Origin of the sequence: Paenibacillus anseongensis (assembly GCF_009757995.1) — a bacterium.
GTDB classification, from domain to species: domain Bacteria; phylum Bacillota; class Bacilli; order Paenibacillales; family NBRC-103111; genus Paenibacillus_E; species Paenibacillus_E chondroitinus.
Genome location: NZ_WSEM01000020.1, coordinates 58,184 through 107,634, shown reverse-complemented (window position 1 = coordinate 107,634; position 49,451 = coordinate 58,184). Strand labels below are relative to the sequence as shown.

The following is a 49,451-nucleotide window of genomic DNA, read 5'->3' as shown; positions in this document are numbered from 1 at the left end:
CCTTCGATGCACCGTTAATTGTCACATAAGGAGCGGCATCTGGTACTTTAGCGCCAAACCAGCCCGTACTATAATGACTCGGATAAATCATCGGGGAAATGACATCGACATTTTGAGAAATTTTCTCGAAATCTTGTCCAATCCCTTCAGCTGCCGGAACCGATGCGGCATATCCGAAAATATCAACGGAAACACGTACACCAAGCGGCTGCAATTGTTCTTTGGCATATTTGACGAAAGAAGCTACAGCATCGATGCGAGGACGATCATCTTTGGTGTATTTAAGTGTGTCTGCTCTTTTCTCGAAGCCTTCCGGAAAGCGGACGTAGTCGAACTGAATTTCTTTGAAACCGGCTTTGACGGCTTCTTTGGCGACAGCAATATTGTAATCCCATACTTCTTTGTTATATGGATTTACGAAGCTGTCCGGCGGATTTTTGCCATTGCCCCAAACCGTGCCGTCAGGGTTAACGAAAGAGAGTTCCGGTTTCTTTTTGGCAAGAACGGTGTCTTTGAAAACTACGATGCGTGCAATGGGATAAATGTTATGTTCATTAAGCGTAGTCATGAGACTGGGCATATTGCCAATGATTTTCTGGGTGGTACCCATTGCGTCCAGCTCTGGATTGCCTGTTTCCCACGTGATGTAACCCCAATCGTCTTTGACGTCGATAACCATTGCGTTCAGTTCCGTGTCGTCCATTAATTTTACAAGTGTATTGAGACGGGAACCTCCTGCGCTATGCGCAGTCGCATAGATACCTTTAACCTTGGGTGCGTCTTTTTGCGGGTCTAGTTTGTTTACTGGGGCGAGAGGATCAGTTGGATCGTTTGTAGGGGCTGGTTGAACGATTGCTACGGCATTTTTAGCGTCCAAAGATGCTTGTACGAGCTGCTCGAAGCTTGCGTCAGGGTTAGCGGCAGTAACATTGCCCCAAATCAGGGCAAGTGAAGCAAGTAAAATTTCCATGATGTATAAGTCCTCTCCAATCTTGTTCTCTGCTTTATTATAAAGCAAGCAGCAAGCTCCGCACAGAGGAAATTTGTTGAGAGTTGTAGAAAGAAGGTAGTCGTTGTTGAAACTTGATAAGCAAATTGTATCTTTGTCGGGAGTTAACTTTTTTTACTATGCTTCAAGCGCAATCTTAATGCCCTATTTACCCTTATATTTGCAAGCGAAAGGCTACACAGCAGCAGAAATTGGACTGTTAATGATGATTGGCCCCTTTATCTCGATATTCGCTCAACCCTTTTGGGGCTATGTAAGCGATAGATTTAATTCCGTGAAAAATATCGTATTTTTGTTGTGGGTGCTATCCTTATTAGGCAGCATTGGGCTTTTTTTAACGAGTGGATTCGGACTTACATTAGGCTTCATCCTTCTGCTTTATTTCTTTTTGCTGCCATCGATCCCACTCATTGATAATTTGGTCGTGAAGTCAACGGCTGTTCGTGGAATGTCTTATGGCTCAGTTCGGGTGTGGGGCTCCATTGGTTTCTCGGGGGTTGCACTAATTTCGGGGCTGCTGCTGGATCAATTGGGCGGGGTAGCCAAAATGCCTTATTTTTATTGGGTATTGTGGATATTTCCATTTCTGCTTCTAGCCTTTATTAAGGATGAGAAGAGCAACGGCCAACGTATTACCCTAAGTGCTATTAGCATTATTTTTAAAAGTAAAAGCTTCCTATGGTTTATGTTAATGATCTTGATTATTTCAATCCCGCATCGCATGAATGATGCACTACTGGGCTTATATCTCAATAAATTGGGTGCCACGGATTCGATGGTAAGCTGGGCATGGGCGATTGCGGCCTGCAGCGAAATTCCTGTATTTGCCTTAATTAATCGCTACATCCATCGTTATCATGAGCTGACCATTCTTGGAATTGTTGCGATTATTTATACAATCCGTTGGATTCTTTATTCAGTGATTACCGACCCTTGGGTGTTAATCGGCCTACAGGTGACACAAATGCTCACCTTCGCCGTGTTATGGATTGTCGCCGTACAATATGTCGTTCGATTGCTGCCGGAGCAGTTCGGATCAACAGGACAATCCATACTTGCCATGGTGTTCATGGGGCTTGCAGGAATCATCGGAGGTTCCATAGGGGGCTGGTTAAGTGAACAGTGGGGAGGCGCCAGCATGTACGTGTTCGCGACCGTCATGTCGGCTATCGCGGCGGTGATGTTCCTAGGAACACAGACCGTTATGCGCAGCAGGAGTTAAAAAAATAAAAGCACCCTGTAGAAAAATATTACCGGGTGCTTTTTATTATTTGTTTATTTGACCTGTCTCTGTTTTCGTTACTTCAGCAGGATTGATCTCTTTACGAACCGGTACAGGCTGATCATCCGTTGAATTGTTACCGCCGTTTCCACTCGTTGCATCCTTGAATTCACGAAACATTTTGCCAAAACCTCTGCCAAGTTCAGGCAGTTTATTAGGCCCGAACAAGAGAAGGGCAACAATTGCGATTAAGATGATGTGCCAAGGAGATAATGCTCCCATGCTAGACACCTCCAATAATTTATCTTTATGCACTATTATATCATGTTATTATAATAACCTATATAGCCTAATTATTACAAACTGAATAACAATGTTGTAAAAAAATGTGCATTAGCAGAAAAAGACGCCCCTTAATGATAAAGGGCGTCTTTATGATGTTCCGAAATGCTGAATTGAATAATCTCCATGACGTCTTCTGCCTCGAGCGCCTCGATACCAAACCGAAGGACGATCTCAGAGTCCAGCTCACAGCTGGTTAAGAAGGGGTACAACTCGGGTGTTAATTTCATTACAATCCTGGATAATTTGACTGTTTCCACAAGCATCACCCTTCCAATCATAAGATTAGAATAAGAACTACGCCTGAACCACTCACGATGAAACCAGAACTATATGAAATTACAATCATTATAACACAATTTAATCTGGATGAAAGAGGCTGGTTACACGATTTACGACTTCAGCTTGCGGAATTCGCCAACGACACCAACGGTTTCAACGATATTTACGAACGCTTTTGGATCTATCTTCTTAATAATTCGTTTTAGCTCAGCGAGCTCATAGCGAGTTGTGACGGTCATGAGCATATCATGTTGTTGTTTCGTATAAGCGCCTTCTGTTTTTACTAGTGTGACGCCTCTGGGAAGCTGCAGCAGCTCATGAGTCAACTCATCCTTCTGTTTCGTAACGATGAACGCCGTCACCTTAACATGGCGAATATGTACCGTATCGACGACTTTCCCACAGATATAGATGGCTAACATGGAGAAGAGGGCGAGGTCCCAATTATTTTTAAAATAACCGAGAGCGACAATTACGATACCGTTCATACCGGAGATAATCGTACCCAGTGGAAAATCAAATTTGCGGGTTAAAATCAAGCCAACAATATCAAAGCCGCCGGTGGAACCGCCAATCCTTAAGGTGATACCGCTTCCGATCCCGATCAATACGCCGCCGAACACTGCGCCAAGAATAGGCTCCTGCGCCACATAACTCGTAGGCAGGATCTGCATCAGCCACGAGGTTAAAATGACAGATGCAACGCTGATCATAATGAATCTGCGGCCGATCACAATCATTCCCCATATCATGAGGGGCAGGTTAAAAATTAAATATAATAAGCCGATGTTCCAGTTCGTAAAATACCCGATAATCATCGCGAATCCCGACACCCCGCCGCTAAGCAGCTGGTGAGGGATGAGAAACATGTTGAAGCCAACCGCGACAAGCAGAGCGCCAACTAAAATGATGATGGCATCCAGCGCTTTTTTCAAAAAAAATCACCTCTAAAATAGTATGCAGCATAATGCAAGTATAATTCATTCTTTCAAAACTTCAATCATTATTTAACCATTGTTTAATTAAAATAAACAGAAATAAAAAAGCTGTGTCCAATTCGTGGACAACAGCTTTTCCCAAGTGACTAGCGCCTTTTGAAGGAGCCGGTTTTCTTTGATGTGCTTGGCTTACTGGTTGAAGGCTTCGTTACCTTACTAGGCGTTGACCCGTCGTTTTTACGAGACGTAGAGGAGCTGCCTGAGCTGGGATTTGCCGTCCCGCTCTTGAAAGTTCCCGTTCGATCCGACGTAGTCGGTTTCTTATCCTTGGAGGTATCGGTAGTTGGCGTAGTAGCTTTGCCAGAGCCTGCATTATAGGTCGGTGTCTTCGTATAACCCCGATAATCGTAAGATCCTTTATTATTGAACCAGCTTCCTCCGAAGAGGTTCTGCAGTAAGGCCGCTGTCAAAAAACCTTGTAAGAAGGAAGAATCATAATGCGTTTTTGCATATTCAATACTATCTACCTGAACCAGGGTGTTCTTGCTCTCATTCGGATCTTTCTGAATGTTAATGACTTTATCGCTATAAACAAGGAACATTTGATCTTCTGATTCCTTGCTCTTTTCTTTCGGTGACTCTTTCGCGGCTAGTTCAGTTGCAACAGCAGGGACATTTTTCCCTTCAACCAAATATACTTTAGAAAGGTTAGTGCCTTTGCCTTCTACACTGACAAGCGGGTACTCATCTTTAATATATCGTACGGCATCAGCGCCACACCCGGTCAGAAGGGCGATGATCAATAGGAAGGAAAGCCATGAGGTCCATCTTTTCACTTTACAGTAAACCCTCCTTTTGGGGTATGACTAATGATATCACAGGTGAATTAATGCGTCGATTTCAAAAATTTAATCTGATTCCCCGGCGTGCGCTCCCCTTCGGCGGCGATAAACTTGCCATCTTGCCATTGAAGGAAGAAGAATCTGCGATCAGGGCCGAAGTAGCGCCAGAAGATGACATCATCACCACTTCGGAAATCGGTATTTCCTTCTGTCCGCGTAACATCATTACGATGAAACTCCAAGTCGAACGTCAAATCGTCATCTAGTTCAAGCCGTGTCGGGACATCATTGGGATCATCAAGTGCTCCTTCAACAAAGCTGCATAGGAAGCAATCATAGGTTCGTCCTTTTTCCACAATCAGACACTGAATATTTCTGCCGCTTTGCAAATAATAGGCGTAGCGATGCGGAGCAAAACCGCGGTCAAAATAAACGACTTTACCGGATATGACGTATTCCTCTAAGTCTACATTTACAATATCCCCAACTTTGGCGTCTTCAAGCGGGTTGCCGGCAGGGGTTGTTTCCGGTATTTGTTTCTGGCTTCGCAAAATGTTGCTTACACGTTTAAATATGGACATTGAAAACTCTCCTCTGTTCCGAATGTTGTTCTTACCTGTAATACGTTTAGCTTATGCTTAAGGTTTCGTTCTCATCATTTGATATGCTCATGAAAGCAGCCTCTGGCATTGTGCATATAACTTGTGCTATAATACTTTAGATGTTCTTAAGGGCGGCCCATTGGATCATGGAAGATGATGAATCGAAATGTTATCCACCAAGAAACTATAGACACGGATAGGAAGTCGTACTTAAGGGTAAAAAAGATACAAGGCATTAGCCTGCCCTGTACAAAAGGAGATTGAATTTATTTGAAAACATTTCAGGAGTTTGGTTTAGAGCCGGCGATTCTACGTGCGGTAACGGAGATGGGGTTTGAAGAATCCACACCGATTCAAGAAAAAACGATTCCGTTAGCCATGGAAGGCCGAGATTTGATCGGTCAAGCACAAACCGGTACTGGTAAAACAGCAGCTTTCGGTATCCCGCTTATCCACAAAATTAATATGAAAGAAGAGCGTATTTCCGCTCTTATTATGTGTCCAACACGGGAACTTGCCATCCAGGTTGCGGAAGAGATTGAGAAACTCGGCCGTTTCAAAGGCATTCGTTCCTTACCTATTTATGGTGGACAGGATATTGTAAAACAAATTCGTGCACTTAAAAAGAAACCTCAAATCATTATCGGTACGCCTGGTCGTTTACTTGACCACATTAATCGCAAAACGATTAAACTTGATGATGTTCAAACGGTTATCTTGGATGAAGCAGATGAAATGCTTGACATGGGCTTCATGGATGATATCCAATCCATCTTGAAGCTTGTTCCGGAAGAGCGCCACACGATGCTGTTCTCAGCAACGATGCCAACGAACATCCAGAGATTGGCGCAGCAGTTCCTGCGTAATCCTGAGCATGTATCGGTGATCCCGAAACAAGTCAGCGCGCCGCTGATTGATCAAGCGTATATCGAATTGCACGAAAAACAAAAATTCGAAGCATTAAGCCGCTTGCTTGATATGGAAGCTCCGGAACTGGCCATCATCTTCGGACGTACGAAACGCCGCGTTGATGAATTAGCGGAAGCTCTACAAAAAAGAGGTTATGCTGCAGAAGGTTTACACGGTGATTTGTCCCAAAATCAACGTGATAATGTGATGAGAAAATTCCGTGACGGAAGCATCGACGTGCTCGTTGCTACGGATGTAGCGGCTCGTGGACTTGACGTGTCCGGCGTAACGCATGTTATCAACTTTGACCTTCCGCAAGATCCGGAAAGCTACGTTCACCGTATCGGTCGTACAGGACGTGCTGGTAAAGAAGGTACAGCTTGGACGTTCGTAACACCAAGAGAAATCGATCACTTGCACTTCATCGAGAAAGTTACTCGTCATAAAATTAGCAAAAAGCCATTGCCTAGCTTGGCAGAAGCGATCGAAGGCAAGCAAAAAATGACAGCTGAGCGTATTCTTGATGTGCTTCAAAATGATGCACAATTCGAATTCAAAGGTTTGGCTATCCAAATGCTTGAGCAATATGATTCTGTCAACTTGCTAGCAGCAGCTATGAAGCTTTTGACAGGCGACAAAAAAGAACTGAATATCGAGTTGACTCCGGAAGATCCAATCCGTGCTAGAAAGAAAAAATTCGACGTGCGCAGCTCAGGCCGACGCGTTGGTGGCGGATATGGTTCCGGTTCAGGAGATCGTCGCCAAGGTGGCGGATACGGCTCCGGTTCCGGCAGCTCCAACTCCCGTTACCCGCGTAAAGATGGCGGCAGAGATTACGGTTCAAACAGAGAAGGCGGAGAAGGACGCAGCTCCTCTTCCAGAAACCGTGAATACGGAAGCAACAATCCGGGCAACCGCGATCGTTCCAGAGCTCCTCGTAAAAGCGAAGACACTTTGGTAAATAAATAAGGGGTTACACCCACAAAAAAAAGGCGGAGATCCTGGAGGATCTTCGCCTTTTTTCAATCGTTGAAGAACCTAGTATGACTAGACGTCTACCTTAATGTTCAAAAATAGGCTATAATTAAACCAAGGTTGGCTAGACAAGCTTTTTGATGACTTATGGACTATCAACGTAGAAAGTTTCCTGAAGGAAACGCTAAGGAGGAAGCGGGTTTGGAGTTTAGAGGAGTAATGGGAGGACTTTACAAAATATCAGAATGGATCATGCGTTTATCGGTGATCAATCTTTTATGGATTTTGTGTTCAATTCCGGTTTTCTTTTTTGGTTTTATGGGTTTGGTTAGTCCCTCTCCTGATGGGCTGAAAGCCATGTTACCGATCATCGCAATTTTGGCACCGTTTACTTTATTCCCGGCGACTACTGCCATGTTCGCAGTTGCTAGGAAATGGGTTACTGGAGAAGAAGATGTGCCTCTGCTGAAAACTTTTTTTCGCGGATATAAAGAAAATTACGTGCAAAGTATGGTCGGCGGTATTTTCTTTGTTCTCATCTTCGTCATCATTAGCGTGAATTACTTCTTTTACTTAAAACAAGGAAGTTCGCTCAAAATATTGGCCGTTTTGTTCATTGCATTCACGGTCATCATGATCATTTCCTTATTTAATTTCTTTTCCATCATGGTTCACCTGCATATGAAGATCTTTCAGATTTTGAAAAATTCCGTCTTGATTTCAATTGGAAATCCAATCAACTCCATCGTATTGCTGCTTTGTAATGGAGCTATTTTTTACATTTGTGTTACGAAGTTTAATTTCTTCCTTGTAGTGTTCTTCATGGGAAGCATTATGGCAACCTTTTCATTCTGGCAGTTTAATCGCAGTTTCACGAAATTGCAAATTAAGCAGCAGGAACTCGAAGAGAAAGAGCAGCAGAAGCTTGAAGAAGCTGAGGCTGAAGCAGAAGCTAACTCGGAAGATTTGGTTGAAGAAGAAACAGAAACTAGAAATTCTGCGGTTAGTCTGCATAAAAATGACGAAAAGAATAGAGAATAAAGCTACCAGTTGATTATCAGCCGGTACAGCACTATAATAAGAACTACAAAAGAATCCTGCGATGTACGTAACGGTTTTAAGTTGTTTTAAACCAATGACTGTTTCTAGGGAGACCTAAATCGAAGTGTGGCTGACATGCCCTCGAAAGGGGACCTCAAATACACTTCTGCGGACACCCACCTGCGAGAGCGGGTTTGAAGCACAAAAACCGGACGGCATAGGCGGGTTTCTTTGCGTCTTCATACTTATAAATACGTACAAATAAAGCGGTTGATCAGGAAGGTTTCCTGTTCAACCGCTTTTTTAGTTCTTACACAATATTAGGATTGACCGGCAAGGTCGCTTAATTGGTGGAAAGTATTTTGAAGTGTGCCGTATAGGCCACGGTAAATTTGATAATAAGCTTCATATTTATTTTGATTATCTATATTCGGCTCTACGCGATCTGTGACTTGGATCCATTTCTCACAAAGCGAAGTGATGTCCTCTCCAAGGACTCCTGAAGCAGCCATGATGGCAGCGCCATAAGCAGGGCCGTCTGTAGAGTTAACGGTGACAACAGGGATACCGAAGATGTCAGCAATCATTTGACGCCAGAACGGGCTTCTAGCACCGCCGCCGTTCACGCGAAGTTCGGTCACCTCGACGCCGGACTCCCTGATTAGTTGAAGAGAGTCGCGCAGCCCGAACGTAATGCCTTCAAGAACGGCGCGGGTCAGATGCGCTTTGCCGTGTCTGAGATTCAGGCCGATGAAGGCGCCGCGGGCTTTGGGGTCTGGGTGCGGCGTCCGCTCCCCGGACAAGTAAGGCAGGAACAGCAAGCCTTCGCTGCCTAAGGGAGCGGTGGACGCCTCAGACGTCAAGATCTCGTAGACGTCTTTGCCTTCCTGCTGCGCGCGCTCGAGCTCTTCGTGCGCGAAGTGATTGCGCCACCACTGGAACGAGCCGCCGGCCGCCAGCATAACACCCATGCGGTGCCATTTGCCAGGCACGCCGTGACAGAAGGAATGAAGCCGGTACGCTTCATCCACTTGATACGTGTCGTCGTGAACGAAGACGACACCGGAAGTGCCGAGCGCCACCGACGCGATGCCTTGGCGGACGACGCCAACACCAACGGCGCCGCATGCTTGGTCTCCGCCGCCGGCTACGATCGGCGTGCCTGCGGTTAGGCCAGTCAGGCTGGCTGCTTCCGGCAGCAGATGGCCGGCTACGTCGCCGGACTCAAAGAGCGGCGGCAGCCACTCGAGCGGGATCTCCAACCGCTCGGCGACGGTTTGCGACCAGCTGCGGTGTGCGACGTCCAGCAGCAGCGTGCCGCTTGCGTCGGCCATGTCCATGCCGAACGCGCCCGTCAGGCGCAGCCTGACGTAGTCCTTCGGCAGCAGCAGATGCCGAACGCGCGCGTAGTTCTCCGGCTCATGCTGCCGGAGCCAAATGACCTTAGGCGCGGTGAAGCCGGTCAGCGCCCGATTGCCTGTAAGTCGGCCGAGTTCGGCTTCGCCGACGGTCGACTCGATGTAAGCGCACTGCTCGGCCGTGCGCTGGTCACACCAGAGCAGCGCAGGTCGGATGACCTGCTGCACCTCGTCAAGGAAGACCGACCCGTGCATCTGGCCGGAAAAGCCAATACCTGCAACATCGCTGCCAGGGATGTTTGTTTTCGTTAAGAGCGCGCGGATACCCTCGACAGTGGCGTTCCACCAGTCCTCAGGATGCTGCTCTGCCCAACCGGGATGCGGCTGCTGAAGTGGATACTCAACGCTATAGCTTCCAACGACGTTACCTGAGTCATCTACAAGAATACATTTAACTGCAGAAGTTCCTAAATCTAACCCCATAAAATACGACATATGCATTCACCCTTTGTTGAAAATAGAATTAGTCTTTCATTATCTTTGTTTGTTTAATAAATATACAAAGATGGATCATCTATATTATTCGGACGAAAACATAAAAATCCTTCTTTTGATGAGATTTTTTTCGTCTATTGCCATATCAAATTCATTTCATACCACTGGACTCCGCCATGCTCCGATGCCGATGGGCCAATGTACCGAAATCCATTTCTTTCATAGAATGAAATCAAATGTTTTTCACACATTAAAATAATGCCTTTTAAACCATCATCTTTGGTTTTCCGTATTATTTCTTGGAGGAGATTAGCGGCAATGCCTTGCCGTTGGTAATCAGGATGTACGGCGATCGTCAGCAGACAAAAATAACGGCCGTTAGGATCATAATCAACACTCTGTTTAATGCTCTCATCCGAGAGGTCGCAATGATTCAATTGCACACCATTGGCTACACCAACAATTAGCTGCTCAGAACTTGAATCGGATTCAGCTACGAGAAAATAGCGCCCGAACACTTCCATCCTCATCTGAAAAGCATCCCACGATGCAGCGGACTCTTTTGTGTACACGGTCATTTCAATATTATGAGCTGCTTTCAATTCTAAATCATTGGCGATTGGACGAATATTCATTGTGAAATTAACTCCTCATTGTTGGTTTTTCCCATGGGAAAATTTATTTCGTATGCACATAAGTGTTTGCCTATAGCATAGTATGGGTTTATATAGTATAATTCTAAATAAAATGTTTCCTTAGGACAACATTATTGGTCTTACGAAAGAAGGAGATATCTATGTCAATAGCATATAAAGAAGCTGAGCATGAAGGTGAAGGCTGGAAAGGTAAATCCTCGATGCCGAGTTTGCCTGAAGTTCATCAAAGTATGCGAGTACCCAAGAAGGCAGGCTTCATGCGTAAATTGCTTGCATTCGTAGGCCCCGGCTACCTGGTCGCGGTTGGGTATATGGATCCTGGGAACTGGGCGACGGACTTAGCGGGAGGTTCCAAGTTTGGATACACCCTTTTGTCAGTGATCTTAATTTCGAACCTGATGGCTATACTCTTGCAGGCCTTGGCCGGTCGTTTGGGCATCGTAACAGGACGTGACTTAGCGCAAGCTTGTCGGGATCATTACAGTAAGCCTGTATCGTTCGCATTATGGATTCTATGTGAATTAGCGATTGCAGCCTGTGATTTAGCGGAAGTCATTGGCGCAGCGATTGCCTTGAACTTGTTATTCGGTATTCCCTTAATTTATGGTGTTATATTAACATCGATAGACGTTCTTTTAGTATTGATGCTTCAAAAAAGAGGTTTTCGTTACATTGAAGCCATGGTTATCTCCTTGATGGCACTTATTACTTTTTGTTTTGTCATGGAACTCATCTTTTCTCAACCTGACTTCGCGGCTGTAGCAGCGGGATTCATTCCGACAACTGAAATTGTAACCAATCCTGCTATGTTATATATTGCTCTTGGTATTCTTGGGGCGACGGTTATGCCTCATAATTTATATTTGCATTCATCCATCGTTCAAACACGTAAAATTGAACCGACTATTCAAGGTAAACGCGAGGCTATTAAATTCGCAACGATTGACTCTACAATAGCTTTAATGTTAGCCTTGTTCGTCAATGCGGCTATTCTTATTCTTTCTGCGGCAGCTTTTCACTCAGCCGGCAAAGAAGTAGCTGAAATACAGGATGCCTATCATCTGCTGGGGCCTATGTTAGGTACTGGCGCCGCGAGTGTATTGTTTGCTGTTGCGTTGCTAGCTTCAGGGCAAAATTCAACGCTCACAGGGACATTAGCCGGACAAATCGTCATGGAAGGCTTTCTGAATATCCGTCTTTCACCATGGCTTCGCCGTTTGATCACCCGTATGATTGCAATTATTCCAGCGGTCATCGTGATTGGCATCTATGGAGAAAGTGGCGCTACGGATTTGCTCATTCTAAGTCAAGTCATTTTGTCATTACAGCTTTCCTTTGCTGTCATTCCGCTAGTGAAGTTTACTTCTGACCGTAAAAAAATGGGTGAACTTATCACACCAAAGTGGATGATTGTGCTTAGTTGGATCGTAGCGGTCTTAATTGCAGCTCTAAATGCCTATTTGCTTTATAGTACCTTTTTTGGAAATTAATGAGTAAATCTGTCTAAATGACTGTGGAGTAATCCTACCGATTTCATTTTCCCTCTTTTTCTTATCCCCAAACAGTGGTAATATAGAGAGCAGTGTAGAGAAGGCAAGCGGTCTAAATGCACTTCATTGAAGGGGGAAAAGGCTTTTGCTTAAGAGAACTTTAATCGGATTACTTCGCAGTCACGAAACGACCGGAGATAAAGCCAAAGATCCTTTGCTGAAAACAAGGTATTATAAGCTTCCCAAAGAGCAGGTATGGGAAGAGGTTACGGCAGTTTTGAAGAAGACACCGGGTTATAAGCTGCTCCATGAAGTCCAAAGTGTAGGCGAAATTCTCGCAGAACGTAGAACAATGACAGGCAGAACACAGGATGTTACTTTGACACTGTTCGCGATTAATCCCGTGAAAACGGCAGTGGATATTTATTCTGCATCCCGCGGCTCGATGGGGGACCTTGGTTCCAACTACCGTACGATTATAGATATTTACAAACAATTAGACCGTAAACTAGCTCAATATAAAATTGAAGGATAATAAAAACAGCAGGGAAGCTTGGCCTCCTTGCTGTTTTATTTGTTTCTATTAAATTAATTTTTTAACAGCTGCTACAGCTGCTTCGTAGTTAGGGTGAGCTGTCATTTCGCCCAGGTATTCCACGTATTGAACAGTATCGTTAGCGTCGATAACGAAGATTGAACGCATATCAAGTTGAAGCTCTTTGATCAATACGCCATATGCTTCACCGAAGGATTTTGTTTTGTAATCGGACAATGTGATGACTTTGTCGATTCCAGCTGCTCCGCACCAACGGGATTGTGCGAAAGGAAGATCAACGCTAATTGTCAGTACAGTGACATTGTCACCTAGGCCAGCTGCTTCTTCATTGAAGCGGCGAGTTTGTGCGTCACAAACACCAGTGTCCAAGGATGGAACTACGCTGATCAGCTTTACTTTACCAGCATAATCTGCCAAGGTTACTTGTGTCATCAAGTCTTTGTTCACAGTGAAGTTAGGTGCTTTGTCACCTACTTTAATTTCAGGTCCCACCAAGGTGATCGGATTGCCTTTGATTGTAGCAACACCAGTACGGTCTTGAGCCATTTGAACAGTTCCTCCTTTGATTTCCATGCAATTTAACAACTTTTTCATTATAAGCTTTTTGAAGTTAGGTTGTCCAATTGAAGCTGTGAGGCTATAATTTAAATGCATAAAATGTTGACAGATTCGTAATCCTGTAAGAAAAGTCGGGGGATTCATCCAAGTGGAATTAAGACAATTGCAGTATTTTGTGAAAGTTGCAAGGAAACAGCACGTGACGCAAGCTGCAGAAGAAATGCATGTGGCTCAGTCCGCTGTTAGCCGCCAAATCCATCTGTTAGAAGAAGAGCTTGGCGTGAATTTATTTGTTCAAAAAGGGCGTAACCTGCAACTGACTTCGGTTGGTCATTTATTTTTAAGCCGCATCGAAGGGATACTGACGGATCTGGAGCGCGCCGTTGGTGAGATGCATGAATTTCTTGATCCGGAGGCAGGGGAAATTCGTATTGGTTTCCCGCACAGCTTAGTTATTAATTTACTCCCAGCTGTCGTTGCCTCTTTTAAGAAGGATCATCCCAATGTGAAATTTCGGCTTCGCCAAGGGACGTATACGTCTTTGATTCGAGATGTTACGAAAGGTGAGATCGACCTCGCTTTTATTTCGCCATTTCCAGAGTCCCATGAGCATGTGACAGGTGAATTACTGCTGACGGAAGAATTATATGCGATTATTCCGGCCAATCATATCCTGGCTGATTATACGTCGATTCGTCTTGAGCAATTGAAACATGAGAACTTTGTTATGTTTAGTGAAGAGTATACGCTGCGTTCTATTGTCATGGAGGCGTGTTTGAAGGCCGGTTTCGTCCCGAAAATCGAATTCGAGGGAGAAGAGACGGATACGATTCGTGGTCTCGTTGCCGCGGGGATGGGGGTCAGCTTGCTGCCTGCGATGGCGCTGATTGAAGGCGGCCAGATGCAGCCTGCCAAAATCCGTGTTACCGATCCGCAAGTAACGCGTACAGTAGGTTTGATAAGCCGGAAAGGTGAAAAGCTTCCGTTAGTAGCTGAAGTGTTCAGACGCTTTCTGCAAGAATATTTCCAATAATAAAAGCTCTCCCGTGTGCTGCTTACGCTGCAACGCCATGGAGAGCTTTTTGTATTAATCGTCGTTGTTACGACCTGTAAATATCATGATATATTTCAGTAGCTCTAGCACGGAGATTAACGCTGCCGCGACATAAGTAAGTGCTGCTGCATTAAGGACCTTGGCTACCCCGCGTTCTTCCTGATTGGAGATGAATCCCTCGGAAACCATCAAATCGCGGGCTCTGGAGCTAGCGTTGAATTCAACCGGCAAGGTAACCAGTTGGAAGGCGACGGCTGCTGCGAAAAAGATAATGCCCAGACCGAGAAGCCATGGAATCTGTTGGAACAAGAACCCCGCTAATATTAAAAGTGGAGCTACGCCAGATGCAAAATTTACGACGGGGAACATGTAATGTCTTGCAACGAGCATAGGATAATGTACTTTGTGCTGAATCGCATGCCCAACTTCGTGACAGGCGACGGAAACGGCTGATATGGAGCTTTCATAGTAGACAGGCTCTGATAATCGAACAACTCTAGCCGTCGGGTCGTAATGGTCTGTTAAGGTGCCTCGTACGGCTTCAACAGGGACATCATAGAGCCCATTGGCATCCAGCATCCGACGTGCGGCCTGGGCACCTGTCATGCCTGAATAGACAGGGACACTAGACCATTTGTTGAATGTTCCACGAACTCTGAACGAAGCCCACAAAGAAAGAGCGAATGCAATAATAATGAGAAAATCCATTGGGTGAAAAAATAACATTTCACATGCCTCCGTAATTCGTTATGAGAACGGATTTTTACCTAGAAGAACAATTAATGCTTCAATGCATGCTGCAGTTGGTTGCGTTAGAATGCGATAGAGCTTTTTGAGCTGATTTGGCTTCAACTGTTGGATAATAGGCCCAAGTTCTTTGGCTTCCTTCATTAACTGTTCAAGATGAAGCTGAATTGATGTCAGCTTATCTCTCACTGTGTCATCTTGGGATACCTTGCTCCATTGCTGTAAGTTTGCTTTGATCTCCTCTAGGGTATATTTCTCGTTCTTCATAGTTTCAATACGTTTAAGTCGATTCAAAGTTTCATCGCTATAAAGTCGGTAGTTCGTATCGGATCTTTTCTCGGGCTCGATCAAGTTAAGCTTGGTGTAGTAATCAATGGTTCGAGAACTAACATCGGCAAGTTTGGCAAGTTCCCCGATTTTATATAGCTTCTCATTTTCCATGTTTCATTCACCTCTACTCCAATGTCATATAATAAATTCCTTCTATATAATAATGATACCTGATTACAAACCGTACAGTCAAACGTGATGCTTATGCTATCATACCTGACAAGGGTTCAAAGATAGGAATCTTCACATTTTTCACAAAAAATTAATGAAAACACGAATTATGCCTGTTCGATGTCAGGTTATTTTTCGTTTTTTTCATTTTTTTAGAGAAAATCCTATTGTCAAACCCATATAACCTGTATATAATGACATTAAGAGTTTCATTACATGTTATTTAATCTAACATTAAAGGAAGTGGTCGTATGGTTAAGAAGTTGTTGTTAGCTTTTGGTGTCATGGCCCTGCTGTTCCCTACTCTCGCATTTGCTGCAGATGAAGCGACAGTTCCCCAATTGCAAAGTGCAATCGATGCCGTTTGGGTCATGTTAGCCGCAATTTTAGTTATCTTCATGCAAGCTGGTTTCGCCTTATTAGAAGCAGGGTCGACTAGAATGAAAAATGCCGGTCACGTAGCCGGTAAAACAATCTTAACCTTCGGACTATGTGCCATTGCATTCTGGGCTGTTGGCTTCGGTTTCGCCTTCGGTGATGGCAATGCCTTCTTCGGAACAACAGGGTTCTTCGTTACAGGCTTGGAAGATCAAGCTACAGCGGCATTCGGGGCGTTATCTGCTTCTGACGTGCCGATCGGAATCAAATTCTTATTCCAACTGGCTTTCGCAGGTGTATCCTTGGCGATTGCATGGGGTGGATTCGCTGAAAGAGCGAAGCTTCCTGTTTACTTTATCTTCGGAATTTTGTTCACTGTCGTGATTTATCCAATCGTTGCTCACTGGGTATGGGGTGGCGGCTGGTTGAGTAAGCTTGGTATGCAAGATTTCGCGGGTTCAACAGTCGTTCACTTACAAGGTGCGACAGCAGCTCTGGTAGCTACGATCTTGTTAAAACCACGGATTGGCAAATATAATAAAGATAAAACGCCAAATCTGATTCCTGGTCATAACCAAGTGTTGTCTGTTCTCGGTGTTATCATTCTTTGGATCGGTTGGTTTGGATTCAACCCAGGTAGTACGCTAAGTGCAATGGGGGATGGATTCTTCGGTTACATCGCATTGACAACGAACATGGCTGCTGCGGCTGGTGGTGTTGCTGCACTGATCATTTCCTGGATGTACTTTGGTAAAGCGGATATTCCAAGCATGTTGAACGGTGTACTTGCAGCACTTGTTGCAATTACAGCAGCGTGTGCGTTCGTAGATACTTGGGCTGCGATTGTTATCGGTGCGGTAGCAGGTATTGTAACTTTCTTCACGGCGCAATGGTTTGAAAAAGCTGGTATCGACGATCCGATCTACGCTTTCTCTGTACATGGTATCGCTGGAATCTGGGGTACGCTTTCCACGGGTCTGTTCGCTACTCCTGATCTTTCGGCTAAAGTTGGTGTCGGTGGCGCGGGGTTATTCTACGGCGGCGGTTTGCACCAACTAGGTATTCAAGCGCTTGGCGTTTTCGGAGCATTGGCATTCGTACTTGTTTTATCCTTCATTATCTTAGGAATTCTTAAAGCTACAGTTGGTCTGCGTGTAACAGAAGAAGAAGAAATCATTGGTCTGGACTTGTCTGAACATGGTTCATACGGTTACCCAGAGCAAATGAAAAAAGCAGCTCAAAACGGCGTGTCCGTTTAATATCACATAACTTTTTACTTGGGCAAAGGGGATGCAACATGAAACATCTCTCAATGGAACAGATCCTGGAGCGTATCTATCTATCGGAACAGTTCGATGAGATGCGAATAACCAGAGATCAGGTGCATGAGATGTTTCGGGAGCATCTCCTTTTCTCTCATACACCGGAATTAGGACGAAAAGTGAACGCTGTTCACGATGCTTTTATACAGAGAACGATCGAGCTTGCTGAACACATTTTAGAAGATGAAGGCTTTGGGAAACCGCCTGTGCCGTATGCTTTTATCCTGTATGGAAGCGGAGGGCGTAGTGAACAAACGCTTTGGAGTGATCAGGACAACGGGCTTGTATATGCGGAAAGCGACCAGCATCCAAAAGAAAAAGTAGAAGAATACTTCATTAAATTGGTTGATTGCATCTTGGAAGGTCTAGACGCGTTAGGGTACCCGCCGTGTGAAGGCAATGTTGTTTCTAGCAATATACAATGGCGTAAGCCGTTATCGGAATATACTCAAATGATGCTGGAATGGCTGCGGGAACCGGAGTGGGAAAATATCCGTTACCTGCTCATCATGGCGGATATGCGGTGTATATACGGATCGCAAAATTTGGTCGATCAACTGAAGGATACGTTTTTAACTTATGTTCGAGAGAACTCGGGCATTCTGAACTATTTATTGTCGAATACGCTCCACCACAAAATATCGTTAGGTGTCTTTGGCCAGTTGATTACGGAGAGGTACGGCGAAGATGCTGGTGGTTTTGATATCAAATATGGCGCTTATATTCCTATCGTGAATGGTGTACGCCTACTCGCTATTCAAGCTGGAATCATGCACTCATCCACGTTGCAAAGGATAAAGTTCCTAAAGGAAAGTGGTTTTATACCAGATCAATTAGCTGATGAGTGGTTAGAGGCATTCTGCGTAGCACTTAAGCTCAGGGATTTGACGCCCTTCCAATTGGAAAATGAGATGTACACAACTCGCGGGAGGCTGGCCGCCGATCAATTAACTAAGGAAGTCAAACAGGAATTGAAACAATGTTTACGTGCTGGGATTGAGCTGCAGAAGTATGTCAAAAGGTCGATTGTTTCACACATAGAGAGAGAAAAGGGTTAGATGAATCGGAATGCATTTTTCTTGTGTTGGAGAGGTGAGTTGGGATGAAAGATATGCGGCCTGGCGGACGTATGTGGCAGTTGTACAAAATGGGGGGGCTGACACCGGCTATAACCTCTATGTTTGATGTGCAAAGTGCCCAGCAGATGGCTTTTATTCGCTCCATGTTAAAAGAACAGCGGAAGGATTCCCTGTTTGAAATACCGCTGCACTCGATGGAAATTGTAGTTTTTGATTTGGAAACGACAGGATTTTCTCCTTATAATGGTGATGAAATTATTTCGTTCGGCGGTGTCTCCGTTATTGGCGGTGAAGTTCAGAGAGATCATACTTTCTATAGTATGGTAAATCCGAAACGTAAAATCCCAGAAGACATCATTGAATTGACAGGGATTACGAATGAAATGGTAGCAGATGCCCCTGAATTGATCGGCGTTTTGAGTGATTTTCTGGAATTTGTCCAACAACGAATTTTGGTAGCTCATGCAACCGGGCACGATAAAAATTTTCTGAATTCTGCGCTCTGGCGAACCTCTAAGGTCAGTTTGTCGCATCGTGTATTGGATACGATGATGATTGCGAAGTGGCTGATGCCAAAAAGGAAAAATTTAAGCTTGGATTCATTGCTTCATGCTTATGATATACCGGTTACTCAGCGTCACCATGCCCTAGAGGATTCTTTGATGACAGCAGAGCTGTGGTCCCGATTCATGGAGGAGATCAAAGCGAGAAACGTCGATACGCTGGGTGATCTATACGCCCTCTTAAGCCATCATTGACCGATTACAAACGCGAGTTTGTGATAACCGGTCAATGAGGCTTTTTTTATTTGATAAACCATTAACTCAGGGTTATCTGGGTTCGTCAAAGAGAGGATCCAATGAGTAGGAATCGTATGCCAAAGGGTTTGCAGGTCCGCGGCGGATGGAACCGCGGAAGCTGTTGGATGTGAGTGGAATAAGCCCATCACAGGATTTTGGTTATTTGTTAGATAGGGAATCATCTCCGCCGGGTCCAACTCGAAATGAATTCGAGGATGGGTGGAGCAATTCCGCATGGGAACAAAAGAAGAGGCTAGAAGCTCTTCATTTGAGCTCGTAGATTTGCCTAAAATGAGGCCGCATGCTTCCTCCGGCATCGTTTGCTGGCTGAAATGCAGCAGCTGATTGAAGAGTTCTTTTTTAAAATATACGACCATTGGCGCCCCCACCTTAAAATGCGACTAAGATTGAGGCTAGTATATCATGCTTTTCCTTTCAGTTCTTCATTCGGTTTGATGCAGAAAAAGACGAGCGCTAACATCAGGAGAGCCATTGAGGCTACTGTTATGAACAAGGTTTTATGTGACATGTTCATGAGCCATCCGAATAATGGCGGACCGAATGCGACGCCGATAAAGCGAAGGCTGTTGTACAAAGACGTGATCATCCCGCGCTGATCGCGTTCCACAGAGCCGGTGATCATGGTGTTTAAACATGGGAGCAGGAGTCCTGTGCCTATTCCGCTAAGCGACAGAAGTCCTATGAACACATACAGGTTCGTATTGAGAAAGATTGCTAATGTTAAGGAGACTGTCATCAGAATCAGTCCGATATTCATTAACCATCGCATCAATGTGCCATTTTGTTTGATTTTGGCGCCGGTTGTGTACGAGGTTATGACCATGCAAAGCAGGGGGACGGCCAATACGAGCCCTTTGCGGACTCCTTCGATGCTGTAGGGTTTTTCCTCCAATATTTGAGATAAATAAAAGAGCACGCCGAACAGAATGAATAAAGTGATCGAACCGGCGAAAAAGGCAGGAATAAGCCAACGCCCTTTTTCTTGCAGGATATCTCTGATTTGTTTTAAATAGGTGCCTAGAGGTTCTGCTTTTTTCTCGTTCGGAGGTTCTTTAATCATGAAAATAACAGCCAGCAATGCTAATACACAAAAGATCGGAAATGCGAAAAAAGGGGCAAACCAGACGATTATGGCAAGTAATGAACCTAATATTGGACTGACCACCTTGCCTGCTCCATTGGAAGCTTCTATAAGCCCTAGAGCCTTGCTTGCATCTCCGCCTTTGTATAGATCGCCAACTAATGCCATGGCTATAGGGGCTGTACCGGCGGCTCCAAGGCCTTGTATGGCGCGTGCGATGATCAGGATGGGGTAAGAGTGCCAAACAGCCCCGAAGCCTGCCAGAACACCAGCTGCCCCGTACACGATAAGCGATGGAATGATGACGGATTTCCGCGTAAAGCGATCTGACAAGTAGCCGGATACCGGAATAATGACGCCTGCTGCAATCGAGAATAGTGTAATGACAAGGGAGCTTTGGAAGCGGGAGATGCCCATCTTTTCCTGTAGATCAGGTAAAATAGGGACTAGCATGGAATTCCCTAAGACGAGAACCAAAGGAATTGTTGCTAACGCAATGTATTCCCATATGGAGCCTTTGCTTGACTTATCTTTGGATTTGCTGTTTGATTTGTTATTCGATGTGTTGTTTGAGCCGTTGCTGGCATGGTCACTAAATCTGTTTTTGGTCCTGGTGTTGGATGTTGCAACTTTGTTCACTTTGATTATTCCTTTCAGAGCAATTGGTAGACTTACTTTTCCCGTAAATGGGGAAAGCATACTTTGTTGATTTGCCGATGTTGGAAATTAGGCTGAATTGGAGATAATATAGACAATGGAGGTGAACACATTTTTGAAGAAGAATGTATTTGTAATCGTATTGGTCGTAGTGTTAGCCGGGATAGCTATTTATCAAAACGCCCAGCATAAGAATAAACAGACCTTAATGCCAACTGAACAAGCGCCTCAGGTGAATTTCCTTGCCCCTGCGTTTACCTTGACTGGGCTTGATGGAAAGGCGTACACGATTGGTGGTCCGCGCGAGAAGCCTTTGCTCGTTAATTTCTGGGCATCCTGGTGTGGTCCGTGTGAGGAAGAAGCGCCGGATCTGGTGAATGTATATAACAAATACGAAGGACAGTTTGATTTGTATGCGGTGAATGTGACGCCTGGGGATAAAATGGAGAATATCAAAAAGTTCGTGGAAACGTATAAATACCCTTTCCCTGTGCTGTTGGACAAGCAGGGGACGAACGCGGATGCGTATCGGGTTGTTGCAATTCCAACGAGTTTTCTGATTGATAAAAATGGCGTGGTCCGTGAAGTCATTCACGTGCTTTCGCCAAAAGAGTTGGATAAGAAGATAGCGGGTCTCATCAAGGGATGATAAAAAAAGCTGCAAGTTAGCCTCAGGGGGCCAATTTGCAGCTTTTGTCTGTGTATAGTCTTAGTGATTGATCAAGCCAAGTCGCTCGTTTTGCTCTTTGTTGGCCGGCTCAACACGTTGTCTGGAGATCAGCGCATAACGCAAGCTGTCCACAAGCGCATACCAGCTGGCTTCGATGATATTACTGGAAACCCCTAGCGTGTTCCATGTCGTGTTAAAGTCTGTCGTTTCCATCAGGACGCGCACTTTACCGGCTGTTGCGTCTTTCTCGTCAAGGACACGGACTTTATAATCGGATAGGTGGATATTCTTGATATCCGGGTAATATTGGATAAGCGCTTTGCGTAAAGCGTTGTCCAAGGCGTTAACGGGACCGTTTCCTTCCGCCGCTGTGTAGATTGTCTCGCCATGCACTTTAACCTTGACGATGGCTTCCGATACGACAGATTGGTTCGCGGATTTCTCAACAAGCATTTTAAATGATTCTAAAGTGAAAATCTCTTCAAGCCCTTCAAATGCTTCACGCAGCAGTAACTCAAGTGTCGCATCTGCTCCCTCGAACTGGTAGCCTTGATGTTCGAGATCTTTAATCTTCTCGATCACTTGTTTGGTTTTCTGTGGCTCTTTATCGAAGTCTAAGTTCAGCTCTTGCGCTTTGACAAGTACATTGCTTTGGCCGGCAAGCTCTGAGACAAGGACGCGCTGTTTGTTGCCGACGAGCTCTGGTTTCGTGTGCTCATACGTACTTGCGTCTTTCAGAATCGCAGATACGTGAATACCACCTTTGTGGGCGAATGCAGCGTTACCGACATAAGGTTGATTGATCGGCATATGCATGTTGGCAATTTCGCTGATATACCTGGAAACCGGTGTTAATGTTTTCAATTGTTCCTCAGTGATAACGTCGTATCCCAGCTTCAATTGAAGGTTAGGGATAATCGAGCTTAAGTTCGCATTCCCGCAGCGCTCGCCATAGCCGTTAATCGTACCTTGAATCTGTCTGGCACCAGCTTGAACGGCAGCGAGGCTGTTAGCCACACCTAACTCGCAGTCGTTATGCGCATGAATGCCAACAGGCGTTGATACATGCTGCTTCACAGCGGTTACGATTGCGGTTACTTCACCAGGGAGCGAACCTCCATTGGTATCACACAATACGATCCAGTCTGCACCGGCATCTTGGGCTTTTTTGATCGTTTGCAAAGCATATTCAGGGTTGTTTTTGTAACCGTCAAAGAAATGCTCTGCATCATAAATGACTTCTAATCCGGAGCTTTTCAAAAAAAGTACGGAGTCATAGATCATGGCCAGGTTTTCTTCGAGTGTCGTTTGAATCGCTGTATGCACATGGAAGTCCCAGGACTTCCCGAAGATGGTTGCTACCTGCGCACCTGATTCAACAAGTCTGTTCAGATTAATGTCGTCTGAAGCAAGGGAATCTTTGCGCCTTGTGCTTCCGAAGGCGGTAATCTTGGCGTTGGTGAACTTCATGTCGCGGACACGCTCAAAGAATTCGATGTCTTTGCTGTTGCTGCCCGGCCATCCGCCTTCAATATAATGAACCCCAAGCTCATCGAGCTTCCGGGCAATTTTAATTTTATCCTCAACAGATAAGCTGATGCCTTCTCCTTGAGTTCCGTCTCTTAGGGTAGTGTCGAAGATTTTGACTGATGTTGGCATGGGTTCCTCCTTCAAAAGCTAGCAAAAATGACTTGGATACGTATGTGTAGGTTAATATGCTTGCTTTAAAGCGCTAATGTATAATTTACGATTATAACATAATATTACGGGTAAAGACATCATAACTCAAAAATGCGTTTGCTTGAACCCATATTTTTTTGTATGCTGAAAATGACTTTCATCTAGTTTTTTGAATATGGAAGGGGTTGTGAAATGACGACGGTCGAGCATCACTATCCCAAGCAAGGCAGAGTTATTTTGCATATCGATATGAATGCATTTTATTGTTCCGTCCATGAGGCTGTCGAGCCAGACATATATAGAGGGAAACCCATTGCAGTTGCCGGAAGCGTGGAGCTCCGCAGAGGGATCATTGTAACTTCCTCTTATGTGGCCCGATCGATGGGGATTAAAACAGGCATGCAAGTCGGACAGGCGTTGAAAATATGCCCTGATTTGATGCTTATCCGGCCTGACTTTGAATTGTATCGCAGTTTTTCAAGACGTTTTATGCAAATCGCTTACAGCTATTCCCCCATGGTCGAATCCATGTCGATTGACGAGTGTTTTGTAGATATTACCGGATCCAAACAGTTCGGTACCCCGCTTGAGATTGCCGGGACAATCCAGCAAAGGATTATGAAGGAGCTGCAACTGCCCTGCTCCATTGGCGTTGCACCAAATAAATTATTAGCTAAAATGGGCTCGGATATGAAAAAACCGAATGGCATCTCTGTTCTGCGCCTGCGGGACGTGCCTACTGTCTTATGGGATAAACCGTGCAACTATTTATATGGCATCGGCAAAAAAACGGCTGATAAGCTGACAAAGCTGGGCATCTTCACACTCGGGCAACTGGCGGAGGGCGACGAGTTACTGCTAAGCAAGCATTTTGGCGTTATGGGCCCACATCTAAAGCGTTCGGCGAATGGGATCGATAACTCGCCGGTTAACCCTGAGCAAGAGCAAAGCAAATCTATCGGCCATACGACAACGCTGCCTCGGGACTATATAGAAAGAAAAGAGATTCACCGCGTTTTCTTGAATCTTGCAGATCAGGTGGCCAGAAGGCTTCGGAAGCAGGAATTGATGACATCCACGATTCAAATCACCATTCGTGATCCGGACATGAGGACGATTACGAGATCCGTTACTTTGCCTACGCCGACGGAGCACATGGATGATATCTACAGAACTTCCTGCCAACTGTACGATCATCAATGGGAGGACGGCAAGCCGGTCCGGTTGTTGGGGATTACCTTGCAAAATCTAACAAGCAAAGAAGAGACGTTCGTGCAGCTTGATTTATTTGATTACGAGAAGCAGCCAAAACGCGAAAATTTAAATAAAATCATGGATGGACTTCGAGATAAGTTTGGCGAGAACGCGATTCTGACCGCTGGTATGATGAGTGACGACCCTTCTGCTTTTATTAGAAATCATAAGTCAAGGGGGACTTCCTTGCAGATGGATCATTTGAAAAATAATCCGCTTCATAAGGAAGAGGAGAAGTGAGGGGATTATGGCACATTGTATCGGTTTTGCCGGATATTCCGGCAGCGGCAAAACGACCTTGATTGCTAAACTGGTCATTGAAATGAAACGCCGCGGCAAACAGATCGCTGTATTGAAACATGATGCACATGGACACTATAAGGAAGCATCCGGGGCAGATTCTACAATTTTTGCGCAATCCGGTGCGGAAGCTGTCGTAACAATCTCTACTGATTCTATTCATGTCTATGAGAAAAAATGCAAGCCTGACTTGCAAGAACAAATCAACGCTTATGCTCACATGGATTATGTTTTTGTTGAAGGATTTAAGCGGGAAAAGCATCCAAAGATCGCTGTCTTTCGTACAATAGAGCAGAGTGAAATTATTCAAGCTCTAGAACACGAGCCTATAGCGATTGCAACGGATATGGAGACGCTGGATTCTCGGTTCTCAACCCTGCCAAAGCTTGATTTGAATGACATTGTTGCTCTCGCAGACTTTGTTGAAAGGTATTTTAAGGCAGAACAATTTTAAGGTTTGAACTTTGTCCTCATTTATATTATATTTTACAATGAGGATAAAATGAGGAGGAGTTAAACTATGGCAAAGTATACATTCGTTGATAAAGATACTTGTATTGCTTGTGGCGCTTGCGGAGCTACAGCACCAGACATCTATGATTACGATGATGAGGGCTTGGCAGAAGTGATTTTTGATGGAGATGGCAACAAAGGGGTAACTGAAATCCCAGAAGATCTGTTCGATGATCTACAGGATGCACAAGATGGCTGCCCAACTGATTCCATCAAAGTTGCGGATTCACCTTTTAACTAATCATAACCCAACTTGTGGCGCGTTCCACAATATGTCGAAAAAGCTCGGTTCCTGCAAAGGGATCGGGCTTTTTTTCTGCTACAATTTGTATTTTTTTGTAACAATTCATTGCCAATTAGTTTCCTCCATCTTACAATGAATCTAGTATGCATGGGGAGGCTCTTATGGGTAAAAAGAAATGGATCAATACGTTGGCAGCGGGACTTGTGTTGATGCTGTTGTCGGCATATTTCTACACGGTGAACTCAAGCGGGTTATTTTATTTTATTGAGGGTCCCCTTCAAGATGTGTTGCGTAAAGCCAAATCAGTGGAAGAACGCCAACCTGAGGATCGGATCAAAATTGTCAAGATTGATGAGAAATCGTTAAAAGCAATCGGGAAATTCCCGTGGGACCGAACAACCTACGCACAATTGATAGAGAAGCTGGAGCAATCCGGCGCAGCTGCAATCGGCATAGACGTGGTCTTAGCTGAACCTTCCAAAAACCCCGCAGACGATAAGGCATTGGCTGATGTGCTGGCCAAATATCATAATGTTATCCTGCCCGTTCAAATCAATTACCCCTCCAAACAGCAGCAAGCAGGAGATCTTGTGCCTGAGAGAGTTGACTACCCAACGACAACCTTAACTACTAATAAGCAGCAGATGGCGCATATTAATGTGTTTGTCGATAAAGATGGAAAAGCCCGAAAGCTCCCGGTTGGATTACCGGATGAGAATGGGACTTTCATACCAGCTTTCAGCGTTGCCCTTGCCAATCTCGTTCTTGACGACAATGAGAAGGTTAAGAGAGATGAGGCGACGGGAGAATGGAAACGCGGCAGTGCCGTTTTGCCGACGAATGAAAGAAATCAGGTAACGACGGAGTTTTTCACACTGCCCAGGCAGAAGGTGGATGCTACTACCGGTTACGAGATGCTGTCATTTGTGGATGTTTTGAATAGCAAAAGTCCTTTGCCTCTGCAAGGCAGCATTGTATTGGTTGGGCCTTTCGTGACGGCAATGCAGGACGAATATCCTACGCCGATCAGTTCTGTCAAAATGTTTGGAATCGAAATCCATGCCAATATGATCCAAACTTTGTTGGAAAGCAAATTTTATAAAGACGCAAGTACACCTGTAGGAATTGGTCTTATTCTACTTATTTCTGTACTAGCGATTTACTTATTTGAGAGATTCAAAGGGAAAACCGCCCTATTTATTTTCATTGCCATGTTCGTGGTTTATGGAGGCGTGTGGTTAGCCTTTTATATTGCGGGTTCGACTTTTGCGCCACTCGTTTATCCGCAATTTGCTTTAGTCACTATATACATATGGTCTTTGGTAAGTCATTACCTGGATGAGCGCAAAGAGCGCAATCGGGTAACAGGGATCTTCGGCAGATTTGTTTCAAAGTCGGTAGTAGACGAGCTGTTGCAATCTGGAGAAGATGTCAAGCTCGGGGGAAGCCGCAAGGATATATCTCTGATTTTCGTTGATATTCGCGGGTTTACGCCAATGTCAGAACGGTTAGAGCCCGAACAAGTCATTCAAGTTTTGAACGAATATTTGGATGTATGTACGAAGGCGATTTTCAAATTCAATGGAACGCTTGATAAGTTCATAGGTGATGGTGTAATGGCGATGTTCGGCGCTCCTATTGAATATGACAATCACCCGGAAATGGCTGTTCGCGCAGCGATCGAAATGAAGTCGCAGGCGAATGTGCTTGAACAGAAGTTGATCGAGAAGTACGGCATCGGCGTGAAATTCGGTCTGGGCATCAATAGCGGACCTGCTGTAGTAGGGAACATTGGCTCTGAAGACCTTCGTCTGGACTATACGGCGATCGGAGATACCGTGAATTTGTCAGCACGTCTGGAATCGAATGCAAAACCAGGGCAAATTCTCATTAGTGAGCAGACGTATGAGCGGGTCAAAGACCTTTTTGAAATTGCGTCTATCGGTGAAATCAAAGTTAAAGGGAAAGAAAAACCCGTAGCAGTATATGAAGTAATCGGGAATCTGTAAAGTTGGAAACTAGGGAGGAAGCTGGTGTGGGGATGTCCAAGAAATCATTTGTCTCATTATGTTTAAGCTTAAGTTTGATATTTAGTTTGATCTCCGTGCTGCTTGTTAAGCCTGTAGATGCCAAAACGGTTAGGGTTGCTGTGGTATCGGCCTTATCAGGAGAAGTAACGGTCAAAAAAGGCGGAGGCTCCAAAACATACGATGCTTATGAGAGCATGAGTTTAAATCAAGGGGATACCGTTTATACGGGTGCGAGCTCGTCTGTAACGCTTAATTTAAGCAACGGAGATGCGGATGTAACCTTGGGGGAAAATGCGGAAATCAATGTGTCCGACCTCAATACTTCGGATGGAAACAAGAAGTCCAAGCTCAAAGTATGGGCAGGTTCCTTATGGGTTAAAGTGAAATCATTAGCCGGTTCCAATGATGAATTTGAAGTTGAAACACCGACTGCCGTCATGGGTGTCCGGGGAACGCAGTTCTATGTGATGGTTGATCCGGTGACAGGTGCCATCAAAATGGCGGTTGGGGCAGGTAAAGTATCTGCTTCTACGGTAACAACGGGCGAGGATTCTGAGCAGAAAACAGCCGTTACTTACTTGTATCCTACACAACAAATTTCACTTGATGGTAGAGATGAAACTGAGGAATTGGCATTGAAAGTGGATTTCCTTGATCTGGATGATTTCGTTAAGCAGGCGTCGCCTGAAGTTATCAAAGAGTTCATTTTGAACAAAGCGGAAATCGATAAAGAAAATGAGGGATTCATCGCCAAGAAAGCAAAGGAGCTTGCTGAAGGCAACGTAACCGATGATGAGAATTTAGTCGTGAAGAACACGGATGAGCTCGAGAAAGTGAAACAAAACTTCGATAATTTAATCGGAAACATTGCGAAAAAAGCACTGGGTGAAAAGAAATTGGATCAATCTTCGATGGATAAAGTGATTGCAGACGCCAATAAAAAGATTTCTGAGGAAAACAAGAAATTAGATTTGAGCAAAGTGAAGGATTTGGATAAAACGGCGGGTGTTGACGCTGAAAAAGAGAAACAAAAACAAGAACTTCTGAAGAAGCTTGAAGCTGAGAAATTGAAAAAGAAGCTCGAACAGGAAAAAAAGCAAGCTGAGCTCAAGAAGCAGCTGGAGGCGCAGCTTAAACTGCTGGAAGAGCAGAAGAAAAAGCTGGAGGCAGCTACGAAAGCCGCCGAGGAAAAGGCTAAAGCGGATGCATTGGCGAAGTTGAAGGCATCGGAAGCCGTTAAACCAGTGACACCACCGACCGGTGAAGGTTCGAATTCCGGAGGAAGTTCCGGTGGAAACACAAATCCAGGTAATCCTGATCCGGGAACACCTAATACGCCAGTGCCGGCTGTGAGTTTAACAGCGACATTAAACGAGACAAGTCCAAGTCCGAATACATACAACTTGGATATTAATTTGAAAAACTTCGTTGAATCTAATGATATTTATGGCGTAGAAGTCCATTTGTTCTATGGTACAAATACTTATTACAGCGATGATATGCTGCCTGTAAATGGAACTATTTTTGGGCGGGAAAACAGTACCAATTATGTCGATCATATCAAAGAATATGAGGGTAACGGTCAAAAAGAACTGGTTTACACGGTCACGGGTTATGGGGATGCAGGCAATATCAAAGTTTCTGAGCTTCAAAAGCTAGTGACAATTCCGTTGCAAGGCTATGGGCATCAAGAAATTAGTGTTGGGAAAATTGTCATTGTACGGAAAAATGGAACGTCCGTTCAAACTATCCCGATTGTTGAATCGAGCATTCAACCGGTAACACTAGATCTCCATACGGGTGTTTAATCGAATTATTAAAGGAGAAACCTATGAAACCCTTAAAATATATGCTTATTTCCACGTTTGCGGCTGCGACTTTACTTGGAGGGTCGTCCGCATGGGCGGCGGGCCTGTCCGCAGATGCGCTGCGTTCAAGCAATGGCCAAATTCTAGCGGATGTTACGACGTTCGCCGGAATTGGGGATTTTGAAGATGTGAACGGCGATGCCTTAAGTGCCGCATTTCGTGCGCCGGGCAGTGTTCTTCAACTGCCTGACGGCAGCATTCTGATTGCCGATACTCGCAATCATCTTATTCGTAAGGTTTCGGGAGGCAAAGTTACGACGTTCGCAGGACCGGAGGTTGTTGTTACGACGAACAGCCAAGGATTTCCAATGGGAGGACTCCTGGATGGCAAAGCCTCTGAAGCATTTTTTAATGCACCATCAGGGTTGGCCGTTGATGGTAAAGGGAATGTGTACGTAGCTGACTCTGCGAATAACGCCGTCCGGAAAGTGGACACGAACGGACAAGTTACCACGCTTGCAGGAAACGGTGTTCCGGGTAAGAAGGACGGCAAAGGAGCGGACGCGAGTTTCTACCATCCGAGTGATGTTGCGGTAACGGCTGATGGGATTGTATACGTAGCGGATTCGCTGAATCATGTGATTCGTAAAATTTCTACAGACGGCACTGTATCAACACTGAATGCAGCTTCTACTCGTGCAATTCTGGTACGTCCCGGAGAGGCGTCATTTGCCGGTGAGTACCAAGACGGTAGTTTAACTGAAGCAAAGTTCAATGAGCCTTCCGGTCTTGCTCTGGACAGCAAAGGAAATCTGTATGTGAGCGACACGGGCAATCAACGCATAAGGTACATCGATTTGCAAGCTGGCACCGTAAAGACAGTAGCTGGATCTACGGCACTTTTAAGCAATAATACGATTTATGATAAAAATGAGCTGTATGCTGGCGGCGACTTCGCTGATGGTGAAGCATCAAAAGCTAAGTTCGATTTTCCGAAAGGACTCGCCGTGACTTCAGAAGGCGGAGTTTTGATAGCGGACAGCTTAAATCATGCGATTCGTTATTTATTGGACGGTAAGGTGACGACGATATCCGGCACGGTGCAAACAGGTGAGACGGATGGGGTTGAGCGGGCGGCTGAATTTTATAATCCTAGTGATGTCGTTGTCACAGCTCAAGGGAATATGATCGTTGCAGATGCTTCGAACAATAAAATCCGTAAAATAACGCCGTATCATTTACCGGATAATTTAGCCAGCCAAGGAATTAATGTCGTACATGGCGATAAAGTGATTGCTTTCGATGCTCAGCCTGAGCTTCAGGATGGACGGACGATGGTTCCGGTTCGAGCAATCAGTGAAACATTTGGTTTCGAAGTTAAGTATGCAGAACAAGCGGGCAAAAAGATTGTGCAGTTAAATAAAGGAACCACGACTGTGGAGCTAACCATTGGTGAAACTGGCGTTGTGCTTAAACAAGCTGGACAAGCGGATGCGAAGCAATCTACGGATGTATCGCCTTATGTGAAGCAAGATAGGACGTATGTGCCGATTCGTTTCTTCGCGGAACAAATCGGTTTGGATGTGCAGTGGGATGAAGCGACGCATACCGCGATTTTACGCACAAAATCATTTGTGAAATAAATAAGCGAGCCTGGCGAGGGGAACCTTGTTGGGCTCGTTTTTAATTTAAGCTTCAACTCCAAGCTTCATCTGCCGATAAATTTGAGAGAGTTAGTCTCGAAGTTCGTGCGGGGGAGGTATCCGAGGTGAAAAATAATCATCGCCAAGATCAGTTGGAACGATTCTTCCAACATAATCCGATCGAAGATCCGCTGTATCTTAAGAAATATGTCAAAGAGCATCCTGATCATAAAATGGCTTGGTATTTATTGGGGCGAGAATATGCGGCGCAAGGGAAAGAAGGCAAGGCTGCCTACTGTTTTGCGCAAGCTGGCGAGATTTATGAGGCTTTTGAGCGTCAAAAAATAACGATTGAAGGACCGCTTCCTATTGATCCATCTACCGCTTCTAGGGACGCCAAGGGGGCAGAGAGTTCGAACCGGGTGAGGAATAAAGGGAAATGGATGCCGCTTTTGGTTCTTTTGCTGCTTTTGGCAGTTCCAGCCGCGATAGACTCTGCGAATGGCGGTGTGCCCAGTGAAACTGCAAAGACAGCACTTGGCAAAAACGCGAATGCTAATGCTGAGGTTCAAACCGCTCAAATACAAGGAGAAGTGCCAGGACCAGGGACGAAGTTATATTTCTCGGAAGGGGATTGGGGGAGAAGGCTTCAGCAGGTCCTTGCTACTTCCAGCTTGAGCGCCGGAGAATCTGTTATTATGCAAGCGCCGCGAAGTGCAGATGGCAAATGGATCGAGTGGAACAGATCGGTGAGTCCGCTGTTAAGTGTGACGTCAGATGGCGGCGGCGGGAGTTCGTCTGCTTTGAAGTACTATCAGTCGCAGATATGCTCATGCCAAGTTGCTGACAGCGCAGCGGTTGTTCCCGTCATTGAGCAATGGATGAAGGAACGTGAACAGGCGATAGTGCTGCAGAGTGCAATGAAGGCTTATCAAGCGAAAACGGGTTCGCTGCCTGAGGCGCCTGATCAGCTGGCCAAGCCCTACCCGGACAATTTGCTTCCGGGGCTTACGCCGGAGATGAAGGAGCTGTTTCCACAAACGCTCAAGATGTTGAAAGCCACTCCTGCCACACCTGGGCAGGCTCAGGGGACGAAGCAAGCGGAGGAACGAGCTCAGCCTGGTCCCGAGGGCAAAGAGGCGGCTGTGCCGAGCAGCTCGCAGCCTAAAACATCAAGCGATCCTTTGCGTGAACCGCTCAGCATCATGATTGACACGGATAAGCATCTTCTTGCCTTGGTTAGCGGAGATAAGATCATTCGCAGCTATCCTGTCGGGTTAGGCGGCGAGAAAACGCCTCAGGGTGATTTTATCATCAGCGAAAAGGTGCGCAACCCAAACGGTAAATCGAATGGTGAATTCGGGAGCCGAGGTATGACGTTATCCGATACGCTGTATGCTATTCACGGGACGAACAAGCCTTCCAGCATCGGCAAAGATGAGTCTCACGGTTGTGTGCGGATGCAGCAGGCAGACGTTGAAGAACTCTATGATATGGTGACACATCAAACGAAAGTGACGATTGGCAAGGGGATACTGCCTGATCCGAGTTCAAGCGAAGGAGTAGGAGCGGGAGCGGGGGCCACTGGCAGTGGAGCTGGGAGAGGGAAACCAAATCAATCCTTCGGACTGCCGTTGCAGACGAATGACAGCAATCCAGGCAAGAAGTATAAGTGGCTAGATTAACCATGTCTTGTCAGCCTTATGAATGATCGAAGTAAACCCCGCCTGAACCAGATTCAGACGGGGTTATTTGTTGTTTATACAAGACGCTGAGGATTTGTATTGACAATCAATAAGAAAGCGATTACAATTCAAAATGTGATAAATTCAATCATTTCAGTTGTAATCATTTGTCCAAAATGAGCAGTAATGTCATGCCAATAATGACAACGAGCAAAATGGCGCCTGTCCAAATGATGGCTTTCTTATTGACTTCCTCTTTGACTCTACGATTAACGGCTGTTGGTTTACGTTTGGACATAGGAATCACCCTTTACTTAGGATTAAACGATATGATCTATCATATCACAAGATGGGTCTATCATAGAATATAGTAGTCACAAGGAAATTTTTGTAACAGGTATTGACGATCATGTCATTATATTGTAAGATTTAATAACACAGAGCGACAAAAACAATTGAATATGTTAGTTTTAATAACATGTTACCGTAAGGGCATTAGTTATTAGAAGAAAGCAAGTCTTCTTCTATAACTATGCCCTTTTATTTTTTTTCAATAACGGATTGCTGAAAGGGGTTGGTCGTACAAACGTCGGATGGACAGGACAACGGGAATTCGCTACTCCAGAATAATCAAACAGATTTATTAAAAAAGGGAGAAGATGAACACATGAACATGAAAAAATGGTCAACAATGGGCCTCGCTGCATCTATGGTACTTGTAGCAGCAGGTTGTGGTAAAACCGCCGCTCCGGCAGAAACGACTAAACCCGCTGCTTCAACAGCACCCGCAGCCACAGCCGCTGCAAGCGCTGCGCCTACTGCGGCAGCAGCAAAAAAACTAACAGGTGATTTTGAAATCCAATACTTTGTTGGCGGATACGGCGACAAATGGTGGAAGAAAGTTATTGCTGATTTCCAAGCGGCAAACCCGGATCTGAAAATTAAAGAAAGTGCGGGACCAAAAATCAACGAACAAATGAAACCCCGTTGGATCGCTGGTAACCCACCTGATTTCGTATATATCGATGGACCTGAATTGTTCGATCGCCAAATGGTGACAGACGGTCAACTTGAAGATTTGACAGATTGGATCAAAGACGCGAAAAACGTTGACGGCGATAAAATTATTGATTTGCTAGCACAAAAGCCACAAGAGTTCGACGGTAAAATCTATAACGTTCCTTTCGTTATGAGCTCATGGGGAATTTTCTACGATAAAGCCCTATTCAAAGAAAAAGCTTGGGCAGAGCCAAAAGACTTTGAAGATTTCCTGGCAGTAAGCGATAAAATTAAAGCCGCTGGCATTAATCCTTTCATTCACACTGGTAAATACCCTTATTACATCAATGGTGCTGTACTATTACCTGCCATCGTATCGGCTAATAACAATGACTATAAATTGCTTCAAGACATGTCCACAAACAATCTGGAAGCTTGGAAAAACCCTGCCATCATCAAAGGTTTGAACAAAATCGTTCAATTGCGTGATAAAGGCTTCATCGACAAAGCATCCGTTCAAATCAATCACACGGATTCCCAATCCTTGTTCCTGCAGCACAAAGACGCATTCATCCCGAACGGTCTATGGCTGCCAAACGAAATGGCGAAAGACGTTCCAGCTTCCTTCGACTTCGGATTCATCCCTTCCATCACGCAAGATAAAGGTGGAAAAGTGGTAGCGAACACGTCCACAGCGACATTTGCCATCGCGAAAAAAGCGAAAAACAAAGATGCTGCAAAAGCATTCATGCAGTTCGTATTCTCCAAAACGCAAGCTTCCCAATGGGCTGAGCTGAGCGGTGCTCCTTCTAACATTAAAGGTGACATCTCTTCCTCCAAAGCACCTAACTTCGTTAAAGACGCTGCCAAATTCTTGTCTTCACCGGACACAGTGGTCGTACCTACGGTTTCCTTCGCAGCTGACGTTGACAAAGCTATGCAAGATGCGAGTGTTGCTTTGACAATCGGAACCATTACCCCTGAAGAGTGGGTAAAACGTGTAACCGATGTCGTCGCCAAGCAGAAGAAATAGCAACGGAATGAGGCAGTGCGGAGAACAAATAAGGCTAAGTGCCCTAGGCGTTCTCCGCCATTTTAATGATAGGACGGTGAGGATAGAATGAAGGCCAAGTCAAAAGTGTGGAAAAGGAATATGTTCATCGCTTCATTCATCATTCCGACTTTTTTATTCTTCTGTGTGTTCACGATCTACCCTGTTATACAGGCCTTGCAGAAGTCATTCTATGATTGGTCAGGAATGTCGGAAAACAGCACGTTTATCGGTTTTGACAATTTCAAAGAGATATTTAAAGACCCAATTATCCTGACAGCCATCGGGAATGATTATTTCTTAGTCGTTGGTAAAGTGATTGGCATTATGATTCTGGCCACGTTCTTTGCAGTCGCTTTGACACGCTTCAGAGTAAGAGGATCCGGATTTTTCCGAGCTATCTTTTTTATCCCGAATGTCATCTCAGTCGTTGTTATCGGCGTACTCTGGAACTTCATCTACAATCCGCAAATTGGATTCCTGAATGCTTTCCTGTCGCTATTTACAGGTGAAAAGGTTGATATTACTTGGTTAGGTTTTCCCCAGCATACGATTTGGATGTTACTGCCGCCTACGATCTGGGCTGGTATCGGTTTCTATATGATCTTGATGATTGCTGCAATCGTGAATATTCCTGCTTCCTATTACGAAGCAGCTAATATAGATGGAGCCGGTCAATGGTCGCAATTCCGCAACATTACGATGCCGCTCATCTGGGAGCAAATTAAAGTTTCGGTTGTTAACATTGTAATCACAACGCTCAACGGTTCCTTTGTCATTGTTCAGCTCATGACGAACGGCGGGCAGCCTGACAATACAACCCAAGTGATGGGATCTTACCTGTATCGGATGGCTTTTCAACAGTATCATTTCGGTTATGGAGCGGCCATCGGTGTGATGATCCTGATCGTCTCACTGATCACAACTCTTATTCTGCAGCGCGTTATGCGCCAGGAAACCATCGAAATGCATTAAGGTCATCTTAGAAAAAGAAAGATTCTGAAGGAGGGGGAACCATCTTATGGAGATTAAAAATCCGTTAGCCAAATCGATTGTCTGGATCATTCTTCTGATTTGGGGCGTTGCCGTCCTGTATCCTTTGTTATGGACACTGCTCGACGCACTCAAAAATAATGAGCAATTTTTCTTGAACGCCCCTTGGGCGCTGCCGAAATATCCACTTTTATGGTCAAACTTCTCCTATGTATGGAGCAAATATAACTTCAGCACTTATTTTCTGAATTCCATTATTGTCACGGCAGGAAGCACCCTGCTCGGCATGATTCTTGCGGCGATGACGGCGTATATTTTAGCGAGGTATGATTTTAAAGGAAATAAAATTATTTTTACGATTTATATCTCATCGATGATGATTCCTTTCGCGTTGGCTTTGATCCCACTGTTCTTCTTGCTCAATGATTTGCAGTTGATCAATACGTGGCTGGGGTTAATTCTTGTGTACGCAGCGCTTAACCTGCCATTCGGGATTTTCTTGCTGGTCGGATTCTACAAATCGCTGCCCAAAGAAATTGAAGAAGCCGCTATCATTGACGGGACTTCACATTACGGTACCTTCTTCCGAGTCATGCTGCCGTTGTCACAGCCGGGACTGATTACGGTTATGATTACGAATATGCTCAATAACTGGAACGAATATTTCTTGGGCGTTGTTTTAACGAATGAGCCAACGAAGTATACACTTCCAATCGGTCTAGCCGTTATGCAAGCGGAAATGCAGTATCGTGTGGAGTGGGGGCCGTTGTTCGCAGGTCTTCTGATTACGACCCTCCCAACCCTGATTGTGTATATCATCTTCCAACGCCAAATCGCAAGCGGGATCACGGCGGGAGCGGTGAAATAACAGCAAACTGTTGCATAGAAAAAACACCTTATCCTAGAGGATTTTATCCTTTCGGGAGGGTGTTCTTTCTACTATAATTGGGATAGGAAAGAGCAAACAAGAAACGGCCAAACTTGTGGGCTTAATAGGTGAGACAGAATGAGATCGATGTATCTTTTGCAAAAAATGGGACGTTCCTTAATGATTCCGATTGCGGTGCTGCCGGCGGCATCCATTCTATTGCGTATAGGCAAAATGACGTTCAGTGATCCTTTTCTCATGCAGGTGGCTCATATTTTTGAGTCAGGCGGAAGCGCGATTTTTGATAACTTACCCTTAATCTTTGCGATCGGCATTGCCATCGGATTGACGTCCGGAGATGGCGTCGCGGCATTGGCGGCAACAGTAGGGTATCTCGTGTTTAATAATGTTTTGCAGCTTTTCCATACAGGTACGGACTCGGCTGAACGCTTGGATATGGGGGTCCTCGGAGGGATGCTTGTCGGCATCCTGTCTGCCTCTCTTTTTAATCGGTTTCAGCATATACAGCTGCCTAAGGCGTTAGGTTTTTTTGGCGGGAAACGTTTTGTACCTTTGCTAACAGCGATGGTTATGGTTTTTCTAGGGCTGCTGATGGGCTCCATCTGGCCACCGGTACAAAAATCAATTAGCGTTATCGGATTATGGATTGTTGATAATGGAAATATCGGCGTGCTCATCTATGGGGTGATGAATCGTCTGCTGATTCCTACTGGCTTGCATCACATTATTAATAATATCGCATGGTTCCAAATAGGAGATTACAGCACAGCAACGGGCAAAATCGTACATGGCGATATCTCCAGATTTTTCGCAGGCGATCCGGAAGCGGGAATGTTTATGACAGGATTTTATCCCGTGATTATGTTCGGACTTCCGGCAGCAGCCTTGGCTTTGATTAAAAGTTCACCAACGGTCAATAAACCATTGGTTGTCCCCGTTTTACTAAGCGCCGGTTTGACCAGCTTTCTAACAGGGGTGACGGAGCCGATCGAGTTTGCCTTTATGTTCGTTGCTCCTGGCTTATATGTCATCCACGCTTGCTTAACGGGTATTTCGATGCTGCTTATGAATGTGCTTCAAGTCAAAATGGGCTTTGGTTTTTCAGCAGGCTTCATTGACTTTGTGCTGAATTGGCATATCTCCACGAACCCTTATCTCATTCTTATTGTTGGTGTAGGTTACTTTCTTCTCTATTATGTAACGTTCCGGGTTTATCTGTATTTCTTCCCGATCAAAGTATCCGCTCGTGATGAAACGGCAGAGGTAGAAACGGAGGAAGCAAGTCCGTTAATTGAGACGAAAGAAGATCGTCCAACCCGCATTTTAAAACATATCGGTGGTCCTTCCAACATCATTTCAATTGACGCTTGCATTACGCGACTTCGCTTATTGGTTAATGAAGAGAAGCTTGTGTTGGACAATGAACTCAAGGAGCTCGGCGCGATAGGCGTTATCCGGCTTGGAAAAGGGAATGTACACGTTGTATTCGGAACGGAGTCCGAGCAAATTCGAGAAAGTATTAAACCCATGCTTCACATGCATAAAGACAAATCAGGACAAGCCTAAATATCCCCAGAAGGTGACTTAAGAGGGGAACCCCGAAACAAAGAAAGGGAGGTGTCTTATGATTGAACGGACGATCATTCATGTACTCTCACACAATGTGGTGATGGCGCATTTGACATCAGGGAAAAACTCGATAGCTTTCGGTAAGGGGATCGGCTTTAAAAAGACACCGGGCATGCCGATAGATGAAGCGGAAATCACGCAAGAATTCCTCTTGCATACCTCAGAGGTGCTCAGGAATTACGAACAAATTCTTAACGCCGTTGATGTGAAAATTATCGGGATCACCGAAGAGGTTATCGCTTACGCGCAAAGCATGCTGGAAGGTGATTTCTCGGAGACGATTCATGCCTCCTTAGTAGACCATATCAATTTTGCAGTTGAGCGGCAGAAACGAGGCATTTTCATCACGAATCCCTTTGCTTATGAAATTGGTTATCTGTACCCGGAGGAGTACAAAGTCGCCAAGAAGTCAGTCGAATTCCTCAACGATCATCTTGATGTCAAATTGCCGGAGGATGAGGTCGCTTTTTTGACGATGCACTTTAATAGCGCGCGCAAAAAGGAGCAGGCTTCGGATTCCTTGGCGGTTGTCAGAATCGTATCGAAAACGATTGAATCGGCCAAAGAGTTAGGCTTTAACTTCGATGACTCCTTCTCCACTTTGCGTTTCATCAGTCATTTGAAAGGTGTCATTGAGCGGGTTAAACAAAAAAAGACTCTTCAAAATACACTGTTGGATAAAATCAAAGAAGAGTACGGGGACACCTATGTGAAGGCAAAGGTCCTGTCGCTTATGCTCAGCGATGCACTTCAATTGGAAGTGCCGGACGACGAAACCGGTTATCTTACTATGCATTTGGAACGGCTGCTTCTGCGCTCGGAAGTATAGAGTTTGGCTGTGAAATCTATTCCCTTGCAACCTTCATGGAGCAGGGATTTTTTGTTTGAAAAAATAAGTTTATGCCTTACTTCGGATTGCATAATTGGACATTGTCAGCTAAACTGACTGTTAGAGTCATTAGAGAACGGAGTGCATAGGACATGCTGTATAAGAAGTTAGCCAAACCGATTTTGTTTCGAATGGACCCTGAGAAGGCGCATCATCTGACCATTGACGGTCTAAGTGCGGTAACTCGTTTCCCAGGCGGAGCGCAATTACTTAAATCCATGTACGGAGTGCAGAACTCTCCACTTATGAACCAGCGTATATGGGGACTGGAGTTTGCCAATCCGGTTGGTTTGGCCGCAGGATTAGACAAAAATGCAAAAGCGGTTAAAGGCTTCTCTCAGTTAGGTTTTGGATTCATGGAGGTTGGTACGATTACTCCCAAGCCGCAACCAGGCAATGAGCTGCCGCGGTTATTTCGTTTACCCGAGGACAAGGCGCTAATCAATCGGATGGGGTTTAACAATGTTGGGACGGACGAGATGGCGTACAACCTGCAACAGACAGGCAAGCGTGATATCCCAGTTGCCATCAATATCGGCAAAAACAAAACGACTCCAAATGAGCAGGCCGAAGAGGATTATCGGGCTTGCATCCGCGAGTTATATACATACGGCGACTTCTTTGTCGTCAATATTAGCTCACCAAATACGCCGGACTTGCGTAATTTACAGCATGGGAATGATTTGAAGCGATTGCTTGATGCGGTTACGGCCGAAATGCAGCTTCAACAGAAAAAGAATGGCGATGCAGGTAAGCCCGTTCTTGTGAAAATAGCGCCGGATCTTACGGATGATGAGTTGGAATTGACCGTGCACACGATCAAGGACAGCGGAGTATCCGGAATCATTGCGACGAACACGACGCTGAGCAGAGCAGGACTCGTGCATGCGAACCGTTCGCAAGCTGGCGGGCTTAGTGGAAGTCCGCTCACACAGCGTTCCACGGAGGTCATTCGACGCGTCTACCAACTGACGGAAGGCAAGCTTCCGATCATTGGGGCTGGCGGGATATTTACGGCGAAAGACGCTTATGACAAAATTCGTGCCGGCGCGAGCTTGGTTGAAGTTTATACAGGCTTAATCTATGAAGGTCCAGGCATTCTTACGAACATTAATCGTGGACTTCAAGATTTACTCAAAAAAGATGGGTATACTCATATTTCCCAGGCAATCGGTGCAGATCACAACTGACTTCATTCGGAATGGAGGAAAAATCAATGGATGGACGAGACTGGAAAAAATTTCTCCTGCCTTACGAACAAGCGGTAGAAGAGTTGAAGGTAAAATTTAAAACGCTGCGCGGCGAACTCAAAAGCAGGGAAGAATATGCCCCCATTGAATTCGTAACAGGCCGCGTTAAGAAAATATCCAGCATGTTGGAAAAAGCGAAGCGATTGAACGTACCGATGGATCAATTGGAATCCGGCATTGAGGACATTGCCGGTATTCGGATTATGTGTCAGTTTGTTGCGGACATCGAACGTCTAGCAGAACTCATTCGCAGCAGGCAGGATATGAGTATTGTCTACGAGAAAGATTACATTACTAATAAGAAACCAAGCGGATATCGAAGCTTTCATATCATTATTGAGTATCCGGTACAAACGGCATTAGGAATGAAGCGAATACTAGCCGAGGTGCAGATTCGAACCCTTGCCATGAATTTCTGGGCGACAATCGAACATTCCTTGAATTATAAATATAAAGAGCAATTGCCAGCTGATGTTAGGGCTCGTTTGAGCAAGGCGGCAGAGGCGGCTTACCTGTTGGATCAGGAAATGTCCAGCATTCGCGGGGAAATCGTTGAATCGCAGAAAATGTTTGAGGATAACTCGAATTTAGTCAATAAAGTGCTCAGCAACATACAGGAACTGTATTTCTATCACAGAGTTCGGGAAGCAGCGCAATTTCAGTTAAGATTCAACGAAATTTGGGAAACGGAGGACGGTTTAAGCGACTTGTCTTCCGATCTTGAGGCCGCAATCGCCCGAGCGAAAAAAGGAGATCAAAACTGATCTATGGCTGATTACGATCGATTATATGTAGCTTACTTATATTATTTTAACGAGCTGCGCGATTATTTCGAATGCCATGAAGTGATGGAGGAGCTTTGGCTGGAAGAAGGCCGGAGCCCTCTATATCAAGGTCTACTGCAGATTGCAGTGGGCCTTTATCATCATGCGAATGGAAACGTAAGCGGTTCCATTAAGCTTTTTAGCGCAGGTTTGGATAAGTTGGCTCCTTACCCGAAGGATTCTCTTGGTATCGATTTAGGAAGATTGATCGAAGAAAGTAACATCTATGTATCGAAGCTGCACCGGATTAAAGAAGAACCCTTCGCTCCGTATGATCTAACCATTCATCTCATAGACCCGGAATTACGTGATCTTCTGGTTGAAATGAAACAGCATCCACCCCAGCATGAGGAGGAAGGCCATGATTGAGGTTCGAAAGCTGAGCAAATGGTATCATGTGCACGAACGGGAGCCGGGCTTCCTCGCTTCGCTTAAAAGTTTGTTCCACCGAAAATTTCGCACGGTTAAAGCTGTCGATGATGTATCCTTCTTCATCCCTGAGGGAGAAATCGTCGCCTTTCTTGGACCGAACGGGGCTGGCAAAACAACAACGATGAAAGTCCTCACTGGACTGCTGCATCCTTCAGGTGGTGAAGTGAATGTCGGCGGTTTTGTTCCATTTCAGCATAAGAAAGAGTTCAAGAAGCAGATTTCTCTGGTCATGGGGCAGAAAAGCCAGCTGATTTGGGATCTTCCCGCAGCAGAAACGTTTCTCGTTAACAAAGTTATCTACGAAATACCGGATCACATCTACGATGAGACCTTGGGGGACTTGGTACAGCTTCTTGAGCTGGAAGAAGTTATCCGCAAGCCGGTTAGGCAGCTCTCGCTAGGAGAGAGAATGAAATGTGAGCTGGCTGCTGCGCTTCTGCACCGGCCCAAAATCGTGTTTCTCGATGAGCCGACGATTGGGCTGGACGTGAATATGCAGGAAGTCATGCGCCGGTTCATTCAGGATTACAGCCGCAAATATAAAGCGACTATTCTGCTCACCAGCCATTACATGGCCGATGTTACCGCTTTGTGCGAGCGCGTGCTAGTCATCGGCAAAGGCCGTCTGTTATATGACGGGGCAATCCATCAGTTGATAGACAAGTACGCGCCTAACAAGCGTATTCGTCTTCAATTGACTCAACGTGCGCATGAGCGAGAGCTTGAGGATGTTGTCCACGGGATGGGAACGATAGTCAGCTATATGTTTCCGGATCTTGAAGTGGATGTACCGAGAGAGCAAGTTTCGGAGCTTTCGGCAAGGCTTTTATCCAAGCTGAATGTATTGGATTTAACGATCGAGGATCCATCCATGGAATCGGTGATTGCTCAAGCATTTAAGGCAAGGACCGAAGGGGGAAGCGCCGGAGCATGAAGGGATTAGCACTATTTTGGCAAAAATATCGCGTCTTGCTTCGCGTGGAGTGGGCGGTGATGTTTGCGTACCGCAGTGAGTCGCTGATCTGGATGGTCGGAGCTTTTATACAGCCCCTTGTCTCTATGGCGGTGTGGCTGTCTATTAGCAACAATCAAGCTATTGGCGGGTATGATGCTCATGATTATATGGTGTATTTTCTTGGTGTTCTTGTCGTTGACCGATTAACGAGCACTTGGGATGTATGGGAGTTAGACGCCAGTATTCAAGATGGATCTTTGTCATCAAAACTAGTACGCCCTTTCCACCCTGTGCATTGGAGCATCTCGCAAAATCTCGTATACAAACTGTTTTTCGCGTTTCTTTTAATCCCGGCGTGGGTGATTGCCGCAGCTTTGTTCCCTATATTAAGGCTGACTATTTCCTTGGAAATAATTCTACTTTTTTTATGCGCAATCGTGGTGTCCTCAGCCATTCGTTTTCTGATCGGCTTTGAGTTTGGCCTGTTTGCCTTTTGGACGAATCGTGCCACGGCGATCTACAGCCTTTACGAGGGCTTTCATCTCTTTCTTGCAGGTCGAATCGCGCCTCTAAGCATGTTTCCCTCATGGGTAGAAAAGGTTGCTGCTTGGTTGCCCTTCTACGGTACTGTTGGTTTCCCTGTAGAACTTCTGGTCGGTAAAATCGAGGTAGGGTCTCCTGCAATCCTTCAGAACTTCGCGATCCAACTTGCATGGCTCATCCTGCTATTCGTAACATTTCGATTGCTGTGGAGAAAAGGGATTAAGAAATATGGCGCTGTAGGCGGATGAGGATGGGAGGGAGCCTGAGATGAAATATGTTCGGCTATTTCGCGAGTTTATGCGTGCGTGTTTGGTGGAGGAGTTTGAGTATCGCGCTAATTTTGCAGCGAATATGTTATCAACGATATTTTGGCTGGTGATGGCGATCCTGACCGTGCAATTATATTTTTATCGGACACAGGAAATTGGTGGTTGGGATTTCTATGAAGTGCTTGTCTTGCTCGGCATATTCAATGCGGTGCATGGTTTTATCGAATTTATCCTGCAGCCTAATATGTCGCGACTTGTTAATCATATTCGCAAAGGGACACTGGACTTTGTTCTGACAAAGCCGGTTGATAGCCAGTTTTATATTAGTTTCAGGCATCTTGTTTTCTGGCGCTTATCTGACGTTGTGCTCGGATTTGGTTTAGTTGCTTATGCACTTTGGCAGCTTAATGCTGTACCAAGTTTCGTCGAGATGATCCAGTTTACTATTGTATTTCTAGCAGCTCTTGTCGTCGTTTATTCGCTATGGATGGGAATGATGATGTTTTCATTCTGGGCTGTGAAAGTAGATAACTTATCTTATTTATTCAGCTCATTTTTTGAAACGGCAAGGTTTCCGGTTTCTGTGTATAAAGGTTTTTTACGCTTCACGTTAACGTATATATTTCCGATTGCTTTTATCACAACCTTTCCTGCTTCCGCGCTAATTGGACGTATCAGCCCTTGGCAAGTTGCCTCGAGTGTGGCGATTGCAGCTATTTGTTTGACGCTGACACGCATTTTATGGAAATTCGCCTTGCGGCATTATACAAGTGCAAGCAGTTGAAAATAATTGAAGCAACAAATTGAAGGACTTCTCCCCTTAGGGTGGCAGAGGTCCTTTTTCCATTGTCTCGGTCCTTCATACATAATTTTGAGCGTGGAAGGGAAAACTTCCCACAAGATGAATGGATTTTAAAAAGAACTTGGTGGTGGCGAGATAACATGTTTTGGTCCAAGACGCTACATCAACTATTCAATCATAAAAGAATTCCAAGCACGCGCTCCCAGGAGCACGAGGATCCTCTTTCACACATAAGCCTCCTTAGCGACAGCCAATTGAATATCGAACAAATCACAGCGACGTTTGGCAACAGCGACGATCTTAAGACGGGTGAAATGTATCTGGAACTGGATGCCAACATCAAAGTTGGTTTCGCCTTTCTTGAGCAGATGGTGGACAAAAACTTATTTCAGGATATCATGAACGGCTTGACCGCCAAATCGGCTGAAATCGTGGAAGCTTTGGAAACGGGGTTCTATGAGCTGCCTGATTTAATGACGAATGTTCTTCAGACCTTAGGGGAAGTCCGAGCGATCCATGGCTACCAAGAAGTATGTTATCGGATTTTGTCAGGCGAAACCGTCATTTTTGTCGATAGTTATACACAGGTATTATCCGTGAATACAGCTTCAGAACAACAGCGATCGGTAGAGGAGCCGACCACACAGTCTGTTGTAAGAGGACCACGTGATGGTTTTACTGAGTCGATAGGCACGAACATTTCTCTTATTCGTAAGCGTATCAAGAGCCCGAATTTGTGGCTGGAAAGCATGACAATAGGTAGAGTTACGCAAACAACAGTTTCGATGATGTACATCAAAGGGATTGTAAATGACAAAATTGTAGCTGAGGTACGGCAACGGCTTGAACGCATTGATATTGATGGTATCCTTGAAAGCGGCAATATTGAGGAACTGATTCAGGATGAAACGTTCACGCCGTTTCCAACGGTCTACAATACCGAGCGTCCGGATGTGATTGCTTCCGGCTTATTGGAGGGGCGCGTCGCCATTTTGGTGGATGGAACCCCCTTTGTGCTCGAAGCTCCCGTTTTTTTTACGCAGTTTTTTCAATCTTCAGAGGACTATTATCAACGGGCTGAATTTGCAACATTGATTCGCATGCTGCGATATGTGTGTTTTTTCATCTCTTTGATGGCTCCCTCGTTTTATATCGCGATGACCACATTTCACCAAGAGCTCCTGCCCAGCTCACTATTATTTAATTTAGCGGCGCAGCGGGAAGGTATTCCTTTTCCTGCCTTTGTGGAAGCGTTATTGATGGAAGTGACGTTTGAAATCCTGCGTGAAGCCGGCGTTCGACTGCCGAAAACGGTAGGCCAAGCAGTATCTATCGTAGGTGCGCTTGTTATTGGGCAAGGAGCCGTGGATGCTGGATTGGTTTCACCGGCTATGGTTATTGTCGTAGCAATTACAGCGATCGCAAACTTTGTTATTCCTGCTTTCAGTATGGGGATTCCAATCCGCATTATCCGGTTTGTTTTGATGATATTTGCGGCTACTTTTGGCCTATTCGGCATTACCGTTGGCTTAATCGCGATGGTTCAACATCTATGCTCCCTGCGTTCCTTCGGGGTTCCATACATGTCTCCGATGGCTCCGTTCGTCATGGATGATCAGAAGGACACCATTCTCAGATTGCCGCAATGGAGCCTTTTCTCCAGACCCCGATTTATTAACCAGAAGAATATGATCCGCGAAAACAATGCCCCGACTACCAAACCAAAACGAAGATAAAGGGGGATCAGCCCATGAAAAGATTAGGTCGTATTCTGTGTACGCTAAGCTTACTTGGTCTTGTGCTCTCAGGGTGTTGGGATCGGCATGAATTAAATGATTTGGCCATTACGGTTGGCGTGGGCTTGGATAAAAGCGGAGACGAATACTTGGTAACTGTACAAATTGTGAACCCTAATGAGGTAGCATCGAAAAAAGGGGCAGGTTACAGCACGCCTATCACAACTCTGTCAGCAAGAGGAATTTCAATTCTGGAAGCGGCAAGGAAATTAACAACCTCAGCTCCGCGTAAATTATTCGCATCCCATTTGCGCATTATCGTAATCGGCGAGGAACTTGCGCGTGAAGGGGTTGCTAAAGTGCTGGATGGCATCACCAGAGATCATGAAATCCGATCTGATTTCTACCTCATTGTTGCCCGAGGTACGACAGCCTCCAAAGTGCTGCAAATATTGACACCAATTGAGAGGATTCCAGCGAACAAAATGTTCAAGACGTTAGAAACTTCAGAGAAGGCTTGGGCACCAACGGTCAGTGTTCGTATCGATCAGTTCATCACGAAGCTTAGTGAGCCGACGACCGAATCGGTGTTAACCGGTATTCGAATTGAGGGGGATCCCAAGAAGGGAAGATCCAAATCGTCTCTAGCGGAAACGAAACCAATCACGAACTTGCAGTACACCGGGCTAGCCCTGTTTAAGCAAGATAAATTGGTTGATTGGCTTAACGAGGATGAGAGCAAAGGTTACAACTATATTGTTGGTAACGTTAAAAGCACGATGGGGCATTTGGAATGTCCCAAAGGCGGAACGTTAACCGTAGAAATTATTCGTTCAAAAACCAAGATGAAAGGAGTGGTGAAAAACGGGAAGCCGGAAATCAATTTGCATGTCATTTTAGAGGAAAATGTCAGTGAAGTTCAGTGTGACATCGATTTGTTGAAACCGGAAACGATCCATGAACTTGAAGAAACCGCTACCAAAGCCCTGAAAAAAGTGATGTATGCCTCCATTAATAAAGCAAAGGAAAATAAAGCGGATATCTTCGGTTTTGGTGAGGTGATTGAAGATGTGTCCCCTAAGTTGTGGAAAGAAATGGAGCCCGATTGGCAGAATGAATTCGCCAAGCTTCAAGTAAATATCTCCGCAGATTTACACATACGCCGTCTAGGCACAACGAATAACTCTATCATAATGCGCCGCGAAGAGGAGTGAAGACATGGGAGTTATCGTCTCGGTTTTGATCATTGCGACTCTCGCGGGGTTGATTGAGCTCCCGCAGCTAATGCGCAAACAACAAATTGCGGAAATCTGGGTATTTTTATCGCTTTTAATCATAGGATCTGTGCTTTGCATTCTGCAATTTGAGAGAGTAAAGCTTCCGAATCCGATGGAATGGATTACATATGTCTATCAACCGGTCAGTCGATTTGTTTTTGGCATTCTAAAATAGAGGTGAGTTACATGTTTGAGAAGGGTAGGATAGGCGTTCACCAGTTTACGATATTGACTATTTTATTTACGATTGGCAGCGCTATCCTCATCGCTCCTTCGGGACTTGCCTATGATGCCAAACAGGATGCTTGGATTGCTGCCATTCTAGGACTCCTAGCAGGTCTGCTGCTTGTTATCCTATATCTGGCCCTTGGTCAACGTTTTCCTCAGCAAACACTGGTTAAATACTGTGAGGAGTTAATGGGAAAATGGGTGGGGAAAGCCGTCGGCTTGCTCTATTTCTGCTTTTTTTTCATTCTAGCCGCGTTGGTGCTTCGTAATTTGGGTGATTTTATTTCAACCCAAGTCCTTGTGGATACACCGCTGCAATTTACGCATATCTTCTTTTTGGCGATCGTCATTTTGGGCATTCGAAACGGACTGGAAACCTTTACGCGTACATCGGAAATCTTCCTGCCATGGGTGCTGCTCTTTTTCTTCCTCATGTTCATCCTGCTGCCGACGCAAATGAAAGTAAACAATATATTGCCGATACTCGGGTATGGCTTCAAACCGATTGTACGTGCTTCCCTTCCCCTGATTGGTACTCCTTATTTGGAACTGGTTGTTTTTTTAATGATTCTACCTTTCGTCAATCAAACCAAAAAGCTGGGAAAAGCGTTTCTTGCAGGAGTGTCCATCGGAGGCTCCTTAATTGTTATCATCTCGCTTCTTTCAATTCTTGTGTTAGGGGACGACTTAACTTCAGTCCAAATGTATCCCAGCTTCTCCTTAGCCAGAAGAATATCGATTGGCAACTTCCTTGAACGTCTTGAGGTTGTCATGGCGGGGATTTGGTTCATTACCATCTACTTTAAGCTAACGTTATGCTTATATGCGTCTGCCGTGACCTTGGGCGAGATTTTTAAATTGAATGAAATCCGGCAGCTCTATATTCCTTTGGGAATGACTTTAGTTGTACTTTCGGTCGTCGCCTACCCGAATGTCGCCTATTTCATTAAGTTTGCTTCTAAAATATGGCTCTTTTACTCGGGGACGTTTGGGCTCGTCATCCCTTTATTACTCTTAGGCCTAGCTATGATTCGAAAAAAGACAGGCAGCCATTAAAATGAAAAAAAGCAGCGTTATCCGCTGCTTTTACCGTACCTATTAACCTTTGTATTTCTGGAAAAAAGCTTTAAACATTTCAGGTGTATTACCGCCTGTTGCGCCGGTTTCTGGAACACCGCCAACGATTCGATCCACTTCTTTACCGTCTTTGTAGTAAATAAGGGTCGGTGTGGAGTCAACTTTGTATTTCTCCCAACCGTCTTTGAATTCTTCCAAATTGAACTGTTTGACATCAATACCGAGCTCTTTTTCAATAGGAACAAGGACAGGAGTCGTTATTTTGCAGTGCGGGCAAGTGGATGCATAGTAATACTGAAAAAAGGTTTCTTTGTTTTTCAGCCTTTGATCGAGATCTTTAGGCAGAATCAGGTTCTGGTAGTTCGGATCGTTTAATTGTTTCACCGTTTCGGGATTTAGCTTGGATGCCGCAACACCGTAAGGATTTCCGGCATTGGCTTGATCCGATGATTTGGTAGACTGTTGATTAACGAAATATAAACCCCCGAATAAAATAACGACAATGCCTAGATAAATAAGCAACTTCTTCATTTCATGCACCTCATCTTGTCTTGTATACTAACTATTAATTTCGATAAAAAGTATAGCATATCCTGTTCAGATTTTGAAAATAATTGGCTGTTTCGTGACAGTTCAGCTATAATAGCGAAGATAAAAGAGGAAAGAGAAGATGTCGGATGACGAAGCAGCTGCCTCCCTTATTTAGGGATAAAATGATTGATTTATTAGGGGAAGACGAATTTGAACGCTTTATGGCCTCTTACGACCAAGCAAGATCTTATGGTTTGAGGGTAAATACAAGTAAAATTACGAAAGCGGATTTTCTGGATAAAAGTCCTTTCGCATTGGAACCCGTGCCATGGGCG

The 49,451-nt window shown here is 45.0% G+C and carries 49 protein-coding genes and 1 other RNA gene (1 of these 50 cut by a window edge); 34 read left to right on the top strand and 16 right to left on the bottom strand.

The annotated features are described in order from the left end of the window. A partial coding sequence (locus GON05_RS24205; protein ID WP_246239404.1) for a putative glycoside hydrolase occupies positions 1 to 970 on the bottom strand: 970 nt, incomplete at its 3' end. 103 nt (positions 971 to 1,073) lie between these two features. Here GON05_RS24205 and GON05_RS24200 point away from each other — a divergent pair. After that, positions 1,074 to 2,231: an MFS transporter gene (locus GON05_RS24200; protein WP_246239400.1), complete on the top strand. Its 1,158-nt coding sequence runs from the start codon at positions 1,074 to 1,076 to the stop codon at positions 2,229 to 2,231. A 45-nt stretch (positions 2,232 to 2,276) separates the two neighbouring features. On the opposite strand, the gene GON05_RS24195 is transcribed toward GON05_RS24200, so the two are convergent. From GON05_RS24195 to GON05_RS24175, 5 genes are all read right to left on the bottom strand, one after another. Continuing rightward, positions 2,277 to 2,513 carry a Sec-independent protein translocase subunit TatA/TatB gene (locus tag GON05_RS24195; RefSeq protein ID WP_157322655.1) on the bottom strand — a complete coding sequence of 79 codons (237 nt, stop codon included), beginning with the start codon at positions 2,511 to 2,513 and terminating at the stop codon, positions 2,277 to 2,279. 131 nt (positions 2,514 to 2,644) lie between these two features. Beyond that, a complete protein-coding gene (locus GON05_RS24190) occupies positions 2,645 to 2,839 on the bottom strand; it encodes a hypothetical protein (protein WP_079413795.1) in 195 nt (64 codons plus the stop codon). A 126-nt stretch (positions 2,840 to 2,965) separates the two neighbouring features. Further along, positions 2,966 to 3,790, bottom strand: coding sequence for a YitT family protein (locus GON05_RS24185; RefSeq protein WP_127454592.1), 825 nt, complete (start codon positions 3,788 to 3,790; stop codon positions 2,966 to 2,968). A gap of 149 nt (positions 3,791 to 3,939) precedes the next feature. Next, positions 3,940 to 4,629 (bottom strand): DUF4247 domain-containing protein, encoded by a 690-nt coding sequence (locus GON05_RS24180; RefSeq protein WP_181646687.1) that lies wholly within the window; start codon positions 4,627 to 4,629, stop codon positions 3,940 to 3,942. Between the two features lie 50 nt (positions 4,630 to 4,679). Further along, positions 4,680 to 5,216: a DUF4178 domain-containing protein gene (locus tag GON05_RS24175; RefSeq protein ID WP_157322653.1), complete on the bottom strand. Its 537-nt coding sequence runs from the start codon at positions 5,214 to 5,216 to the stop codon at positions 4,680 to 4,682. Positions 5,217 to 5,507: 291 nt separating this feature from the next. Between GON05_RS24175 and cshA the strand changes: the two genes are divergently transcribed. The 3 genes from cshA (at position 5,508) to ssrS (ending at position 8,394) form a co-directional block, all read left to right on the top strand. After that, a complete protein-coding gene (cshA, locus tag GON05_RS24170) occupies positions 5,508 to 7,115 on the top strand; it encodes a degradosome RNA helicase CshA (RefSeq protein ID WP_127454586.1) in 1,608 nt (535 codons plus the stop codon). Positions 7,116 to 7,322: 207 nt separating this feature from the next. Continuing rightward, positions 7,323 to 8,162, top strand: a complete 840-nt coding sequence (locus GON05_RS24165; RefSeq protein WP_157322651.1) for a YesL family protein — start codon at positions 7,323 to 7,325, stop codon at positions 8,160 to 8,162. Between the two features lie 50 nt (positions 8,163 to 8,212). Beyond that, positions 8,213 to 8,394: non-coding RNA, 6S RNA (ssrS, locus tag GON05_RS24160), on the top strand. A gap of 88 nt (positions 8,395 to 8,482) precedes the next feature. Here ssrS and xylB read toward each other — a convergent pair. Next, complete coding sequence (gene xylB, locus GON05_RS24155; RefSeq protein ID WP_246239445.1) at positions 8,483 to 10,003, bottom strand: xylulokinase; 1,521 nt, start codon at positions 10,001 to 10,003, stop codon at positions 8,483 to 8,485. Between the two features lie 146 nt (positions 10,004 to 10,149). Then, a complete protein-coding gene (locus GON05_RS24150) occupies positions 10,150 to 10,650 on the bottom strand; it encodes a GNAT family N-acetyltransferase (RefSeq protein ID WP_157322647.1) in 501 nt (166 codons plus the stop codon). A gap of 161 nt (positions 10,651 to 10,811) precedes the next feature. Between GON05_RS24150 and GON05_RS24145 the strand changes: the two genes are divergently transcribed. Together GON05_RS24145 and GON05_RS24140 are read left to right on the top strand one after the other, a co-directional pair. Continuing rightward, entirely contained in the window at positions 10,812 to 12,161 is a 1,350-nt protein-coding gene (locus GON05_RS24145) for an Nramp family divalent metal transporter (RefSeq protein WP_157322645.1), read from the top strand. A gap of 145 nt (positions 12,162 to 12,306) precedes the next feature. Further along, positions 12,307 to 12,696 carry a DUF1499 domain-containing protein gene (locus GON05_RS24140; RefSeq protein WP_157322643.1) on the top strand — a complete coding sequence of 130 codons (390 nt, stop codon included), beginning with the start codon at positions 12,307 to 12,309 and terminating at the stop codon, positions 12,694 to 12,696. A 48-nt stretch (positions 12,697 to 12,744) separates the two neighbouring features. Here GON05_RS24140 and tpx read toward each other — a convergent pair whose 3' ends face one another. Then, entirely contained in the window at positions 12,745 to 13,263 is a 519-nt protein-coding gene (gene tpx / locus GON05_RS24135) for a thiol peroxidase (RefSeq protein ID WP_127454574.1), read from the bottom strand. A gap of 160 nt (positions 13,264 to 13,423) precedes the next feature. Here tpx and gltC point away from each other — a divergent pair, with 160 nt between their 5' ends. Further along, a complete protein-coding gene (gene gltC / locus GON05_RS24130) occupies positions 13,424 to 14,308 on the top strand; it encodes a glutamate biosynthesis transcriptional regulator GltC (protein WP_181646686.1) in 885 nt (294 codons plus the stop codon). Positions 14,309 to 14,362: 54 nt separating this feature from the next. On the opposite strand, the gene GON05_RS24125 is transcribed toward gltC, so the two are convergent. Together GON05_RS24125 and GON05_RS24120 are read right to left on the bottom strand one after the other, a co-directional pair. Beyond that, positions 14,363 to 15,055 carry a zinc metallopeptidase gene (locus tag GON05_RS24125; protein WP_127454570.1) on the bottom strand — a complete coding sequence of 231 codons (693 nt, stop codon included), beginning with the start codon at positions 15,053 to 15,055 and terminating at the stop codon, positions 14,363 to 14,365. Between the two features lie 21 nt (positions 15,056 to 15,076). Then, on the bottom strand, positions 15,077 to 15,517 hold the full coding sequence (locus GON05_RS24120; RefSeq protein WP_127454568.1) for a MerR family transcriptional regulator: 441 nt from the start codon (positions 15,515 to 15,517) through the stop codon (positions 15,077 to 15,079). 311 nt (positions 15,518 to 15,828) lie between these two features. Here GON05_RS24120 and GON05_RS24115 point away from each other — a divergent pair, with 311 nt between their 5' ends. The 3 genes from GON05_RS24115 to GON05_RS24105 are packed head-to-tail and all read left to right on the top strand — an operon-like array spanning position 15,829 to position 19,114. Beyond that, entirely contained in the window at positions 15,829 to 17,214 is a 1,386-nt protein-coding gene (locus tag GON05_RS24115; protein ID WP_127454566.1) for an ammonium transporter, read from the top strand. A 38-nt stretch (positions 17,215 to 17,252) separates the two neighbouring features. Further along, positions 17,253 to 18,335 carry a DUF294 nucleotidyltransferase-like domain-containing protein gene (locus tag GON05_RS24110; protein ID WP_157322641.1) on the top strand — a complete coding sequence of 361 codons (1,083 nt, stop codon included), beginning with the start codon at positions 17,253 to 17,255 and terminating at the stop codon, positions 18,333 to 18,335. 44 nt (positions 18,336 to 18,379) lie between these two features. Beyond that, the gene (locus GON05_RS24105; RefSeq protein ID WP_157322639.1) at positions 18,380 to 19,114 is read left to right on the top strand and encodes an exonuclease domain-containing protein; all 735 of its coding nucleotides are present in this window, start codon (positions 18,380 to 18,382) and stop codon (positions 19,112 to 19,114) included. Here GON05_RS24105 and GON05_RS24100 read toward each other — a convergent pair. Both GON05_RS24100 and GON05_RS24095 read right to left on the bottom strand, forming a co-directional pair. After that, positions 19,108 to 19,533, bottom strand: coding sequence for a M67 family metallopeptidase (locus GON05_RS24100; RefSeq protein WP_157322637.1), 426 nt, complete (start codon positions 19,531 to 19,533; stop codon positions 19,108 to 19,110). The genes GON05_RS24105 and GON05_RS24100 overlap by 7 nt on opposite strands. A 44-nt stretch (positions 19,534 to 19,577) precedes the next feature. Continuing rightward, a complete protein-coding gene (locus tag GON05_RS24095) occupies positions 19,578 to 20,897 on the bottom strand; it encodes an MFS transporter (protein ID WP_309492751.1) in 1,320 nt (439 codons plus the stop codon). 133 nt (positions 20,898 to 21,030) lie between these two features. Between GON05_RS24095 and GON05_RS24090 the strand changes: the two genes are divergently transcribed. After that, positions 21,031 to 21,564: a TlpA family protein disulfide reductase gene (locus tag GON05_RS24090; RefSeq protein WP_127454556.1), complete on the top strand. Its 534-nt coding sequence runs from the start codon at positions 21,031 to 21,033 to the stop codon at positions 21,562 to 21,564. A gap of 60 nt (positions 21,565 to 21,624) precedes the next feature. Here the strand turns inward: GON05_RS24090 and cimA are convergent, their stop codons facing one another. After that, positions 21,625 to 23,244: a citramalate synthase gene (gene cimA, locus GON05_RS24085; protein ID WP_157322631.1), complete on the bottom strand. Its 1,620-nt coding sequence runs from the start codon at positions 23,242 to 23,244 to the stop codon at positions 21,625 to 21,627. Between the two features lie 213 nt (positions 23,245 to 23,457). Here cimA and GON05_RS24080 point away from each other — a divergent pair, with 213 nt between their 5' ends. The 7 genes from GON05_RS24080 (at position 23,458) to GON05_RS24050 (ending at position 32,742) form a co-directional block, all read left to right on the top strand. Beyond that, the gene (locus GON05_RS24080; protein WP_157322629.1) at positions 23,458 to 24,759 is read left to right on the top strand and encodes a DNA polymerase IV; all 1,302 of its coding nucleotides are present in this window, start codon (positions 23,458 to 23,460) and stop codon (positions 24,757 to 24,759) included. Positions 24,760 to 24,766: 7 nt separating this feature from the next. Further along, entirely contained in the window at positions 24,767 to 25,273 is a 507-nt protein-coding gene (gene mobB / locus GON05_RS24075) for a molybdopterin-guanine dinucleotide biosynthesis protein B (protein WP_157322627.1), read from the top strand. Positions 25,274 to 25,339: 66 nt separating this feature from the next. Continuing rightward, the gene (locus GON05_RS24070) at positions 25,340 to 25,573 is read left to right on the top strand and encodes a ferredoxin (RefSeq protein ID WP_127454548.1); all 234 of its coding nucleotides are present in this window, start codon (positions 25,340 to 25,342) and stop codon (positions 25,571 to 25,573) included. Between the two features lie 164 nt (positions 25,574 to 25,737). Further along, positions 25,738 to 27,585: a CHASE2 domain-containing protein gene (locus tag GON05_RS24065; RefSeq protein WP_181646685.1), complete on the top strand. Its 1,848-nt coding sequence runs from the start codon at positions 25,738 to 25,740 to the stop codon at positions 27,583 to 27,585. Between the two features lie 32 nt (positions 27,586 to 27,617). After that, positions 27,618 to 29,414 carry a FecR family protein gene (locus GON05_RS24060; protein WP_246239443.1) on the top strand — a complete coding sequence of 599 codons (1,797 nt, stop codon included), beginning with the start codon at positions 27,618 to 27,620 and terminating at the stop codon, positions 29,412 to 29,414. A gap of 23 nt (positions 29,415 to 29,437) precedes the next feature. Beyond that, entirely contained in the window at positions 29,438 to 31,057 is a 1,620-nt protein-coding gene (locus GON05_RS24055; RefSeq protein WP_246239398.1) for an NHL domain-containing protein, read from the top strand. 125 nt (positions 31,058 to 31,182) lie between these two features. Continuing rightward, positions 31,183 to 32,742: a L,D-transpeptidase family protein gene (locus tag GON05_RS24050; RefSeq protein ID WP_309492747.1), complete on the top strand. Its 1,560-nt coding sequence runs from the start codon at positions 31,183 to 31,185 to the stop codon at positions 32,740 to 32,742. Positions 32,743 to 32,905: 163 nt separating this feature from the next. Here the strand turns inward: GON05_RS24050 and GON05_RS39790 are convergent, their stop codons facing one another. Beyond that, entirely contained in the window at positions 32,906 to 33,040 is a 135-nt protein-coding gene (locus GON05_RS39790) for a hypothetical protein (RefSeq protein WP_258567649.1), read from the bottom strand. A gap of 369 nt (positions 33,041 to 33,409) precedes the next feature. On the opposite strand from GON05_RS39790, the gene GON05_RS24045 reads away from it, so the two are divergent. From GON05_RS24045 to GON05_RS23975, 15 genes are all read left to right on the top strand, one after another. Beyond that, positions 33,410 to 34,774, top strand: a complete 1,365-nt coding sequence (locus tag GON05_RS24045; protein ID WP_157322621.1) for an ABC transporter substrate-binding protein — start codon at positions 33,410 to 33,412, stop codon at positions 34,772 to 34,774. A gap of 87 nt (positions 34,775 to 34,861) precedes the next feature. Continuing rightward, entirely contained in the window at positions 34,862 to 35,767 is a 906-nt protein-coding gene (locus tag GON05_RS24040; protein WP_127454540.1) for a carbohydrate ABC transporter permease, read from the top strand. Between the two features lie 46 nt (positions 35,768 to 35,813). After that, positions 35,814 to 36,653 (top strand): carbohydrate ABC transporter permease, encoded by an 840-nt coding sequence (locus GON05_RS24035; protein WP_127454538.1) that lies wholly within the window; start codon positions 35,814 to 35,816, stop codon positions 36,651 to 36,653. 138 nt (positions 36,654 to 36,791) lie between these two features. Beyond that, positions 36,792 to 38,240: a PTS transporter subunit EIIC gene (locus GON05_RS24030; protein WP_246239393.1), complete on the top strand. Its 1,449-nt coding sequence runs from the start codon at positions 36,792 to 36,794 to the stop codon at positions 38,238 to 38,240. A gap of 58 nt (positions 38,241 to 38,298) precedes the next feature. After that, on the top strand, positions 38,299 to 39,132 hold the full coding sequence (locus GON05_RS24025) for a PRD domain-containing protein (protein ID WP_157322619.1): 834 nt from the start codon (positions 38,299 to 38,301) through the stop codon (positions 39,130 to 39,132). Positions 39,133 to 39,284: 152 nt separating this feature from the next. Further along, a complete protein-coding gene (locus GON05_RS24020) occupies positions 39,285 to 40,382 on the top strand; it encodes a quinone-dependent dihydroorotate dehydrogenase (RefSeq protein ID WP_157322616.1) in 1,098 nt (365 codons plus the stop codon). A 26-nt stretch (positions 40,383 to 40,408) separates the two neighbouring features. Further along, entirely contained in the window at positions 40,409 to 41,206 is a 798-nt protein-coding gene (yjbM, locus tag GON05_RS24015; RefSeq protein ID WP_127454532.1) for a GTP diphosphokinase, read from the top strand. 3 nt (positions 41,207 to 41,209) lie between these two features. Further along, a complete protein-coding gene (locus GON05_RS24010) occupies positions 41,210 to 41,635 on the top strand; it encodes a DUF309 domain-containing protein (protein ID WP_157322614.1) in 426 nt (141 codons plus the stop codon). Continuing rightward, entirely contained in the window at positions 41,628 to 42,632 is a 1,005-nt protein-coding gene (locus GON05_RS24005; protein ID WP_157322612.1) for an ABC transporter ATP-binding protein, read from the top strand. The genes GON05_RS24010 and GON05_RS24005 overlap by 8 nt, the downstream gene beginning before the upstream one ends. Then, complete coding sequence (locus GON05_RS24000) at positions 42,629 to 43,444, top strand: ABC transporter permease (RefSeq protein WP_157322610.1); 816 nt, start codon at positions 42,629 to 42,631, stop codon at positions 43,442 to 43,444. The genes GON05_RS24005 and GON05_RS24000 overlap by 4 nt, the downstream gene beginning before the upstream one ends. Positions 43,445 to 43,463: 19 nt before the next feature. Then, on the top strand, positions 43,464 to 44,249 hold the full coding sequence (locus GON05_RS23995; RefSeq protein ID WP_157322608.1) for an ABC transporter permease: 786 nt from the start codon (positions 43,464 to 43,466) through the stop codon (positions 44,247 to 44,249). Positions 44,250 to 44,407: 158 nt separating this feature from the next. Next, positions 44,408 to 46,003: a spore germination protein gene (locus tag GON05_RS23990; protein ID WP_157322606.1), complete on the top strand. Its 1,596-nt coding sequence runs from the start codon at positions 44,408 to 44,410 to the stop codon at positions 46,001 to 46,003. 14 nt (positions 46,004 to 46,017) lie between these two features. After that, a complete protein-coding gene (locus tag GON05_RS23985) occupies positions 46,018 to 47,217 on the top strand; it encodes a Ger(x)C family spore germination protein (protein WP_157322604.1) in 1,200 nt (399 codons plus the stop codon). Between the two features lie 4 nt (positions 47,218 to 47,221). Further along, complete coding sequence (locus tag GON05_RS23980; RefSeq protein ID WP_127454518.1) at positions 47,222 to 47,455, top strand: hypothetical protein; 234 nt, start codon at positions 47,222 to 47,224, stop codon at positions 47,453 to 47,455. Between the two features lie 11 nt (positions 47,456 to 47,466). Beyond that, a complete protein-coding gene (locus tag GON05_RS23975) occupies positions 47,467 to 48,564 on the top strand; it encodes a GerAB/ArcD/ProY family transporter (RefSeq protein ID WP_157322602.1) in 1,098 nt (365 codons plus the stop codon). Between the two features lie 42 nt (positions 48,565 to 48,606). On the opposite strand, the gene GON05_RS23970 is transcribed toward GON05_RS23975, so the two are convergent. Then, positions 48,607 to 49,116, bottom strand: coding sequence for a thioredoxin family protein (locus GON05_RS23970; protein ID WP_157322601.1), 510 nt, complete (start codon positions 49,114 to 49,116; stop codon positions 48,607 to 48,609). A 146-nt stretch (positions 49,117 to 49,262) separates the two neighbouring features. On the opposite strand from GON05_RS23970, the gene GON05_RS23965 reads away from it, so the two are divergent. Beyond that, positions 49,263 to 49,451: the 5' end (the start) of an RsmB/NOP family class I SAM-dependent RNA methyltransferase gene (locus GON05_RS23965; RefSeq protein WP_157322599.1), read on the top strand. Its footprint extends 1,371 nt past the window's final position; 189 of the gene's 1,560 nt are visible here — the first part of the coding sequence; the start codon lies at positions 49,263 to 49,265; the stop codon falls past the right edge of the window.

Coding starts and splice junctions, on each gene's coding strand:
- GON05_RS24105 (WP_157322639.1), top strand. CDS start 18,380: ATGAAAGATATGCGGCCTGGCGGACGTATGTGGCAGTTGTACAAAATG.
- GON05_RS24045 (WP_157322621.1), top strand. CDS start 33,410: ATGAACATGAAAAAATGGTCAACAATGGGCCTCGCTGCATCTATGGTA.
- GON05_RS24150 (WP_157322647.1), bottom strand. CDS start 10,650: ATGAATATTCGTCCAATCGCCAATGATTTAGAATTGAAAGCAGCTCAT.
- GON05_RS24080 (WP_157322629.1), top strand. CDS start 23,458: ATGACGACGGTCGAGCATCACTATCCCAAGCAAGGCAGAGTTATTTTG.
- GON05_RS24060 (WP_246239443.1), top strand. CDS start 27,618: ATGTCCAAGAAATCATTTGTCTCATTATGTTTAAGCTTAAGTTTGATA.
- GON05_RS24040 (WP_127454540.1), top strand. CDS start 34,862: ATGAAGGCCAAGTCAAAAGTGTGGAAAAGGAATATGTTCATCGCTTCA.
- GON05_RS23980 (WP_127454518.1), top strand. CDS start 47,222: ATGGGAGTTATCGTCTCGGTTTTGATCATTGCGACTCTCGCGGGGTTG.
- mobB (WP_157322627.1), top strand. CDS start 24,767: ATGGCACATTGTATCGGTTTTGCCGGATATTCCGGCAGCGGCAAAACG.
- GON05_RS24010 (WP_157322614.1), top strand. CDS start 41,210: ATGGCTGATTACGATCGATTATATGTAGCTTACTTATATTATTTTAAC.
- GON05_RS24115 (WP_127454566.1), top strand. CDS start 15,829: ATGGTTAAGAAGTTGTTGTTAGCTTTTGGTGTCATGGCCCTGCTGTTC.
- GON05_RS24120 (WP_127454568.1), bottom strand. CDS start 15,517: ATGGAAAATGAGAAGCTATATAAAATCGGGGAACTTGCCAAACTTGCC.
- GON05_RS24070 (WP_127454548.1), top strand. CDS start 25,340: ATGGCAAAGTATACATTCGTTGATAAAGATACTTGTATTGCTTGTGGC.
- GON05_RS23975 (WP_157322602.1), top strand. CDS start 47,467: ATGTTTGAGAAGGGTAGGATAGGCGTTCACCAGTTTACGATATTGACT.
- xylB (WP_246239445.1), bottom strand. CDS start 10,003: ATGGGGTTAGATTTAGGAACTTCTGCAGTTAAATGTATTCTTGTAGAT.
- GON05_RS24005 (WP_157322612.1), top strand. CDS start 41,628: ATGATTGAGGTTCGAAAGCTGAGCAAATGGTATCATGTGCACGAACGG.
- GON05_RS23995 (WP_157322608.1), top strand. CDS start 43,464: ATGAAATATGTTCGGCTATTTCGCGAGTTTATGCGTGCGTGTTTGGTG.
- GON05_RS24000 (WP_157322610.1), top strand. CDS start 42,629: ATGAAGGGATTAGCACTATTTTGGCAAAAATATCGCGTCTTGCTTCGC.
- GON05_RS24145 (WP_157322645.1), top strand. CDS start 10,812: ATGTCAATAGCATATAAAGAAGCTGAGCATGAAGGTGAAGGCTGGAAA.
- GON05_RS24055 (WP_246239398.1), top strand. CDS start 29,438: ATGAAACCCTTAAAATATATGCTTATTTCCACGTTTGCGGCTGCGACT.
- cimA (WP_157322631.1), bottom strand. CDS start 23,244: ATGCCAACATCAGTCAAAATCTTCGACACTACCCTAAGAGACGGAACT.
- GON05_RS23985 (WP_157322604.1), top strand. CDS start 46,018: ATGAAAAGATTAGGTCGTATTCTGTGTACGCTAAGCTTACTTGGTCTT.
- GON05_RS24125 (WP_127454570.1), bottom strand. CDS start 15,055: ATGTTATTTTTTCACCCAATGGATTTTCTCATTATTATTGCATTCGCT.
- GON05_RS24020 (WP_157322616.1), top strand. CDS start 39,285: ATGCTGTATAAGAAGTTAGCCAAACCGATTTTGTTTCGAATGGACCCT.
- GON05_RS24025 (WP_157322619.1), top strand. CDS start 38,299: ATGATTGAACGGACGATCATTCATGTACTCTCACACAATGTGGTGATG.
- GON05_RS24065 (WP_181646685.1), top strand. CDS start 25,738: ATGGGTAAAAAGAAATGGATCAATACGTTGGCAGCGGGACTTGTGTTG.
- GON05_RS23990 (WP_157322606.1), top strand. CDS start 44,408: ATGTTTTGGTCCAAGACGCTACATCAACTATTCAATCATAAAAGAATT.
- GON05_RS24190 (WP_079413795.1), bottom strand. CDS start 2,839: ATGCTTGTGGAAACAGTCAAATTATCCAGGATTGTAATGAAATTAACA.
- yjbM (WP_127454532.1), top strand. CDS start 40,409: ATGGATGGACGAGACTGGAAAAAATTTCTCCTGCCTTACGAACAAGCG.
- GON05_RS24195 (WP_157322655.1), bottom strand. CDS start 2,513: ATGGGAGCATTATCTCCTTGGCACATCATCTTAATCGCAATTGTTGCC.
- GON05_RS23970 (WP_157322601.1), bottom strand. CDS start 49,116: ATGAAGAAGTTGCTTATTTATCTAGGCATTGTCGTTATTTTATTCGGG.
- GON05_RS24175 (WP_157322653.1), bottom strand. CDS start 5,216: ATGTCCATATTTAAACGTGTAAGCAACATTTTGCGAAGCCAGAAACAA.
- GON05_RS24030 (WP_246239393.1), top strand. CDS start 36,792: ATGAGATCGATGTATCTTTTGCAAAAAATGGGACGTTCCTTAATGATT.
- tpx (WP_127454574.1), bottom strand. CDS start 13,263: ATGGCTCAAGACCGTACTGGTGTTGCTACAATCAAAGGCAATCCGATC.
- GON05_RS24110 (WP_157322641.1), top strand. CDS start 17,253: ATGAAACATCTCTCAATGGAACAGATCCTGGAGCGTATCTATCTATCG.
- GON05_RS24100 (WP_157322637.1), bottom strand. CDS start 19,533: ATGGTCGTATATTTTAAAAAAGAACTCTTCAATCAGCTGCTGCATTTC.
- GON05_RS39790 (WP_258567649.1), bottom strand. CDS start 33,040: ATGTCCAAACGTAAACCAACAGCCGTTAATCGTAGAGTCAAAGAGGAA.
- GON05_RS24035 (WP_127454538.1), top strand. CDS start 35,814: ATGGAGATTAAAAATCCGTTAGCCAAATCGATTGTCTGGATCATTCTT.